Consider the following 56,027-nt stretch of genomic DNA (forward strand, 5'->3'; position numbering starts at 1 on the left):
CGCCCGTAAACCGGATTTTCAGCCCCGCGGACGCGCAGTTCATCGGTCCCGGAGCAATCCACGCCTGTCCCAGCGCGATGCCGGGCATGTTGTGCAAGCTCAGCGACCAGTCGGGGGTCAGAGCTTCGAAACGTGGATCGCCCATCACGGCTTTTGCGCCCGATCCGTCTTCCTCGGCGGGTTGGAACATCAGCACGACGCGCCCGCGCTCGGGCCGGTTGCGCGACAACAGGCGCGCCAGTCCCAGCAGGATCGTCATATGCCCGTCATGCCCGCACAGATGCCCGACGCCCGGCCTTTCGCTGGCATGCGGCATGGCGCCGAGTTCCACGATCGGCAGCGCATCCAGCTCGGCACGGATCATCAATGTGGGGCCGGGCTGCGCGCCGTGATAAACAGCCGCGACGCCGTGACCGCCCAAGCTCGTCACCAGATCGTCAGGCGCAGGCAGGGCCTCGGCGACACGCTCCGCGGTCCCGGCTTCTTGCCCCGAGACTTCGGGCTGGCGGTGCAGGGCGTGGCGGAACGCGGTCAGCTCGACCATATCGGCATTGGTCAGCATTTTGCGCGCTCCAAATCTTTCGAGCATTCCCGAATTAAATCAAGCGCCCGTTCCGTATCCCCCAGCTCATGCGCAAGCGCCAGCGCGAGCTTGGCCAGATAAAGCGGTGCGGCATCGACCCCGACGGTATCGAGCGTCCGGGCGAGGGCGTCGTAGAGGGGTTCGGCGCGGCTCATGGGCGGTCCAGCATCTGTGTCATCCACGCAAGGATGGCGTCTGCATCGGTGCGCGTCCAGTGGGCCGCGACATGCAGGTCGGGGCGAATGAGCCACGCGCTGCCCTTTGGCGCGTTCCACGCCGACCCCGGCGGCAGCGACAGGATCGTCAGCAAGGGATGCTGGATCTCGGGCGCGGCGCCGAAGGTGACAAGCGTGAAAAGCGGTCCCAGATGCTGCGACAGGAAGCCGCCGCCAAGTCGCGCATCGGATATCATCGCGCCCGGCAGCGGGCCGTCTTGCAAGCCCGGTTCGGCGCCGTCCGACGCGGTCAGCGGGCTGTCGGCATAGGTATAGGGCGCCATCTGCCGGGGATTGGCCAGCTCGCCCGCCCAAGGGTAACGCAGCGCAAGCGACAGCGCCGCGTCCCGCATCAGCGTCCAGCCGAAGCTGGGCGGGGTCATGAAACGCGCGCTTTTCGAGGCATTGGCGAAGACGTCGAGCGTGGCGCCGCGCCGCTCGGGCGTGTAGCTGTCGAGGATCGCGTCGCCCGCCTCGCCACGCAGCGACAAGGCCAGTTTCCAGCCGATATTCTGCGCATCCGCCAGCCCGCTATTGAGGCCGCGCACGCCGAAAATCGGCACGATATGCGCGCTGTCGCCGATGAAGAAGACCGGCCCCGCACGGTAATCGTCCAAGGCCAGCGTGTTGGCGGAATAGACCGACCACCATTCAAGCTGCCACTCTGCTGTTTCACCGATCTCGTCCAGAACGCCCTGCACGGCGGCGCGGACGGTGGCTTCGCGCGTCGCTTCGTCGGCGGGTTCGTCCGGGTCAAGCTGATAGTCGATGCGCCAGATATCGTCGGGCTGGCGGTGGATCAGCACGGTGCCGCCCGGGCGGCAGGCGGGGTCGAACAGCGCGCGACGGATCGTCGGGTAATCATGCGCCATGCGGATATCGGCGATGACGTAGCGGCCCTCGTAATTCTCGCCCTTCAGTCGCAGCCCCAGCATCCGCCGCACCGAAGAGCGCGCGCCATCCGCCGCCAGAACCCAGCGCGCGGGCTGGGTATAGGGGCCGTGCGGGTCGGTCAGGGTCAGCGTCGCGCCATCGGGTTGCGTCTCGATCCCCTCAAGCCGGGTCTGCCAGCGGGTTTCGATCAGCGGCGCGCGCGCGACGGCGTCCCACAGAAACTGCTCGATATATTGCTGTTGCAGGTTGTACATCGGGCGAAAGCGATCGTCCGGCCCGTCGGGCATGGTGAATTCAAGGATCTGCCGGCCCTGAAAAAAGCTGCGCCCGGTGGTCCAGGGCAGGGACTTAACCATGAACGGGTCCAGCGCGCCGATCCGGTCGAGGATATGATAGCTCGCCCGCGCGATGCAGATCGCGCGGCTGCCGTCGTTGAACGTGTCCTTGGCGTCGATCAGCAGGCTGCGCTGCCCGTGGCGCGCCAGTTCCAGCGCCGCGACCATGCCCACCGGCCCGGCGCCGATGATGGCCACCGGCACGGAAGCGCCGCGCGGGGCGTCCGGTCCCGGCGCGTCGAAATGCGGATAGGTGAAATAGAGCGAGTCATGCTCGCCGCGACCGTCGGGCCTCATGCGCCTCTCCTGCGTAACCTGCGGGACCCTGAACACGGTGTCACCGCGCCTTAGCCTCGGCCAAACGGGGGATCAGCCCCGCCCGGTATGAAACAGCACGCCGCCTTTCGCGGCGGGAAACCCGCAGGCCAGAACCGAGACCAGATCGACCACGGCGGGATCGACCACCAGCGCGCGGCCCGCGCGGATCAAGGCGTTGACCAGACGGAGTTGGATCTCGGCTTCGGGGATTTCACGCGGGGCAAGTCCTGCGAAATGCGCCTCTTCGCGGGCGAGATCCTCGATCAGCGGGTCAATCACGCGCCCGCCCCCGCCCGGATACCGATACCAGCCGACGCCGCCCTTGCGGCCCAGCCGCCCCTCGGGGACCATGCGGTCGATCACCGGCAGATCATGGCCGGTGACGCGGTGGCGGGCATGGGCGCGGTCGAGCCCGCGCAGATCCTGCGCCGCGCAGGGGCCAAGCGCGAAACCATAGGCTTCGGCGGCGGCGTCGACCTCCCACGGGGTGGAACCCTGAAAGACGAGCGCTTCGGCCTCGTCTTCCAGCGCGGCGATGAGTTTGGCGCCCAGAAACAGCGGCACGACAATCGGCAACGCCCCCAGCGCACGGGCGAAACCCACCGCGCGTGGGTCCGAACCCTTGGCGATTTCGATCAGGTCGATGGCGGGCGGCGGGGCGTCGGTGTCGATCAGCGCCACGGGGCCGCGCAACCCGTCCTTCAACGCGCCAAGACTGACGCCGGGGCCAAGGCTGACGCGCAGCGCTTCGGGGGCGATGCGGGCCATTTCGCTCAGCAAGGCCAGCCGCAGGCCGATATCCCCTTCCGAGGCTTCGACGATGACCTCCGCGCTTTCGGCCGTGGCGCTGTCGGTCGTCAGCGTGATGCCGTCCAGCCGCCCGGCCCGTGTCAGTGCGTCGCGGGCGCGGGTCAGGTCCCAGTCATCGGCTTCGATCAGCGCGACTTCGGCGCCCGCCGTGACCATCGCTACGGCCAGCCCCAGCGCCTGCGGGCTGCCGCCCGCCACCGCCGCGCGGGACAGCGGCATCGCCTCGCCCTGCGACAGCCGGGCGCGGATCTGGGCGAGATGGTCGGCAGGGCTCAAGACAGGAAGCCGCGCTCGTCAATGAGCGCCAGAAGATCGGACACGGAGTCGTCGACGCTGCGCCCGGACGTGTCGAGCTTGGCGCGGGCCTGATCGTAGAGCGTCTCGCGGCTGGTCAGGATGAACTTGAGCTGGTCCATCGCTTCGGGATTGCCGGCCATGGGCCGCAGATCGCCCTGTTCGCGCACGCGCGTCATGTGCTCGGCCGGGGACGCCTTGACCCAGATCGTGTGGAAATGGCCCAGCAACGTCTTGTAGGTCTCGGGTTCCGAGACGATGCCACCGGCCACGGCAAGGATCATCGAATCGTGCGTGGCGATGATCCGGCCAAGCGCCTGCGCTTCCAGCCGGCGGTAGCCTTCCTGCCCGTAGAAGGCCATCACCTCGTTGACGGGCATGCCCGCCTGATCTTCGATCTCGCGGTTCAGCTCGACAAAGGGCAGGCCCAGCGTTTCGCCGACCTTCATTCCCAGCGTTGATTTGCCCGCCCCGCGCAGGCCGATCAGCGCGATGCGGTGGCGGCGCGCCGTGGCTTCGGGCTGCGGCGACAGGATTTCGAGCACCTTCGCGCGCCGGTCATTCGGGGCGCGGCGATAGAGATCGGCCACCTGCAGCGCTTCGGATGTCCACGGGTCCTCGTCGCCGACCAGCCATTCGATCCGGTGATCCAGCGCATCCGCCACGCGCTGCAGAAGCCCGATCGAGATATTGCCTTCGCCCGCTTCCAGCAGCGCCAGATAGCGCGGCGACACGCCCGAGGATTCCGACAGCACGCGGCGCGGAATCCCCTTGAGTTCGCGCGCCTTGCGGACCCGTTCCCCCACGCGCAGGATCAGCGCCCGGGCCGCGTCTTCGCCAAGGCTGCCGGTATCGGAGGAAACGGCTTCGCCGCGGAAGTTGGTGATCTCGGACATAGGGTCGGCTGGCCAGACGAAAACGGGTGTATCAGTGGCGTCCGGCACAGCTTTGGCGCGACTGCGCCGCGCAGATCGCGCCGGACGGAACAATATTGCATAACCCTAGGCGATGCGTTTGGCCCAAACAATAGGCAACGGGGCCACCTGAGTGGCGTTTTGCACTATTCTGCTGAGGGTTCGAGATGGGCTTCGATCAGCGCGCGCACGGCATCCGGCGGCGGCGCCTTGGTAAAGGTCCGCGCATCGGTGAAGACGCAGGTGAAACGCCCCTCAAAGCAGACCGCCCCGTCCTGCCGCCCGATCACCCGCCAGTCGATCGAGGTCAGTCCCAGCCGCGTCGGTGCGACATCGCAGATCAGCCGGTGGCGCGGCGTGATCGGTGCGCGGAAGTCGAGATTCATGTTGACGAAGGGCGAGCCGAAGCCGTGGTCCATCTCCATCTGATACCAGCCGCCGCCGAAACGGTCTTCCCACCAGCCGTTGATCGCATCCAGCGCGAACCACGGGATCCGCGCCGTGTAGACGATATTCGCGGGGTCGCAATCGCCCCACGCGACGCGGATCTCGTGCTGATAGGTCATCAGTAGGTTTCGACGTGGTAGCGGCCCTCGTCGCGCATTGCGTCGCGGGTGGCCTCCCAGGCCTGTCCGGTGCTTTCGCTGATCGAGCGGAACGCCTCTTCCACGCCCTGCTCCATGCCGCGCAGACCGCAGATGTAGATATGCGTGTTCGGATCGGCCAGCAGGTCGGCGACCGCATCCTGCTCGTTCATCATCCGGTGCTGCACATATTCCTTCTGCTCGCCGGGCTGACGGCTGAAGACGAGGTGCTTTTTCAAAAGCTGCTCGGGCACTTTGCCCAAGGGGCCGAAATAGGGCAGCGAGTCGGGCGTGCGGGCCCCGAAGAACATCGTCATGTCGCCCGCGCCCGCGGCTTTCGAGCGCTGACGCCGCATAGTGAACGCACGGAACGGTGCCGAGCCGGTGCCGGTGCAGACCATCAGCAGCCGGGCCGAGGGGTCTTCGGGCATCAGGAAGGTCGCGCCGAACGGGCCGGTGACCTTGATCTCGTCGCCGATCTTCAGGTCGCAGACATAGTTCGAGCACAGGCCCTTGTCCTCGCGCTTCACGGTCAGCGAGAGGTTGTTGTAATTGGGCCGTTCGCCGTCGCGCGGGCTCGACACCGAATAGAGGCGCGGCAAATGCGGCTTGCCGTCGGCATCGGTGCCGGGCGGGAGGATGCCGATCGACTGGCCTTCGAGCACCGGAAAGGGCTGAGCGCCGAAATCGAGGATGATGTGGCGCACGTCCGAACCCGATTCCTCGGAGGTCAGGCGGTAATTGCCGGTCACCCGCGCGGTCGCGGGCTTGCCCAGATTGTACAGGTTCACCGAGGGCTTCGCGGCGCTGGCGGGCGCCTTCGACTTGCCGCCGGCGCCGGCATGGGCTTCGGCCAGCAGCGCGGCCATCGCGTCATCGAGCGCCTCGACGCCCGAGGCCTCGCCGATTTCTTCCTGCGCGGGCAACTCGTCCCACTCGAATTGTTCGTCCAGCGAATAGGGCGTTTCGACCACGCGCCATTCGTCGATCGAGCCGGTCGGGCAGACCGGGATGCAATCCATGCAGAAATCGCATTTCTCGGCATCGACGACGACGTTGTTGTCGTCATGGGTGATCGCCTCGACCGGACAGGTCATCTCGCAGGTATAGCAGCGGATGCAGATTTCGGGGTCGATCAGGTGCTGTTTGAGGGGCTTGTTCATGCGCTTGGCTTCCGGGGGTGCAGCACCGTCTCGGGCAGACGGTTCAGTTCGAGGAGGCTCCAGCAGCGCCCGGTGCAATCGGGGCAGCCGAGACAGGAACCTGGCTTGAGGGCATGGCGCTTGGCGTCAAGGGCAGTGCGTTCGACGGGCATCGGGACCTCCCTTCCGTTTGCCTTGCTGTCGGGGCGGAGACGCTCGGGTCCCCGCCCCGCAAGGGTGGGATGTCATCCCACCATCGGCCTTAAGCCATGTACAGCTTCACATACTCGAAGTCGCCGGGCTTGTTGTCGATGCCGACTTTCGGCGGGGCGATCCAGCTGGCGAACTGACCGGGCTCGGTGACCGGCTTCATCAGCGACTGGATGAAGTCGCCATCGGCATGGGTCGGCAGCCAGTCGTTCTTGCGCTTGTCGTATTCTTCGCCCGACAGAAGGTTGCCATCGGGGTCGAAGGTCTTGCCCGAGAACACGCCGATCTGGCGGTGGAAGCTTTCATGCGGCAGCTTGAGTTCGAACTCGATCCCGGATTTCTCGATGATCTTGTTCCAACGGCCGACGCCGCCCGCCGCATCGCGGGTGTAATCGTCGCGCAGGCGCATGTTGATCGCGGTCAGCGCCGGCACTTCGTGGCGCACGAGCTTGCCGTCGACAAAGTCCCACACAGGATAGGTGTCGTTCTTCAGCTGGTGATCGTCTTTCAGCCGGTGCTCCATGTACCGGCCTTTGATGCCTGCGTTGAACGCGTTGGCGGCGTTGGTCGAGACTTCCTGACCAAACAGGTCCAACGACAGCGTGTAGTGCAGGTTCAGCTTCTTCTGGATCGTCGGCAGGTCGATGACGCCCAGATCGCGGATCTTGTCGATGTCATAGGGGTCGGTGATGCCATTGGCGTTCATCACCTCGCACGTCTTCTCGATCGTGCGGCCCACGCCGGTTTCGCCCACGAACATGTGGTGCGCTTCTTCGGTCAGCATGAAGCGGCAGGTGCGCGACAGCGGGTCGAACCCGGACTGAGCGAGCGACTCCAGCTGCATCTTGCCGTCACGGTCGGTGAAATAGGTGAACATGAAGAACGACAGCCAGTCGGGCGTTTCCTCGTTGAAGGCCCCCAGCATGCGCGGCGCTTCTTCCGAACCCGACGAGCGGACCAGCAGATCGTCGGCCTCTTCACGGCCATCCTTGCCGAAGTACTTCTGCAGCAGATACACCATCGCCCACAGGTGACGGCCCTCTTCCACGTTGACCTGGAACAGGTTGCGCATGTCGTAGAGCGACGGCGCAGTCAGGCCGAGGAAGCGCTGCTGCTCGACCGAACCCGGCTCGGTATCGCCCTGAATGACGATCAGGCGCTTGAGCATGTTGCGGTATTCGCCCGGAACTTCCTGCCACGCGGGCTGGCCCATATGTTCGCCGCAGGGGATGACACGGCCCTCGACCTCGGGCGCCAGCAGAACGCCCCAGCGGTATTCCGGCATCTTCACGTAGTCGAACTTGGCCCAGCCTTTCGGGTCAACCGAAACGGCGGTGCGCAGATAGACCATGCTCTTCTGGAAGTTCTGCGGGATCAGGTCGTTCCACCAGTTGATGTAACCGGGGTGCCATTTCTCGAGCGCCTTGAGCACGCGCTTGTCCGACGACAGGCCCACATTGTTGGGGATCTGGGTGTCGTAGCTGACATTGATGAGGTCGATCATGGGTTCTCCTCCAGGGGATGGTGCGTGCAATCACGCACCCTACAGTGTTGGCCTGATGCGGTGACGTTGTAGGGTGCGTGCTTGCACGCACCGCTGCGTCAAACGCGCTGCATGTTGTAATCGCCGCGCACGCCCGTGCCGTAGCGCTGCAGCGCGCCGTCGGTGCCGGTGGCGTTGGGACGGTTGAAGATCCAGTTCTGCCACGCGGTCAGGCGACCGAAGATCCGGGTTTCCATCGTCTCGGGGCCGGCAAAGCGCAGATTGGCTTCCATGCCGGTCATCGCGTCGGGGCTGAACGAGGCACGCTCTTCCATGAAGATGCGGATCTCGTCTTCCCAGTCGATGTCGTCGAAGGCTTCGGTCACAAGGCCCGCTTCCATCGCGTCATCGGCTTCCATCGCCTCGCCCAGCTTGCCCTTGAGCGTCTCGACCGCCTCGGGCTCGCCCAGAAAGCGGGTTTCCAGACGGGTCAGATCGTTGCCCATCGGGAAGGGGCCGAAATTGCCCTCGGAAAGCGTGACGGTGGCGACCGGGCGGTTGTCGCCTTCGAACTCGCCATCCATCATGTAGCTGCGGTCCGAGGCCCAGAGCAGTTCGGCGAGGAAGCCCGCATAGCACGAGCCGTTCTCGACCAACGCCACCAGCGACCGCGAGGTCACGTCGACGCGCTTCAGGACGCGCTTCCAGTATTGCAGGATCTCGCCCGCCAGCCAGTGATCCTTGTTCTCCAACATGAAGGCTTCATGCGCCAGCACGGCTTCCGCGTCGCCCTGCGTGCGGAACGCCACAAGGCCCAGTTCCATCTCGTTGAGGCGCAGCTCAAGGATCGCGTCGTCGAATTCCCGCGCAAGGCGCAGCATCCACGACTGATCGCCCTCGGCGACCAGATCCTCGACCGAGGCCGGGACGTCGCGGTCGGGGCCGTTCAGCGTGATAGTGACCTTGCGGCCTTCGCGGTCCACATCGACCTCGACCAGCGAGTAGTGGATCGAGCCGTTGTCATCGATCGTCTTTTTCAGCGGGTTCAGCGCAATGCCGGTGCCGGTCGCCTTATCCGAGGCGGCGGCGAATTCCTTCGCGCGCTCGGCGACGATGTCGTCGAATTTCGAGGTCGCGACGACCTCGTCCACCAGCCGCCATTGCTTGGCGCGCTTGCCCTTGATGCCTTCTTCCAGCGAGCAGAAGATGTCGGCCAGATCGCGGCGCACCTTGCGCTTGTCGGTGACGCGGGTCAGCCCGCCGGTGCCGGGCAGCACGGCCAAGAGCGGCACTTCGGGCAAAGCCACGGACGAGGTGCTGTCATCGACCAGCATGATGTGGTTGCAGGCCAGCGCCAGCTCATAGCCGCCCCCGGCGCAGGCGCCTTTCACGGCGGCGACGTATTTCTGACCCGAATCGGCTTCGGCGGCTTCGAATGTGTTGCGGGTCTCGTTGGTGAATTTGCAGAAGTTCACCTTGTGGGCATGGGTCGCGCCGCCCAGCATGCGGATATTGGCCCCGGCGCAGAACACCTTGTCCTTGCCCGAGCGCATGACGACCACCTTCACCTCGGGATGTTCGAAGCGCATACGCTGCACAACATCCGCCAGCTCGATATCGACGCCCAGATCGTACGAGTTCAGCTTGAGCTGGTAGCCGTCGAACAGCCCGCCATTCTCGTCCACATCCATGGTCAGGTTGGCCACGTCGCCGTCGTAATCCACGCGCCAGTGGCGGTACATGGACGGGTTGGTCTGGAAGTCGATTCGCTTGGTCACTGGGGGTCCTCCCTGGAATCCGCCGGCTGCCTTGTGGATTGCACAATAATGCCGACGAGGTGAGCGGTAAATACCTAAATTGGCCGTTTCAATGCATCATATCGCCGATTGCGCGGGCGTTGTCACGCAAAAATAGCATTATAATGCACTTTCTTGCTCCGCTTGCTGGCGCATCGAGGCGACTCGGGGCCGTGTTACGCCCATCACGGCGGCGTTGCCGGGGCCGAAAGCCTCGGACAGCGCGGCATTGGCAAGCGGCAGGATCCGCGACGCCGCCTGCGCACGCCCCATCCGGGCCTTCAGGGCGGCATTGGCAAGCTGGATCAGCCCGCGCAGCAGGTGGCGTTCCGCGCTGGCCGGGGGCAGGGCCATCCAGACGGGCTCCCAGATTTCGTGGGCTTCCCAGTAATAGCGGGCCGCGAAAGCCTCGAACCCGGCGCTGAAGGCCGGGCTTCGGGCCAGCCGTTCCGGGTCGTCGCTGTCGAGCCCGACGCGCAGCGGGGCGAAGATCGCAGGGTCCGGGCGCGGGTTACGGCCCGGATGATGCGGCGCGTCGGGAAAGTCGATCATGCGCGCGCGGTCATGCCCCTTCGGGCATGGCCGCCTCGTGCGCCATGAGCCGCTGCGCGAAGAACGCGACCGCATCCAGCACCGCCTGCGGCTGGTCGATATGCGGGGCATGGCGGCAATCGTCGAGCGCCAGCACATCCACGGGCGCATAAGAGCGGGTGGCGATCTCGTCGACCTGCTTCATCGTCCCGTACTGGTCCTGATGGCCCTGGATCACCAGCGCCGGGATACGCAGATAGTCGATGACCTCGCTGACATCCCAGCGCTTGAAATCGGGATTGAGCCACGCGTCGTTCCAGCCGCGGAACGTCGCTTCCGGGTCGCGGTGATACTTGCCCATCTTTGCCGCCATTTCGGGGCCGAACGCGGCACCCGCGCGGGCGATTTCCGCAAGGCCCATCTCTTCGGTGAAGACATGCGGCGCCATCAGAACGATCCCGCGGGTGCGAAAATCCTCGACCCGTCCGGCATATTCCAACGCGATGGTCGCGCCGTCGGAATGGCCCATCAGGATCACGCTGTCCGCGCCAATCGCGTCCAGCACGTCGGGCATCACGCCGGTTGCCTGCCGGGTCATGTAATCGACCGGGAAGGGCAGGTCGCCCGCTTCCGACTGGCCGTAATTCTCGCGCGAGAAGGCGAAGACGCCCAGCCCCGTGGCCTGCGCCAGTTTCTCGGGGAAGTCGCGCCATAGCGCCAGCGATCCCAGCCCCTCGTGCAGAAGCACGATCACCGGGCCCGCGTCGCGGTCGCCCCAGCAGGCCCATTCCAGATCCTTGCCGCCCGCTGTGAAGCGGCCTTTTCCAGCGTTCCAGTCGATCATTCCGCAGGCTCCGATGCGCGTAGCTTGAAGCGCTGGATCTTGCCGGTGGCGGTCTTGGGAAGTTCGTCCACCACCGAGACCCAGCGCGGGTATTTCCACATGCCGATCTTGGCCTTCACATGCTCTTTCAGCGCGTCGAGATCGATCTCGGCGCCCTCTTTCAGAACGATGAAGGCGGCGGGTTTGATGAGGTCTTTCTCATCGGCGCGGGCCACCACGGCGGCTTCGAGGATGCCGGGGAATTCCACCAGCGCCTGTTCCACTTCGAACGGGCTGACCCAGATGCCCGAGACCTTGAACATGTCGTCGGTGCGGCCGCAATAAACGAAGCGGCCTTCCTTTGTGCGCTCGTATTTGTCGCCGGTGCGGGTCCAGTGTCCCTGAAAGGTGCTCATGCTTTTCGACCGGCGGTTCCAGTAGCCTTCGGCGCTGGACGGGCCGCGCACCAGAAGTTCGCCGACATCGCCCTCGGCCACGTCTTCGTCGTGTTCGTCGACCAGCCGCACCTCGTAGCCCGGCACCGCGACGCCTGACGTGCCATAGGCGATGTCGCCGGGGCGGTTGGACAGGAAGATGTGCAGCATTTCGGTCGAACCGACGCCGTCGACGATCTCTGCCGCCCACAGCTTTTCCCAGCGTTCGCCGATATCGCGCGGCAGCGCTTCGCCCGCCGAGGTACAGATCCGCACGCAATGAACGGGCGCGGTGCCCGCCTTTTCCTGCGCCGCCACGAGGGCCGCGTAGAGCGTGGGTACACCGCAGAAGATCGTCGGCTTTTCCTGTGCGAGAATGTCGAATACCGCGTCAGGGGTGGGGCGCCCGCCGAACAGAACGGTGGTGGCGCCCACCGACATCGGGAAGGACATGCCGTTGCCCAGACCATAGGCGAAGAACAGTTTCGCGGCGGAAAACACGGTGTCGTCTTCGCGAATGCCCAGCACCTGCGCGCCGAACGTGTCCGAGGTCGCTTTCAGGCTGGAATGTACGTGGCGCACGCCCTTGGGCACGCCCGTCGATCCCGAGGAATAGAGCCAGAAGGCCAGTTCGTCGGCCTCTGCATCGACCGTGTCGACCGGCTGCGCGCCGTCCATGAAGGTGTCGTAGCTGACGCATTCGGTGCCGTCGCAATCGCGGGCCTTGCCGATCACCACGACCGCGCGCAAGAAGCGGTTGCCGTCGATCGCGGGTTTCACCGTGTCCCAGAGCTGTTCCGAGACGACAAGGATCGAGGCGCGGCTGTCATTGAGGATCGATTCGTAGACCGAAGCGGAGAGCAGCGTGTTCAGCGGCACGGGGATCGCGCCGGCCTTCATCGCGCCCCAGAACACCACCGGAAACTCGATCTGATCGCGCACGATCATCGCGATCCGCTCTTCGCGCCGCACGCCATGCCGCTCAAGCGCGCCGCCAAAGCGCGCGGCCTGCTCGGCCAGTTCGCCATAGGTCAGGCTGCGCTTTGCGCCGTCGGCCTCGCGGAACGCGGTCTTGGCTGCCCGGCCTTCGTCCAGGTGGCGGTCTACGAAATAGACGGCTGCGTTTTCGTTCATGCTGTTCTCCTCCCGCGCGGGCACGGCCTCTCCTCAGGCCGGGCGCGAGTCGCGCCGCCGCTATGCTATATAGTGCAACTTCGGCGGGGGAATGCAAGAGTGATATCCATGGTGTGCATTTTGTTGCACAAGCTTAACCGGGCCGCGGCAGGGCGCGCAAACGCAGGATTGCCCGCCCATGACGAGGGAGCACGGCCTTACCTATGGCAAACACGGCAACAAGCTGAAGGGCGCGGTGGAGGGCGCGCAGGCCGACGAGAGGGCCGCTCGGACGGCGCTGGGGCACGCTGAGGGCAAGCTGAGCGCAAGGCGAAGTCCCGCCGAACACGTTTTCATGACCTTGTGACGGGCGCCGGACCGGGAACAGTCGGGCCAAGCGTCGCGTTGTCTGTACAAATCTCTTATGAAGAAAGGACAGACGATGAATGCCTATGCCTCCATCGTAGCTCATCCGCGCGACGCGCTGAAGGAAGGGCTGGAACGCGTCCGGGCCGGTATGCTGGGCGTCGACGGGTCCTCGCAGCACATGCAGCCGATGACGCATTTCCCCGACTGGGATGCGAACCGCATCTGGTTCCTGACCTCGAAAGACACCGATCTGGTTCGGTCGCTCAAGGCCGGGTCGCCCGCGAAGTTCTGCGTGACCGATCAGGAACACGGCTTCGATACCTGCATCAAGGGCCACCTGACCGAAGACCTTAATCGGGCCAAGCTGGACGAATACTGGTCGCCGGTCGCCGGTGCGTGGTTTCAGGGCGGCAAGGACGACCCCAAGCTGACCATGCTGCGCCTTGATCTGGTCGATGCGGCCCTTTGGGGATCGAGCGACAGCCTCGTCAAATTCGGCTTCGAGATCCTCAAGGCCAATATGAACGAGGACGAAACCCCCGATATCGGTGCGCATACCATCCTGCGCTTCTGATCCTCAGTCGTGGGGAATACGCTCGATCGACGTGACGGACGGCGGGGTTTCAGCCTCGTCGTCCCGTCGCGCATGGATCACCGCTTCGAGCGCGGCGTTCAGCTCGGCCCCGAGAAGGATCACATAGGCCGACAGCCAGAGCCATGTGAGCAACACGATCACCCCGGTCAGCGCGCCGAAGCTTTCCTGATAGCTCGCGAAATTCTCGGCGTAGAGCGAGAATCCGGCTGATGCGACAACCCACAACAGGCAGGCCACCACGGCACCCGGCAATGTCCAGTGCCAGCGATGGTGCCGGCGGTCCGGCCCATAGCGATAGATCACCGCGATGCCGATGGTCGAGATCGTGAACAAGACCACCCAGCGCGCGATCGAGATCCAGTTCTGCAGGTTCAGGTCCAGCGGAACGAATTTCAGGATCGCCGGAATGACCGCAATCGACCCCATGCCCAAGAGCACGCCGGTAATGACGAAGATCGACAGGATCACGATGGCGACCCAGCGCATGATGAAGGTGCGCCCTTCGACCCGGTCGAAGGCCACGTTCAACCCCTGCACCAGATGGCGCATCCCCCGCGCGGTGGAATAGAGCGCGACGAACAGGCCGATCCCGGCGGCGAGACCCAGCGATGACGAATCCGCCGCGACGACGGAATTCGCCTGATCGACGATCAGCTGCGCGGCGCTTGGCGGCATTCCGGCGGTGGCAGTGGCCACGGGGCTGGTGATTTCCTCGGGCGTGAAGAAGATGCCGAGCAGCGCCAGAACCGACCCCATCGCGGGAAAGATCGCCAGAAGCGCGTAAAAGGCGATACCCGCCGCAAGAAGGCCGATCTGATCGGTGACCATCTCGTTATACATCCGGCCGATGACCTGCCGTATCAGGCGCCAGCGCGAATTGCGCGGCGGCATGCCGATACCCGCCCTCATGCCCGGCGCCGCGCGGTTTGATGCCCGATCGGGCGCGACAGGATCTTCGACCCGCAAAGCAGCGCGATGCCGGGACCGACCAGCGTATCGAGCGGCGCGGACTCGCAATCGAGCCCGCCGGTATAGGTTCCGAAGGCGGGCAGGATCAGATGATCGGCGCCGACAAGGAAAGCCGGGCGCGCACGACCCGCCAGCCGCGCCTTGGGATGGTAATGGCCGCTGATATCGGGGCCTGTCTCGGCAATATGTCTCAGGGTCAGACCTTTTTCATGAATTTCCGAAGTAACGCTGCCGAAAGCCGGTAGCGCCTTTTCATCGTGATTGCCGGTGATCCAGCACCAGTTCCGCCCTTGCGCCATCGCGGCAAGCCGCGCCCTGTCGCTGGCGCGCAGGGCGTCGGGGGCGGCGGCGTCTTCGAATGCGTCCCCCAGCGACACCAGCCGGGCCACCGGCAGGGCGTCCAGTTCGGCCGCCAGTTTGGTGATCGTGTCCTCGGTTTCGTGCGGGGGCAGCAGTGCCCCGCCGCGCGCGGCCATTCGGGCCGATTTGCCCAGATGCAGATCCGCCACGATCAGCCAGCGCAGTTCGGGCCACCACAGCGCGCCGGATGGTCGGGCCTCGAACACCTGTCCGGCGAAGTCCACGCGCCGCGTCATGCCAGTCCCGCCTCGCGCATCAGGCGCTCGGCTTCGCGCTCCATCATCCGCTCGCGGCCTTCGCCATCGACCGAGACGCGCCCAATCTCCAGCAAAAGCGGCGCCGAAAGCGGCGTCACATGCGGTGCGCGCGCATGGTCGATGAGGGGGTTGGAGCGCAGCATATCCTCGATCCGGTCGTAATCCACCAGTCCCCGCCGCGCCTCGTCACGGGTGATCCGCAACAGCAGGTGGTCGGGGTCGTGCCTGCGCAACGTGTCATGGATGATGTCCGAGGAAAAGGTCGCCTGCTTGCCCGAGCGCCTTTGCCCCGGCAAGTTGCGCTGCATCAGCCCCGCAATCGTCGCAACGCTGCGAAACGTGCGTTTGATGAGCGAGTTATGGGCAAGCCAGTCGTCAAACCCGTCCTGCAGGGTATCGGCGCGCAACAGCAGGGCCGGGTCGTCGACCGGATCGACCGACCAGATCATCAGCGCGTAATCGGTGGTGACGAAGCCCAGCGGGCCAAGGCCCATCGCCTCCATCCGGCGCGAGATCAGCAGGCCCAGCGTCTGATGCGCGTTGCGGCCCGCAAAGCCCCAGATCGTCAGATGCCATTGCCCGCCGCGCGGAAAGCTCTCGCAAGCCAGAACGCCCGCGCGCGGCAGGACGGACAGGCGGCGCTGCATATCCAGCCAGTCGCGGATATCCGCGGGCAGCCGATGCCAGTCTTCCGGCTCGCCGATCAGCGCCTGGACCCGGTGCGACACCTGCAGGCTGCTGGCCATCTTCACGCCGCTATAGACCGCGATCCGGGGTTGTTTGCGCGGGGTATTCTGCACCTCGACCACCATCTCGCGCAGGCGCTCGAAAGCCACCACGCGACCGCCGATCAGAAACATGTCGCCGGGTTCCAGCGAAGCAGCGAAGCTTTCCTCGACCGTGCCCAGCGGCGCGCCGCCGCGCGCGCGGGCCATTCGGACATTCAGCTGTTCGGGATCGGTGATCGTGCCGATATTCATCCGGATCAGCTTTGCCGAGCGCGGATCGCGCAGATACCAGAGCCCTTTGCGTACCATCAGCCGCTGCCAGCGGTCGTAGGCTTTCAGCGCGTAGCCGCCCGTGGCGCAGAAATCGAGACAGGCGTCGAACTGCGCACGCGTCAGGGTCTGGTACGGGCCAGAGCTTCGGAATTCCTCGAACAAGGCGTCGGCCTCGAATGGCCCCGCGCAGGCGGTCAGCAGGATATGCTGGCACAGTACATCCAGCGGGCCGGGCCCGTGCGGCTGGCCGTCCAGATCGCGTGCCTGCACTGCCTCCAGCGCGACGATGCTCTCGATCACCTCGAAGCGGTTCGCTGGCACCAGCCGCGCGCGCGAGGGGGCGTCATAGCGGTGGTTCGACCGCCCGATCCGCTGCACCAGCCGCGTGACCAGCTTCGGCGCCCCGACCTGCAGCACCAGATCCACATCGCCCCAGTCGATCCCCAGATCCAGCGAGCCGGTGCAGACCACCGCCCTGAGCGCCCCCTCGGCCATCGCCTGTTCTACCCGTTGCCGCGCCTCGCGCGAGAGCGAGCCGTGATGCAGGCCGATGGGCAGGTTGTCGGGGTTGGCCTCCCACAATTGCTGGAAGAACAGTTCGGCCTGCGCGCGGGTATTGACGAAAATCAGCGTCATGCGCGCCTGCGCCACCGCCGCCATCACGTCGGGCACCGCGTAATGCGCGTTGCCACCGGCCCAGGGCGGCGGCTCCGAGGTCGGGAGCATGGCGATATCCGGCGCGGGCCCAGGATCGGCGCGCAGGATCTCGGCGCCGCCCATGAACGCGGCCAGCGCCTCGGGGTCGGACACCGTGGCCGACAGGCCGGTTACGGTCAGGCCCGGCGCCAGACTGCGAAGTCGCGCGATGCCCAGCATGGTCTGATCGCCGCGCTTCGATTCCGCCAGCGCGTGGATCTCGTCCACCACCACCCGCTTCAGGGATTTGAAAATCTTCGGCGCTTCCGGGTAGCTGGTCATCAGCGCCAGAGATTCCGGTGTCGTCAGCAGGATGTTCGGCGGATCGACCCGCTGGCGCGCGCGTTTGGCGCTCGACGTGTCGCCGGTGCGGTCCTCGATCCGGACCTTCAGCCCCATCTCGGAGACCGGCGCGGCGAGGTTGCGCGCTATGTCGGCGGTGAGCGCCTTCAGGGGCGACAGGTAGAGCGTGTGCAGCCCCTCGCCGCCGTTGGCCAGATCGACGAGCGAGGGAAGGAACCCCGCCAACGTCTTGCCCCCGCCCGTTGGCGCGATCAGCAGCGTGTCGCCCTTCGCCGCCAGCAGCGCCAGCTGGTGGGGATGCGGTTGCCATCCTCGCGCGGCGAACCAGTCGCGGAAGCGATCGGGCAGGCTCATGCGCCCATCCCGTCAAGGATGTCGGTCAGCGCGGTCAGGCGGTCGGCTTCGCCTGCGGGTTTGTCCCAGCGGATGCGGCTGATGCGCGGAAACCGCATCGCCACGCCGGATTTGTGCCGGGTCGAGCGGTTGAGCCCTTCAAAGGCCACCTCGACCACCAGCGTCGCCTTGAGCGAGCGGACCGGGCCGAAACGGTCGATCGTGTTCGCGCGAACGAACCGATCGAGGCGGTTGAGCTCTTCATCCGTGAAGCCGGAATACGCCTTGCCCACCGGCACCAGCGTATCGCCGTCCCAAAGCCCGAAGGTGAAATCCGAGTAGAAGCCCGAGCGTTTGCCGTGACCGCGCTGGGCATACAAGATCACCGCGTCGACGATCATCGGGTCGCGCTTCCATTTGAACCACGGCCCGCGCGGGCGACCGGCGGTATAGGCGCTGTCGAGACGTTTCAGCATCACGCCCTCGATCACCGCCGCCGGGGGATCGGCCCTTAGCGCGGCAAGACCGTCCCAATCGGTGAATTCCAGCCGTTCTGAGACGTCGAAGCGCGGCTCGTCCAGATCCGCAAGCGCCTGTTCCAGTCGCAGGCGGCGCTCGGACCAGGGCAGGGGGCGCATGTCTTCGCCCGCCCATGTCATCACATCGTAGATCCTGACCGCGGCGGGATGGCTGGACAGGATCGCCTTGGTCGGTGCCTTGCGGCCTAGCCGTTTCTGAAGGTCGCTGAACGGCGCGACGCTGGTGTCGCGCTTTATCAGAAGCTCGCCGTCCAGAGCGCCGTCGAAGCACATCCGCTCGACGATATCGGGAAAGGACCCCGAAATATCCTCGCCCGTTCGGGTGTACAGCTTGGCGGTGCCCCCCTCGGACACGGCCTGAATGCGGATCCCGTCCCATTTCCACTCGGCGGCATAGGCGGCAGGGTCCAGCGCGCTCAGATCCTCTTGGGTGACGGGCGTGGACAGCATCACCGGACGGAACGGCGCGCGGGCGGTGACTTCGGGACGCGGACCGCCTTCGAGCCATGTGAAAAGCGGGGCGAAGGGCGGCTCGAACCCGGACCAGAGTTCTTCGATGTCCTCGATAGGCACCTGCCCGATCCGGGCCAGCCCGGTCAGCGCCAACCGGGTCGAGATGCCCACCCGCAGCGCGCCGGTCACCAGCTTGATCAGCGCAAAACGCTCGGACGGGCCCAGTTCATCCAGCCAGCGGGTCATCAACCCCGGCACATCGGTCTTGCCGGCATCCGACAGGGCAACGACGATTTCGGTCAGCGGGATGTCGCGGCCCGTGCCGCGTTCGGGCCAGATCAGCGCGATGGTCTCGGCCAGATCGCCGACATAGTGATAGGACATCGCGAACAGCTCGGGATCCACGCGCTCGCCCACCAGCGCTCTGAGCAGCGCAGGTTTGGCCTGCCCGGTCTCAAGCCCGCCGGTCAGGGCGGCCAGTGCATAGCCGCGATCCGGGTCGGGCGTGTCGCGGAAATACCGCTCAAGCAGCGCGAGTTTGGCGTTGCGTCCGGGCGTGAAGGCCAGCCGCTCGAGCAGATCGGCAAAGGCCTTCATTCCGCGTCATCCTCGTAGCCCACCAGATGCAGAGGCCGGGCGCGGCGCTGTTCCAGCTCGGCCCATCGCATCAGCGCGTCGTCGCGGCCATGGGTGATCCAGAATTCCGCCGGGTTCAGCTCGCGCAGGGTGCGGGTCAGATCGGGCCAGTCGACATGATCGGAAATGACCAGCGGCATCTCGACCCCCCGTTGCCGGACCCGCCCCCGGATCTGCATCCAGCCCGAGGCGAAGCCGATCACCGGATCGCTGAAGCGCTGCACCCACGGGCTGGAAAAGGCCGAAGGCGGCGCGATGACCACCGCTTCGCGCAATGTCTTAGCCTCGGCCTTGTACATCGTGGCCGGGCGCAGGTCGCCCAGCGGCACGCCCTGTTCGATGTGATACTCGCACAGCCGTTGCAGCGCGCCGTGGATATAGATCGGTGCGTCATAGCCTGCCTGCCGCAGCAGCATGATGACCCGCTGAGCCTTGCCCAGTGCATAGGCGCCGATCAGATGCGCGCGCTCAGGGAAGGCGCGGACCGAGGCCAGCAGGCGCGCGATCTCGTCCTGCGGCGGCGGGTGGTGGAAGACCGGCAGCGCAAAGGTGGCTTCGGTCACGAACAGATCGCAAGGAACGGGTTCGAAGGGCGCACAGGCGGGATTGTCCACCCGCGAGTAATCACCCGAAACGACGGCGGTCACGCCACCCTGCCGCAGCGCCACCTGACACGAGCCGATCACATGCCCTGCGGGGTGAAAGCTGACCTCGACCCCGCCCAGATCCATTCGCCCCTCGGCGGCCTGCGTGACCCGCGCGAACTCGGCCCCGTAGCGGATCGCCATGATGTCGAGCGTCTGGCGCGAGGCCAGCACGGTGTCGTGCCCGGCACGGGCGTGATCGGCGTGACCATGGGTGATCAGTGCGCGCGCCACCGGGCGCACCGGGTCGATATGGAAATCGCCGGCGGGGCAATACAGCCCCTCGGGACGGGGCAAAAGCAGCTGGGTAAACGAGTCGCTCTGCATGTGACCTGTCTTCTGCGGTGTCCTTTGGCTGCGCGAGCGTGTACCATGCCCGCGATGCTCTGCAGGCGCGCTGTCGTCTGCACAGGCTGCTGCGCCCGTTGAAACCTTTTCAACCCGGCAGTGTTATAGTGGTGCCCCGTCACCAAGTCTCAAGGTCCGCCATGCGCCGCTTTCGTTGTCCTTCGTGTCAGCACGAAGTGTTCTTCGCCAATACCTCGTGTCTCAATTGCGGCACGGTGCTGATCTACAAGCCCGGTGCCGGTTTTTCCGTCAGCACGGAGGATTCCGTGCCTTGCGCGAACCGCGACAGCATCGGCTGCAACTGGATCGCCGATGAGGGGCAGGATCTGTGCCTGTCCTGCGCGCATACGGTTGTGGTCCCCGATCTCAGCATCGACGGCAATCTCGACCGCTGGGCACGGATCGAAGCGGCGAAACGCCCGGTCATGCGCTCGCTGTTCCATATGGGGCTGCCGCTGCGCGACGCGGACGGCAACCCTGCCCCGGTTTTCCAGCTCAAGGGCGATCCTGTCGATCGCAACAGGCCGCGGGTGCTGACGGGCCATGCCCGCGGAACCATCACGCTCAACATCGAAGAGGCCGATGACGATCAGCGTGAATCGATGCGCAGTGCCATGGGCGAGCCCTATCGCACCCTGTCGGGCCATTTCCGTCACGAAGTCGGGCACCATTTCTGGGCCCTGCTGACCGAGGCCGATCCAAACGCGCTGGACGAATTGCGCACGGTTTTCGGCGATGACCGGCAGGATTACGGCGAGGCGCTTGAGGCGCATTATCGCAACGGTCCGCCGCCCGACTGGGAAAAGCGCTTCATCTCGGCCTATGCCAGTTCGCATCCATGGGAAGATTTCGCTGAAACCTGGGCGCATGTGATGCACCTGCTCGACGGGATCGAAACGGCGCGTGCCTTCAATCTGATCCCCGGCGACCTGCCGCTCGACCCGGCCGATCTGATCGCGCTGCCGATGGCGCATCTGGCCAAGGCGTGGATCGAATTGTCGGTGGCGCTGAATGTGGTCAATCAGGCGATGGGGCACGAGACGTTCTATCCCTTCGTGCTCAACCGCGCGGTCATCGCCAAGATGGAAGCGGTGCGCCGGCTGATCGCCGGCTCCAGCCTTGTCCAACCCCGCGAGGCCGCCTGAATGCACAATGTCACGGATGCCGAACGCGCCGCCATGGCGGAACTGGTTCGACGCGCGCATGATGCCTCGCACGAGCCGGGCAAGGCGGGGATCGCCGCCGCGTTGCTGTGCGACGGCGAGATCATCGCCGAGGGCGCGAATCATGTCCATCTGCAGAACAACCCCACGCTGCACGCCGAAATCGTCGCGCTCGGTCGCGCGGCAGAGGCGCTGGACCGGCCCGACCTGTCGGATTGCACCCTGCTCAGCACCCTGCAGCCCTGCGAGATGTGCCTCGCCGCGATGCGTTTCGCGGGTATCAACCGGGTGATCTTTGCTGCCCGGCAGGAAAACGTGCCGCCCCGATATTTCGCCTTTCCACACCTTAAACTCAGCGATTTCCTCGGCCCTGACGCACGGTTCAAGGCCGTCGGCGGGTTGATGGAGGCCGAGGTGCTGCCGCTCTACGAACACGGGCAGGAATAGCACCGCCCAAGACCGCCGCCATCGGGTGTCATGGAAGTGTCACTTGAATGCAAAAATGATTCCTGTATTCCGGAATCATGGAAACGAATGACGCCGCCCTCGCCTTCTCGACCCTCGGCCATCCCGGCCGCCTGTCGGTGTTCCGGCTTCTGATGCGCTTCGCCCCGCGCGGCGTGCGCCCGACCGAGATCGCCGCCGCGCTGGATCTCAAGGCGAACACGCTGTCGCACCACCTCGCCGATCTGTCCGCTGCCGGGCTGGTCCGCGCCGAACGGCAAGGCCGCAATCTGTTCTATGCGGTCGAGATGGACCGCGCCGAGGCGCTGGTCGGCTATCTGGTGCTCGATCTCGGGCGCGGGCGGCCACAGCTCGCCTCGCCGCTGCAGGCCCCCGAAACGCCGCCCGACCGTGTCTTCAACGTCCTCTTCCTGTGCACCGGGAACTCGGCCCGCTCGCTGCTGGCCGAGGCTCTTTTGCGCGATCTGGGGCAGGGCCGTTTCCGGGCGTTTTCGGCGGGTACCCATCCGCGCGCGCAGCCGCATCCGCTGACGCTGGACCTGCTGAAGCGCAACGATCACGACATCACCGGGCTGCGCTCCAAATCCGTTGCCGAGTTCCGCCAGCCTGACGCGCCCTCGCTCGATTTCGTCTTCACCGTCTGCGATTCCGCCGCCGCCGAAGATTGCCCGCCCTGGCCCGGACAGCCGATTTCCGCCCATTGGGGGCTGCCCGACCCCGCCGGGGCCGAGGGCAGCGAGGCCGAGCGCGCCCTTGCCTTTGCCCGGACCTATGCCGCGCTGCACCGCCGGATCACCGCCTTTGTCGCCCTGCCGCTTGCCACGCTCGACCGGATGGCGCTGCAGGACGGTGTCGACGACCTATCAATCCTGACCTGAAGGAGCCGCCATGCCCCGCATCGCCCTCAACGGCCTCGGCCGGATCGGAAAACTCGTGCTGCGCGATCTCGTCGACAGCGGCATCGCCGGGGATATCGTTCTGCTCAACGATCCGGTCGGAGATGCCGAGCAACACGCGCTGCTTCTGGAATTCGACAGCGTGCATGGCCGCTGGCCCCGCGCCATCACGGCGGGCGACGGCGGCCTCGGGATCGGCGGCATCCAGATGCGCCTGACCGCCCACCGCCGGATCGAGGATCTGCCGCTTGCCGAAATGGGCGTCGATCTGGTCATAGACTGTACGGGCGTGTTCAAGACCGGCGCCAAACTGCAGCCCTATCTCGACGCCGGGGTGAAGAAGGTGGTGATTTCGGCGCCCGTGAAGGACGGCGGCGCGCTGAACCTCGTCTACGGCATCAACCACGATCTTTACGACCCCGCGCAGCACAACCTTGTCACGGCGGCGTCCTGCACCACCAATTGCCTCGCCCCGGTGGTCAAGGTGATCCATGAGGGGCTGGGTATCCGCCATGGCTCGATCACCACGATCCACGATGTGACCAACACCCAGACCATCGTCGACCGCCCCGCCAAGGACATGCGCCGCGCGCGCTCGGCCCTGACCAACCTGATCCCCACCACCACCGGATCGGCCAGTGCCATCACGCTCATCTACCCTGAGCTCAACGGCAAGCTGAACGGCCATGCGGTGCGCGTGCCGCTGCTCAACGGCTCGCTCACCGACTGCGTCTTCGAAGTCGAGCGTGAAACCGACGCGGAATCCGTCAACGCCCTGTTCAAATCCGCCGCCGAGGGCCCGCTCAAAGGCATCCTCGGCTACGAAACGCGCCCCCTCGTCTCGTCCGATTTCACCAACGACCCGCGCTCGTCGATCATCGACGCGCCCTCGACGATGGTGGTGAACGGCACGCAGGTGAAGATCTACGCCTGGTACGACAATGAATGGGGCTATGCCTGCCGGCTGGGCGACATCGCCCGCATGGTCGCCGCCGCTCTCTGATCTTCACTTTGTCTCAAATACTCTCGGGGGTCCGGGGGCAGACAGCCCCCGGTTCCGCACTCTCCGCCCGGAGCGCCGCCATGCATGTTGCCCATCCCATTCGCGCCTATGCCGCCGTCACCGCCGCCTATTGGGCCTTCATGCTCACCGACGGCGCGCTCAGGATGCTGGTGCTGTTGCAGTTCAACGCACTGGGCTTCAGCCCGGTGCAGCTGGCCTGGCTGTTCCTGCTTTACGAGGTCGCGGGGATCATCACCAATCTCTACGCGGGCTTCCTGGCCGCGCGGTTCGGGCTGGCCGCGACGCTCTATGCCGGCCTCGGCTTGCAGATCGCCGCCCTGCTGGCGTTGACGCAGCTTGATCCGGGCTGGTCCATCGCGGCCTCAGTCGTCTTTGTCATGGCGGTGCAGGGCGTGTCGGGCGTGGCCAAGGATCTGGCCAAGATGTCGTCGAAATCCGCCGTCAAGCTGCTGGCGCCCGAAGGCGGGCTGTTTCGCTGGGTGGCGGTGCTGACCGGCTCGAAGAACGCGGTCAAGGGCGCGGGCTTTTTCCTCGGCGCGGCGCTGCTGGCGCTGGCGGGCTTTGCCGCGTCGCTGTGGGTCATGGCCGGTGTGCTGGCCGTCATCCTGCTGGCGGTGGCGCTGTTCCTGCCACCGGGCCTGCCCGCCAAGGACAAGAGCGCGACCTTCGCGGGCTGGCGGTCGTCCGATCCGCGCGTGAACCGGTTGTCACTGGCGCGGATGTTCCTGTTCGGCGCGCGCGACGTGTGGTTCGTGGTCGGCATCCCGGTCTATTTCCACGCGGTCCTGTCGGATGGCACCGACGAGGGGCGGCGCACGGCATTCTTCATCGTCGGCGGTTTCATGGCTTTGTGGATCATCGGCTACGGCGCCGTGCAGGCGCTGGCGCCGCGTATCCTGCGCGAGGGCGACACCACGGCCAAGGCGATCCGATGGGCCGGGTTTCTGGTGCCGATCCCGCTGGCGTTGGCGCTGGCGGCGTGGCTGGCGGGCGGGCCGCAGGACTGGCTGACCGTGACGTTGATTGCGGGCCTGTTGCTGTTCGGCTTCGTCTTCGCGGTCAATTCCTCGGTCCATTCCTACCTGATCCTTGCCTTCGGACAGGCCGACCGCATCACCCGCGACGTGGGCTTTTACTACATGTCGAACGCCGCCGGGCGGCTTCTGGGCACGCTGTTGTCGGGCGTCAGCTATCAGCTGGGCGGAGTGGTCCTGTGTCTGGCCGTGGCCGGGGCGATGGCGGCGCTGGCCTGGCTGGCGACGCTGCGGCTGCGGGCCTAGAGCGTTCGATCATTTCCAGCTCGCGCCCGCGTGCGCCGGCGATCAACTCGGGGATCAGCGCGGTTTCGGGCATATTCTTCCAGTATTTCTTGGGCATTTCCGACAGCATCGCCTTGGTCATCAGACGCGCCGGGTTGAAAATCGAGCGGTAATAGGTCTGCCAGACCGCCTCGACCGGGTCGTCCGAGGGGGCATCGCCCTTGGCGGCGGGTGGCCCCTCGGACAGCGTTTCGCCGTCCCAGTGCAGGCAGCCCAGCGGCGTCAGGATCGACCAGCGCATCGTGGCGAAGCGGCCGGTGAAGAAACCGGCATTGGCGCGCAGGATGTGGTGTTCGGGCTCGAACCACGCGACATAGCGCGGGCCGTCATCGTCCTGCATCTGCCGGAACCGCACGAAGGCGCGCATTTTGTGGATGTCGCGCCGCACCTGCCGCTCCAGCATCGTCACCCGGCGCAGCGCCGTGTCCGCGCGGTCGCCCATCATGCCGGGCTGGCATAGAACGCGCAGCAGCAGCGCATAGAGCAGGGCCCAGCGTTGCGGCTCGGCATGCAGCAGCGCGCGGCTGGCCAAGGCCATGAAGGATTTCGGCACGCTCAGCGCGCCGCCTGCAGGGATCGCTTGCGCCGTCTCGCCGAACAGGTCGCCGGCAGCGTCGCCCACCTGCCAGAGCACCTGATCTGCAGGCACCCCGGCGCAGGCCAGCCCGCGCGCGGCCTCGCGCCAGCCGTCGATGTCATCCTCGCGCGCCAGCCGGACGACGTGCATCAGAACAGCTCCAGCTGCACGGATTTCGGTTTGACCAGCGCTGACAGATCCTCGCGGTCGGCCAGCGCCACCGGGCGCCAGTCGGCGGCGATCAGGAACGGCCTGAGCTTGGTGATCGACGTGGTCATGCGCCCCAGATCGGCCAGCGTCAGGCTGCGGTGACGGCGCGCGGCGAGGATGTTCTTCACCGCCCGCGTGCCCAGCCCCGGCACCCGCAGCAGCATCTCGCGCGGGGCGCGGTTCACGTCGACTGGAAAGGCATCGCGGAATTTCAGCGCCCATGCGAGTTTCGGGTCGATATCGAGGGGCAGCATTCCGCTGTCATCGGCGGCGGCCTGCACCTCGGTCGGGGCAAAGCCATAGAACCGCATCAGCCAGTCGGATTGATAAAGCCGGTGCTCGCGCATCAGCGGCGGGCGCTTCAGCGGCAGCACGGCCGAGGCATCGGGGATCGGACTGAAGGCTGAGTAATAGACCCGCTTGAGCGAAAAGCGCTGGTACAGCCCCGAGGCCCGCCCGACGATATCGCGGTCGGTGGCGGCGTCCGCACCGACGATCATCTGCGTCGATTGCCCCGAGGGCGCGAAGCGCGGCGCGTGGCGGTAGCGTTTGCGCGCGTCCTTGCCGTCGAGAATGGCGGTCTTCATCCCGTCCATCGCGCCCTCGATCCGGGGTTCGGATTTCTCGGGCGCAAGGCGGGTCAGACCGTCGCGGGTGGGCAGTTCCACGTTGATCGACACCCGGTCGGCATGGACGCCTGCCGCATGGATCAGCGCGGGATCGGCGTCGGGGATGGTCTTCAGGTGAATGTAGCCGCGGAAATGATGGTCCTGCCGCAGGCTGCGCGCGACCTCGACGATCTGTTCCATCGTGTAGTCGGGCGACTGGATGATGCCCGAGGACAGGAACAGCCCCTCGATGTAATTGCGGCGATAGAAATCCAGCGTCAGATCCACGACTTCCCGTGCCGTGAATCGTGCCCGCCGTGTGTTCGAGGATTTGCGGTTGATGCAGTAATGACAGTCGAAGATGCAGGCATTGGCCAGCAGGATCTTCAGCAGCGAAATGCAGCGCCCGTCCGGGGTATAGGCGTGGCAGATGCCGCTGCCGGTGGTCGAGCCGATGCCCTTGCCCCCTTTCGAATCGCGCTTGGTTGCGCCGGACGACGCGCAAGAGGCATCATATTTCGCGGCATCGGCAAGAATGCCGAGTTTTCCGGCCAGATCGAGACGGGACATGGGGCTGCTCAACGGGTTGTTTTGGGTCCGAACATAACATGAACAAATGCCCGAGTCATCGGGCTACGCGCTTGTGCGCGGCGCTTGACGCCTGCACCCGTCCGCCGCAGCCTGCGCGTCAGGGGGAAATGGCATGACGGCACAGGGACAAACGGGGCTTTACGCGGAACGCGGCGGTTCGGGCGATCGGCTGGTCGTGCTGTTGCACGGGCTGGGCGCGACCGGCGCGGTCTGGCACCGGGTCGCGCCGCTGATCGCGGCGCGCGGCTGCCGCTGGATCGCCCCGGATCTGCGCGGGCACGGGGCCTCACAGCTTGGCGGGCCGTTCGGTTTTGGCAATCATGCCGCCGATGTCACCGCGCTGCTGGCGGACGAGGACCCGGAAAAGACGCTTCTTCTGTGTCATTCCTTTGGCGGCGTGGTCGGGGCGCTGGCGTCTGGCGGGCTGTTCGGTCTGCCCCCCGCGCGGCTGGTGACACTGGGCACGAAGCTCGACTGGGACGACGAGGAAATCGCCGGGGCCCATGCGCTTGCCGTCAAACCCACACGGGTTTTCGCGACCGAGGCCGACGCCCGCGAGCGCTTCGCCAAGGTGTCGGGGCTCTGGGGCCTTGTTCCGCCCGACGGGCCCGAAGTCGCGCCCGAAATGGCGCGCGGTGTGGTCGCCGAGGGCGGGGGATACCGGCTGGCCATGGATCCGCGCGTCTTCACTGCCGTGGGTCCGCACATCGATGCGATCTTCGCGGCGGTCAAGGCGCCGCTGCGGGTCGCGGCGGGAAGTGATGACCCGATGGTCAGCCTGTCCGCGATGCAGCGTCACGATACCGGGGCCGTTCAGCTGGCGGGTCAGCCGCACAATGCCCATGTCACCGCTCCCGACGCGGTGGTGTCGCTGCTTCTGGATTAACGCGGTTCCTGGCGTGTCACGCCCGCGCATCGGCGATGGCGGCTTCCAGCTCGGGCAGGTCCATCGCGCCGTGGAACTGCGCGCTGCCGATCACGAAAGAGGGGGTGCCGTAAAAGCCGAAAGTCTCGGCTTGCGCGGCGTTGCGCGCCAGCAGCGGATCCCAGCGCGCGCGATTCTCGTCATAGGCGGCCATCGCCTCGTCTGGAGAGACCACGCTGCCCACGATATCGGCGATCACGTCGAAAGCCAGCTCGCCGCGTGTCTCCATCAGCGCGTGATTGACCTCGGCATACTGACCCAGCGAGGCCGCGCCCAGAGCCAGCTGCGCGGCATAGACCGAGGCCACGCCGAAAACCGGCCAGTCCTTGAGCACCAGCCGGGTATTGCCGTCGCGGGCGACAAGATCGGTGATGAGCGGATGCATCGCTTTGCAAAACCCGCATTGGTAATCGAAATACTCGACCAGCGTGACGTCGCCATCGGGATTGCCCAGCACCGGCGCGTCGGGATCGAAGCGCACCAGGTCCGCCGTTTCCTGCGCGAACAGCGCGCGCGGCGTGGCCATGCCAAGCACGCCCAGAGCCGAAGCCTGCGCAAGAAAGGCGCGGCGATGCGGGTTGCGAAGGGGCATGGGCGTCTCCTGTCCGGTTCTGCCATGAATAATCGTCTGCAACAGCGCAGGATCAAGGGCGCTGCGTGGTTGCAGCACCCGGTTCGGCGAAGATCGGCGTGGGAGGTGGTGAGAGAAGAATGGTGCCGCTGAAGGGACTCGAACCCCCGACCCCATCATTACGAATGACGTGCTCTACCAGCTGAGCTACAGCGGCACTCTTCTCGGTCCGGCCCTGAAAGGGCCATCGCGGGCATCGTCTAAACGATTGCCGGGCAGTGTCAATTGGAAGCCTGAGACTTCCCGGCCCGGCGCCGCGAACGGGCTGCTCTTAGCACCGGGCCCGGGGCGTATCCAGCCCCTTTTTTCGGCCCGGCGCGTTCCCTTGCAGGCTGTGCCCGGCTTACAGACCCATCCGCCGTGTCTGTGCCAGATCGATGACCTTCTGATCCTCGCCCTCGGCGTCGGGATCGGCGGATTGCGTGTCTTCGGCCTTCTGGCTCTGCGGTTTGTCCTCAGCGGTGTCCGCATCTTGGGGCGTCGCGGCGGGGGCCTCGGTCACGGGTTCTTCCACCTCGGGCGCGGGCGCTTCTGGCTCGGGGTCGATGGTTTCCGCCTCGGCGGCGGCTTCGGCCTCGGCCGGGGGCAGGGCGCCGACGATCAGCGGCAGCATCTCGGTCCCGGTCGCGCTGGGCCCCGACGTGTCGGCGGTTTCCTTCCACGACAGCGTGTCGAAAGCGCCGCAATGGCCGCAGATCGCCTGCCACGACGCGTGCTCATGCGCGCAGTTATCGCAGACCCATTGCGGGCCTTTCGGCGCGATCAGCGCGCGGGCCAGCCAGCCCCGCACCACCGCGTCGGGCGAGCCTTCGCCGCGTTCGATGGCGGCCATGATGGTCATCACGCGCTGCGTCGGATGCGATTCGTGCAGGGTGCCGATGGCGCGGCGGGCGGCCGGGAAATCCTCGGCCGCGATGAGCAGCTCGGCACGGGTCATCTGCGCTTCGGGCCCCGGAACCGTCGAGAGCAGCCACTCAAACCGGGTGGCGCGCTGGGCGGCGGTTTCATCGGGCGCAATGGCGGCATAGGCCTGCGCCAGTTCGGGATGCGGCTGCGCTTTCCACGCGCGGCGGATCACCTTGGAAGCCGGATTGGGCTTGCCGCGACTGGCCAACGCACGGGCGGCAGCGGCGGCGGCTGGGATCAGCTCGGGCGATTCCTTGTTCGCCTCGATCGCCAGATCCTGTGCGACCTGAGTGTTGCCCTTGGCGTCTTCGGCGGCGGCCTGCTGCAGGGTCAGCACGGCATCGCGGCGCTTGTAGACGGGCTTGGGCAGCCGCCCGGTGCGCGACGTTTCCAGAAGCGTCTTGCGCGCGCCCGGCCAGTCACCCGCCTGATTTTGCAGCGCCAGCAGCCGGTCCTGCGTCGGCGCATGGCCGGGACGGATGCTGAGCGCGGTCTCGGCCAGCTTGCGTGCCTTGGTGTCGTTGCCCGCTTCGACCTGCTGAGCCATCAGCCCCTGCACGCCAACAAACCGCGCGCGGTCATCGTCGAGCAGGCGCTTGTAATACTCCTCGGCCATTTGGGTGTTGCCCTTGGTCTGCGCCGCCTGCGCGATCAGCAGGTTGGTGAGCGTCTGCTCTTCCATCAGGCTTTCGGCGCGGCGGCCCTTGTTCAGCGCCTTGTCGCCATCGCCCGCGGCCAGCGCGAGAAACCCGTCGGTCAGCGCGCCAAGGCCCCGCTTCTGGCGGTTACGCTCGAAATAGCGGCTGATCGCGGTGTCGTCGCCATTGATGAAACGCAACGTTGCGACCAGCAGTCCCGCGAGCTTCATCAGCAGCCACAGCAGGGCCACCAGCAGGATGGCGGCAATCGCCATCTGCACCGGCCCCAGCGTGAACTCGGTATTGGCGATGGCAATGCGCAGCCCGGCTTCCTGATTGGTGAGCGCCTCGACACCCAGCACGAGCCCCGCGACCACCGCGAGGAACAAAACGATCTTCAGTACGGTCCAGAACATCGTCGGTTACTCCTCGTCACGATCGAGTTGCGCGCGGACATCGTCCAACGCCTGAAGCACGCTCAGCCGGGTTTCGGCCTTGGCGCGCCACTGTGCCATTTCCGCCGCGGGGTCGCCCGTCAGCGTATCGAGTTCGCTCAGCGTTCCCGTGATGTCGCCCTGCCGCAGGGCGGCCTCGGCGCGCGACAGCACGGCATCCACATCATCGCCCGGGCGCGGCGCGAGCGAGCGCGCGCCGGTCTGGGCGCGGAAGAATTCGCTGACCCGTTCGCCGAGCGAGGCGTTTTCCGGGATCGGCTGCGCCGCCAGTGCCGCGCGCGCGGCGACCGAGAAGTCGTCTTGCAGCGTCGCAAGCGGGGTGATGCCGTCCGCCATCGCGTTCAGCGGCTCGGGCACTGCGTCGCCGATCGCGTCCTGCAGCCGCGTCAGGGCGTCAGGCGCGGGTTCGCCCGATTCGCTGGCGGCGGTCAGTTCGGCCAGCGCGCCGCGCGCGACGGTCCGGGCCTGACGGGCTTCGACATCTTCGGCCTGTGCCTCGACAGTGTCGGCGCGCTGTTGCAGCGCCGCCTCGGCATCGGCAGTGGCGGTCGAGACCGCGCTGTCGATGCGGCTGTCGATGCTCGCCTCAAGCTCGGCCAGTTGCGAGGTCAGCGCGCCGATGGCGGTGTTCATCGCCTCTTCGCTTACGCCGTCGCTCTCTTGCGATTCCAGCGCCGTCACGCGGTCTTGCAGCGGGGACAGGTCGACGATGGCGCCCTGATCGCTTTCCAGTTCGCTTTCCAGCGCGGCAACGCGGTCTTCAAGCGGTTGCAGGTCCGACGCGGTCAGCCCGGTCGACCGTGTTTCAAGCGCGCTCACCCGTTCGGCCAGATCGCTGTTGTCGGTGCCGCCCTGCCATCCGTTCGGCAGGAAGATCAGCACCGCCAGTGCGCCGAGAGCGGCAGCGACGAAGCCGCCCAGAATCATCGGCATCGCGCCGCCACCGCCCGAAGACGCGGGCGCGGCGGGGGGCGCGGGCGGCGGCGTGTGCCCTGTGCTTTCGACCGATGGCGCGGTCGCGGTTTCTGCGGGGGTCATGGTCACCCCCGGCTTGCGCGGATCGCCGCCCGGTGCCGGCGTGCCCGCAGGCAGCCGCGCGGGGGCCGCGCTGTCGTCCGAGGCGGTCAGAGCCGGATCCGCCGCGCTGACAGGCGGCTCGGCGGCGTCGGCGGGTGCGCTCGCCTCTTGCGTGTCTTCGACGCCTTCGATCAGGTCGGGCGTCTTGGCGGGCGGGGTTTCCGGCGTGGGCGCCAGTTCGGGGCCGGTCGTGTCGTCTTCGGCATTTGCCGACGTCACGCTGTCAGACGATGAGCGCGCGGCGGCCGTCTTGCTGCGCGCGCCGCTTTTCGTGCCCGCGCTCTTGGATGTGTTCTTGGCCGAGCCTTTGGCGCTGCCCTTGGCCGTGCCGGGCGATGACGGCGTGGCGGGCGCGGTGTCGGCGCCCGTCCCGTCGGTGTCGTCGATGGCTTCCGCCTTGCCCCCTGGGGTCTCTGCCTTGGGTCGGCTACGCGTATTACGGGCCATCGATACCTCCAGTCACGTTCGCGGCGCCAGAACCGGGCACCTTTCTGAGTCTTAGCCTGCCCCCATCGGGGTCTCAAGCCGCCGGGGCGTCCTGCGACATCGCTTCCGCCAACGCAGCGATGACCGCGTCGCCATTCGGGGCCTCGGCGATGATTGCACGGGCACGCAGCGAACGGGGCAGGGCGTCGGCGCAGGCTTCACTGATTGCCACGGGCACAAGTCCGGACAGGGATACAACCCCCGGCTGCCGCGCAAGTTCCGTCGCGGCGCGCGGTGAATAGAGCGGCGCGAAGATGCGTCCGGCGCGGGCGAGCCTGTCGGGCAAACCGGGCGGGAACGGTTTCGCGCGCGATTCGTAGACCGCGACGCTGCGGATCTCGAGTTCCGGCAGCGCCGCGACGACGTCGCGCGACCAGTGCACGCCATGGGCATAGACCAGCGGCCCCTCGGGGTGTTCGGATCGCAGCGCGTCGATCAACTCGCCCGCTTCGGCCCCGGCGGCCACCGCGTCGAACCCGGCCGCGCGCGCGGCGGCGGCGGTCTTGCGCCAGACGCACCACGCTTTCAGTGGCGGCAACGGCGGCAATGCGGGCACGGCATTGGCCGAGGTCAGGATCAGCCCTTTCGCCCCTTCGAACACCGCCGGGTCATAGGGCGCGGGCGCGACACCGAAGAGCGGCGCGATGATCGGCTCGTGCGCGGGGCAGCGATCCTGCGCCGTTTTCGCCGACACCGCGCTTTCGGGGTCGGGCCGTGTCCAGAGGATGAGGGGCAGCATCGGCATGTCTCGTGGCATTGTCTGCGAAGAGCGCCGATGCTACCCCCGTCTAAAGGCCAGACGCAACCGGACGGACATGACTCGGACGCTGACAATCCTCGGCATTGAATCGAGCTGCGACGATACCGGCGCGGCTGTGGTTCGCGCGGCTGACGGCGCGGCGCCCGAAATCCTTGCCAATATCGTTGCCGGCCAGACCGAGCTGCACGCGGCCTTCGGCGGTGTCGTGCCGGAAATCGCCGCGCGTGCCCATGCCGAAAAGCTGGATCTGGTGATCGAAGAGGCTTTGGGCCGTGCGCGGCTGACGCTCTGCGATCTCGATGCCATCGCCGTCACCGCCGGGCCGGGGCTGATCGGCGGCGTGTTGTCGGGGGTGATGACCGCCAAGGGGCTGAGCGCTGCTACCGGCCTGCCGCTGGTCGGGGTGAACCATCTGGCCGGTCACGCGCTGACGCCACGGCTGACCGACGGGCTGGATTTTCCCTATCTGATGCTGCTGGTCTCGGGCGGGCATTGCCAATTCCTGCGTGTCGACGGGCCGGAAAGCTTTTCGCGCCTTGGCGGGACGATCGACGATGCGCCGGGCGAAGCATTCGACAAATGCGCCAAGCTTCTGGGCCTGCCGCAACCGGGCGGTCCCGCAGTCGAGGCCGAGGCGAAGCAGGGCGATCCCAAGCGCTTCGCGTTCCCGCGCCCGCTTCTGGACCGGCCCGGCTGCGATCTGAGCTTTTCGGGCCTGAAAACCGCGCTGTTGCGCGCGCGCGATGCGGTGGTGGCCGACAAGGGCGGGCTGACCCGGCAGGACCGCGCGGATCTCTGCGCCGGGTTTCAGGCGGCGATTGCCGATGTGCTGGCCGAGAAATCCCGCCGCGCGCTGGCGCAATGCCCCGGCATCACCGCTTTTGCGGTGGCGGGGGGCGTCGCGGCCAATGCCACGCTGCGCGAGCGGCTGACGGCAGCGGCGGGCGATATTCCCTTCGTTGCGCCGCCGCTTGCGCTGTGCACGGATAACGCCGCGATGATCGCCTGGGCCGGGCTGGAACGCCTGCGGCTCGGCGCGCAAGACGACATGACCCTGAGCGCCCGGCCCCGCTGGCCGCTTGACACTGCCGCCGCTCCGCTTATCGGCTCGGGCAAACGCGGCGCGAAAGCCTGAGGAGAGACACCATGCCCCTGTTTGCCCTGATCTGCACAGACAAGGCCGAATGCGAAGAGCTTCGGAAAACCACCCGCGACGAACATCTCGGCTATCTCAACACGACCGGGAAAACGGTGATGGCGGGGCCGTTCCTTGAAGACGGCCACATGACCGGCTCGCTGGTGGTGATCGACGTGGCCGACCGCGCCGAGGCCGAGGATTGGGCGGCCAACGATCCCTATGCGCGGGCGGGTCTGTTCGCCAAGGTGCGCATCGAAGAATGGAAAAAGGTGATCGGCTGATGGCCCACTGGCTGATGAAATCCGAGCCCAACAAGTTCTCGTGGGATCAGCTGGTCGCCAAGGGCGAAGCGGGCGAGGAATGGGACGGCGTGCGCAACTATCAGGCGCGCAACAACATGCGCGCGATGGCACTGGGCGACACGGTGTTCTTCTACCATTCGAATATCGGGCTGGAAGTCGTCGGCATCGCCGAAGTCTGCGCGCTGTCGCATCCCGACAGCACGACCGATGATCCGCGCTGGGATTGCGTCGATATCCGCGCGGTCAAGCCGATGCCGCGTCCCGTCAGCCTGAAAGAGATCAAGGCCACGCCCGAGCTGTCCGAGATGTCGTTGGTGACGTCGATGCGGTTGTCGGTGCAGCCGGTGACCGAAGACGAATGGAAGCTCGTTTGCAAGATGGGCGGTCTGTAAGGCACGGCGCGTGGCCCGAGAAAATCCGGGTGTCACTTACAACTTCCCAGCGACGGATTGTCGCGCTAGCCTGCGGGAAAAGCGTAAGGGAGCGCAATTTATGGATTTTCTCGCAGTCATCGTAACGGCGGTGGTGGGCTTTGCCATCGGCGCTCTGTGGTACGGCGTATTCTCGCGGGCTTGGGTGGCGGCGTCGGGCGTGCCCACCGACGACAAGGGCGCGCCGCGCGACAGCGCCAATCCTGTGACCTATCTCGGCGCCTATCTCTGCATCCTGCTCGTTGTGGGCATGATGCGCCATATCTTCACCATGTCCGCCGTCGTCTCGGTCAATGACGGCGTCGTCGCGGGGCTGGGGATCGGGCTGTTCCTGATCGCGCCGTGGATCGCGCTGAACATCTTCTTTTCGCAGCGTCCCAAGGTGCTGATCCTGATCGACGGCGGTTACGCGGCGATTGCCTGCGCGATCATGGGCGGTGTGCTGGTGTTGTTCTGATGTCCGGGCAGACGGTTTCCTTCACCCGCATGAAAGACGGCACGGCCGAGGATTACGCGCTACTGGCCGAGCTGGAAAAACCCTTTATCGCCACCACCGCCGAGCGCGTCCTTGCCGAGCTTGCCCGTCACGGCGAGGCGACGCTGGAAGGCTATCGTATCACGCGGCTCGAGCACGGATTGCAGGCCGCGACCCGGGCCGAGCGCGATGGGGCCGATCTCGACTGGATTGTCGGCGCCTTGCTGCACGATATCGGCGACGGGCTGGCCCCGCAGAACCACGACCGTTTCTCGGCCGAGGTGATCCGCCCCTTCGTGCGCTGGGATGTCGCCTGGGTGGTCGAGCATCACGGGATTTTCCAGATGCTCTATTACGGCCATCATTATGGCTGGGACCGTAACGCGCGCGAGCGGTTCCGCGACCATCCCTGTTTCGATGCCTGCGCCGAATTCTGCGAGCGCTGGGATCAATCCTCGTTCGATCCGGACTATGACAGCCTTCCGCTGGACCATTTCGCGCCGATGGTACGCGAGGTCTTCGGGCGCAAGGCTTATGATCCTGCCGTGATCTGCGAGGGCGAGGTGACGACGCTGACGGTGTAAACCCGTCCGCGCCTTAAATCCCGGAATTGGGCGGTCAGGCCGCGCCTTTGCCCATCCGGCGGCGCAGGACCAGCATCGCCACAAACAGCACGGCCCCCAGCGCGGCAAGGCCCGCAACCGGCGTGTTGAGCGGATCGCCATTGCGTACCACGACCGCGATCAGCGCCCAGATCAGCGCCAGCGCGTAGCCCGGCGCGCGCATCACCCGCGACTGCACCACAAGCCCCAGAACCAGCGCGATCATCAGCGCGACAAGCGCTGCGGGCGTGGCGTCCATGATGCCCCAGCCTGCCAGCAGCAGACCGACCGAAACCGACGCCGCCGCCGTCAGCCAGCCCGCATAGGTGGCGATGGGCGCCTGAAACCACCAGCGATCACGCTTGGGCGTCTTGAACAGCGCGACCAGAGCGGTCGCCAGCATCGCCCAGATCAGCACCGTCGCACCAATCGGCGTACGCTCGGCCAGCGCCAGCCAGAACGTGCCCATGGCAAGGCTGGCCAGCAGCCAGGGCCGGGCGGGCTGCCATGCCGGATGCTCAGGACGCTTGATGAGACCAAACACCGCCGACAGGATCAGCCAGACATAGAGCAGCCCCCAGATCGAAAAGGCATAGCCTGCGGGCTGTACCGGCGGGTTTTCCTGCGGCACCGGGAACAGGCTGGGATCGAAGCCTGCGAAGCTGGTGACGAAGAACGGCGACACGGCGAAGGTCACCGAGACGACAAGGGTCAGGATGGCAAGCAAGCGCGACATGATGGAACCTCGGGTATCGGAGGGGCAGAGGCGCCCTTGACAGGGATGTAACCTTGAAAGGCCAAGTTCAACAGCATTTTCATCCGCGCAACCCGCGCTCAGGCAAGCCCCAGCTCGGCCAGCGTGGCCTGAAGATCCAGCGTCCCGGGTTCGATCCCGTCGCGCAGCATCCGCACGGCCAGCGCCATCAGCGCATCGTTGACCGGGGTTTTCACGCCATGCAGGCGGCCCAGATAGCAGATCTCGCCGTTCATGTAGTCGGTCTCGACCGAATTGCCGCGCTGGAAGCTCTGCAGGGTCGAATTCGACATCGCGGGCGCGCCGGGAACCTCGCGCAGGTTCATGTATTTCTCGCGCCGCTCGTCCTTGGTGCTGACATCGACGAAATCGATGCCAGCGGCTTTGTAGACAGCGATGGCTTCGCTTTGCGCGGCCTTGCGCAACGCGCCATCCGGCGCCGAGGGACCAAAGGCCGCGCCCGAGATATTACCGAGATTGAGCAGCAGCTTGCCGTATTTCGACGCCATCACGTCGGGCTTCACGAACGCCGCGAAACCGGCGGGCCAGAGCAGCTCGACCAGCGCTTCGTCGGCGGCGTCGGAGCCTTTCGGAAAACGGCCGATATCGAACATCCCCAGCTTGGGCGTGCAATGCGAAACGACTTCGCCGGGGGTCAGGTAGGTGCCCGGCAGCATCACCGTCATGCCGTGCACGTTGGGGAACATCCGCAGCGCCAGAGGCTCGTTCGCGACGCCGTTCTGGGTGCAGAAGATCGGCTGATCGGTCACGCCCGCCATCCGCAGCGCTTCCAGCGCGGGCTGGGTGTCCTGCGTCTTCATGCACAGAAGGATTGCGTCATCGGGGCGAAAGTCGATCTCAGCCGGCGAGCCGACCATCGGTACCGCGATCACCTCGTCCATGTCGGGGCTCATCACCCGCAGGCCCTTGGCCTGAACCGCCTCAAGCATCCGGCCCCGCGCGATGCCGATCACCTCGGCCCCCGATTTCGCCAGCGCGCCCGCCAGTACCCCGCCGATCGCGCCGACCCCGTAGACGATGATGCGCATGTAAGCCTCCTGTCCGTTTGCCGGTGTTATGGCCCCAAGTTCGCGCGGGCCGCAAGCAAGATGGTGAACAGGTTCATGATTGCGCGGGGGCAGGGCAGGCGCGGGGCAGGAACTGGGCGCTCTCGCTGCCTTGCGCTGAGTTCGGGGGCGAAAACGCAAACGGAGGCCCGGGGGCCTCCGTTCTGTCGTGGCAGGTCCCGGTTGCCGGGATCAGTAGCGGTAATGCTCGGACTTGTAGGGGCCGTTGACGGTGACGCCGATGTACTCCGCCTGTTCGGTCTTCAGCTCGGTCAGCTTGACGCCGATCCGGTCCAGATGCAGGCGCGCGACCTTTTCGTCCAGATGCTTGGGCAGGATGTAGACACCCGGCGCGTATTCGCCCTTCTTCGTCCACAGCTCGATCTGCGCAAGCACCTGATTGGTGAACGAGGCCGACATCACGAAGGACGGGTGCCCGGTCGCGTTGCCGAGGTTCAGCAGGCGGCCCTGGCTCAGCAGGATCATGCGATTGCCCGTGGGCATCTCGATCATGTCCACCTGATCCTTGATGTTGGTCCATTTGTGGTTCTTCAGCGCGGCGACCTGAATTTCGTTGTCGAAATGGCCGATATTGCCGACGATCGCCATGTCCTTCATCTCGCGCATATGCTCGAGACGGATGACATCCTTGTTGCCGGTGGTGGTGATGAAGATGTCCGCCGTTGCGGCCACGTCTTCCAGCGTGACGACTTCGAAGCCGTCCATCGCCGCCTGAAGCGCGCAGATCGGGTCGATCTCGGTCACTTTCACCCGCGCGCCCGCGCCGCGCAGCGAGGCGGCCGAGCCTTTGCCCACATCGCCATAGCCGCAAACCACGGCCACCTTGCCGGCCATCATCGTGTCGGTCGCGCGGCGGATGCCGTCGACCAGCGATTCCTTGCAGCCGTACTTGTTGTCGAATTTCGACTTGGTGACCGAGTCGTTGACGTTGATCGCCGGGAAGGGCAGCAGGCCCTTCTTGTGCAGGTCATAGAGACGGTGAACGCCGGTGGTGGTTTCTTCCGACACGCCCTGAATTTCGGCGCGCTGCTTGGTGAACCAGCCGGGCGAGGCCGCCAGACGCTTCTTGATCTGCGCGAACAGCGCCTCTTCCTCTTCCGAGGTCGGCACGTCGATCAGGCCCGTTTCCCCGGCTTCGACGCGCGCGCCCAGCAGGATGTAGAGCGTGGCGTCGCCGCCATCGTCGAGGATCATGTTGGCCGTGCCGCCTTCACCGCCGAACTGGAAGATCCGGTCGGTGTATTCCCAGTATTCGACCAGCGTTTCGCCCTTGATGGCGAAGACCGGCGTGCCGGTCGCGGCGATGGCAGCGGCGGCGTGGTCCTGCGTCGAATAGATATTGCACGAAGCCCAGCGGACATCCGCGCCGAGGGCCTTGAGCGTCTCGATCAGCACGGCGGTCTGAACGGTCATGTGCAGCGAGCCCGCGATCTTCGCGCCCTTGAGGGGCTTCGAGGTGCCGAACTCGTCGCGGCAGGCCATCAGGCCGGGCATTTCGGTTTCGGCGATGTCCAGTTCCTTGCGGCCGAATTCCGCAAGCGAGATGTCCTTGACGATGTAGTCCGCAGCCATGTCCGGCTCCTGTTATGTCCTTATTTTGAAGCTCAGATAACACTGCGCCCCCGATGCGGCAATGCCGCGCCGGGGGACAGGGTTTCGCAAGGGTTTATCGCCGGAAAGACCGGGCGGCGCACAGAGCGCTGCAAGGAGCGCGGCAACAGGTCAGAACCTGTCAGACCAGCTCTCACCCGGAAGCCGGCCCGAACGCGCGCTGACGGGGGCATCGTCGAACCACGGCAGGGTCGAGCGCCGGTCGCGCTGCTGCGGCGCAGCTTTGCGCTCGGGTTGCGTTTCGGTCCGGGTGGCAACGCGGAAGGCGGAATTCAGAATGCCGAACATGAGGGATCTCCTTGGGGTGGCATGGCGTGTTCTTGACTGTTCCCTATGTGCCAAATCCCGCCGTGATTCTGAAGTTCGGATGGTTTTTGTTATGTTAGCTGTGCTAACAATACAGGATGGACTGGAAAGAGATTCCCTCGCTCTCGGCCTTGCGGGCCTTTGACGCGCTGGCGCGGCTGGGCAGCCTGTCCGCCGCCGCCCGCGATCTTAACGTGACCCATGCCGCGATCTCGCAGCATCTGCGGCAGCTCGAATCCGAGTTCGGCGAACCTCTGGCCCGGCGCGAAGGGCAGGGCATGGCGCTGACCGAGGCCGGGATGGAGCTGGCCGCCGCGCTTGGCGACGGGTTCGGCCGCATCGCCGAGGGTGTGACGCGCCTGCGCGACCGCAATCGGGTACGGCCGGTGGTGGTGGCGCTGACCCCTTCTTTCGCCGAAAGCTGGCTGATGCCGCGCATCGGCGGTTTCTGGGCGTCGCATCCGGATGTCGAGGTGCGGCTGGTGCCCGGCATCGCGCTGGCCGATCTGCGCCGCGACGGGATCGATCTTGCGATCCGCTTCGGACAGGGGAACTGGCCGGGGCTCGAGGCCGAGCCCGTGACCGAGAACCGCTTCTCGGTCGTCGCGGCGCCAAGCTATGACAAGGCGCGCAGCCTCGCAGATCTGGGCAAGCTGAAGGCGCATGACTGGTTCTTTTCCACGGGCTCCAGCGAGCAAAGGCTGTGGGGCGCGGTGATCGGCGTGAATTTCGAAACCGTGGGCGCGCGCGAACTGGCCAACAACGGGATGGTCGTCAGCGCGGTGCGCGCCGGGCTGGGCCTGTCCATTCAGGCCTCGGCGCTGGTCGAGCCGGATATCCGCTCGGGCCAGATGGTCCGCCTGTACGAAGGCGACGGCGACGGGCTGGGCTATTACATCGTGTCGCGCCCGGGCTCGCTGTCGCCCGGCGCACGGTTGTTCCGGCAATGGCTCAGGCGCACCGCGCGGGCGGAAGGCGCGGGCAAGGGGCCGCTTTAGGCCCTCGCTTCGTTCAGGCGCGGCAGGAAGACGGCCAGCAGGCCCAGCACCGGCAGGAAGCTGCAGATCTTGTAGACCGTGGCGATGCTGGTTGCGTCCGCCACCAGCCCCAGCGCGGCCGCCGCGATGCCGCCGATCCCGAAGGCCATGCCGAAGAAGACCCCGGCGATCAGACCGACGCGGCCCGGCACCAGCTCTTGCGCGAAGACGACGATCGCCGGAAAGGCCGAGGACAGGATAAAGCCGATGAACACCGTCATCACGCCAGTCCAGAACAGGTCGAGATAGGGCAGCGCCAGCGTGAAGGGCAGCACGCCCAGGATCGAGATCCAGATCACCGCCCGCGTGCCGATCCGGTCGCCGATCACGCCGCCGAAGATCACGCCCGCCGCCGCCGCCGCAAGGAACAGGAACAGCATCATCTGCGCTTCCTGCGCGCTGAGCCCGAAGCGATCGATCAGGAAGAAGGTATAATAGGCGCTGATCGAGGCCATGTAGACGTTTTTGGTAAAGGTCAGGAAGGCCAGCACCACGATGGTAATCACCACCACGCGGCGCGGCAAACCATGTTCGCGCGCGGGAGCGGTGCGTTTCTTCTTGCGGCGATGCTCGGCCTGCCAGCGCCCGACGAGGCTGAGGATCGTCATGCCCACCAGCGCCAGCGCCGCGAACCACGCGACCGACCCGCGGCCCAGCGGCACGACGATGAACGCGGCCAGCAGCGGCCCCGCCGCATGCCCGGCATTCCCGCCGACCTGAAACATCGACTGCGCGGTGCCGAATTTGCGCCCGGCGGCGGTGCGGGTGACGCGGCTCGCTTCGGGGTGGAACACCGCCGAGCCGATACCAATCAGCGACGCGCCGGCCAGCAGGTAGGGATAGGACGGCGCATTGGCCAAAAGCAGCAGCCCCACCATGGTCGAGCCCATGCCGACGGTCAGCGATTGCGAGAACGGGTAGCGGTCGGTCAGCGTGCCGACCAGCGGCTGCAGGACCGAGGCGGTGCCCATGAACGCGAAGGTCATCAGGCCGATCTGCGTGAAGTTCAGCGCGAATTCGTCGCGCAGCAGCGGATAGCTTGCCGACAGCACCGATTGCATCACATCGTTGATGAAGTGACACAGCGCAATCGACATCAGAACCAGATACTGCGTCTTCAGCACGGCGTCGCCCTGCAGGGGCATTTCGGCCGCGGCGGGAACGGGGCCGGGCAGGGGCCCGGACAAGGACACCGTCGCTTGCGGAATGCTGGAATCGGCCATGGCTGGTCCTTCACATGTGCAGGGGTGACATGATCGTGTGGTGCCGCAAGGTCAAGCTCTGGTCAATGCGCTTTCGCAAGGCACCTTTCCGCCACAGCACGAAAGCGGCGCGGGCCTGTCGTCACTCTGTTGTTGTGACATCGGGGCCTTTATGCGACATCTGCTTCAAAAGGCGGTACAAAGAGGACAGCGCGTGACACACGCGACGGCAGGACGGCGGATCATACCGCGCGCCGCCGGGGGCCCTGAATCCCGGCGCGAACAGGCGCTCAGACGGTTGCTCGGTCAGCCCGGACCCGGGCGCAGGCTCGCCATGGCGGCTGCCATGGCGCTGGCTTTGCCATTTGCGGGGACTCTTCCGGCCAAGGCGCTCGAAAGCATTGAGCTGAACGCACCCGGGGCCTCGGACACGCTGATCGAGACGCTGCGCGCCAGCTCGCTTCTGCTGACCGCCGAGGGATCCGAGCGGACCGATCCGCTGGATCTGATGGCCGCCGCGCGGGCGGAATATGGCCGTCTTATCAACCTGCTCTACGAAGATGCCTATTACGCGCCGGTGATCCATGTGCGCGTCGACGGGCGCGAGGCGGCGGATATCTCGCCGCTCAATAATCCCGGGCGCATCGACAACATCGTCATCGACATCGCGCTGGGCCCGCAATTTACCTTCGGCGAGATCGCCATCGCGCCGCTGGCGCCCGGTACCGAACTGCCCGCCGAATTCGCCCCCGGTCAGCCTGCCCGCAGCACCGTCGTGCGCGCCGCCCTGAGTGCGGCGATGGATGCCTGGCGCGAGCAGGGGCACGCGCTGGTGGAATCCGTGGGCCAGCAGGTCGTCGCCAATCACAATGCGCAGGCGCTCGATGTGCGCGTGTCGTTGGCGCCGGGGCCGCGGCTGAATGTCGGCACCGTGATCCCCGAGGGGAATGAGCGGACGCGCGACCGCCGCGTCGTCGCCATCGCCGGTCTGCGCCGGGGTGAGCTTCACACGCCCGAGAGCATTGCTGACGCCGAGACCCGGCTGCGCCAGACCGGCGCGTTTTCGTCCGTGGTGCTGGAAACCGCCGAGACGCCCAATCCCGATGGCACCGTCGATGTCACCGCCAGCGTGGAAGAAGCATTGCCGCGCCGCATCGGTTTCGGCGCCGAGCTCGACAGCGAGAACGGCGTCGGTCTGAGCGGTTTCTGGCTGCACCGTAATCTTCTGGGCGGGGCCGAGCGTTTGCGGCTCGAAGCCGAGATCGACGGCATCGCCGCGCAGGTCGGCGGTCTGGGCTTCACCCTGTCGGCGCTTTATACGCGCCCGGCCACGTTCAACCGCGACACGGATATGGAGCTGGGCCTGCACGCCGTGCGGATGAGCGAGCGCGACTACGACGCCGACGCTTACGAGGCCAGCGCCTCGCTCGTGCGGCGCTTCAGCGACACGCTTACCGTCAGCGGCGGGATCAACCTGCGTTTCGAGACCGCCGATTATTCCGGTCTGGACCGGGATTTCGGCACGCTCGGTGTGCCGGTTTCGGCCACCTATGACACCCGTGACGAGCCGTTGAACGCCACGCAGGGCTATTACCTGTGGTCCGAGGCGATGCCCTATCTGGGCTTCGCGCAAGCCGATAGCGGGCTGCGGCTGCGTTTCGACGGCCGCATCTATAACGATGTCGGAACCGACGGGCGGATCGTGCTGGCCGCGCGCGCGCAACTGGGGGCGGTTCTGGGGGCGGCCACCGACGCCACGCCGCGCGGCTATCTGTTCTATTCCGGCGGCGGCGGCACGGTGCGGGGCCTGCCCTATCAATCGCTGGGCGTGACCACCAACGGCGTCGATTCCGGCGGTCGGGGCTTTGCGGCGCTGTCGGCCGAACTGCGCGTCCGGGTGCGCGAAAGCTATTCCATCGTCGCCTTCGCGGATGCGGGCGCCGTGTCTTCCGGTGCGTTCTCGGGCGTTTACGGATGGCAGGCGGGCGGCGGCATCGGGCTGCGCTATGATACCCCCATTGGCCCGCTGCGGTTGGATGTGGCGGTGCCGATCCGCCGCAATGCCAGCGTGTCGGGCAATGATTTCCAACTCTACCTTGGCATTGGCCAGGCGTTTTAATGACCCGAAAACCACTCTCTGAAACGGGCGGACCGGCACCGAGGCCGCGCCGTCCCCGCTGGCGCTGGCTGGCGATGATCCTGACCCTGCTGACGCTGGCCGCGACCCCGGTCCTGCCGCAGAACGAAGACGAGGATGTCGGCATCCTTGCCGGAATGCTGCAAGACATGCTGTCGGATGCCGGGCGCGACGTGCGCATCCGGGGCTTCGAGGGCGCGCTGTCCTCGCGCGCCACCGTGTCCGAAATCTCGATTTCCGACGATCAGGGCGTCTGGCTGACGCTGATCGATGTCGTGATCGACTGGAACCGAAGCGCCTTGTTCGACCGCCGCGTGCAGGTCAACGAACTCAGCGCCGGGCGGATCGAACTGGCGCGGCTGCCGGTCACGAACGCGGCGGATACGCCCGCGATGCCCAGCCGCACGGCGCGTCCCGATTTCGCCCTGCCCGAGCTGCCCGTGTCGGTGAATATCGGTGAAGTCCGGGCCGATGTCGTCGCGCTGGGCGCCTCGATTCTGGGCGAAGCGGCGGAGTTCACCCTGACCGGCAGCGCCCAGCTTCAGGGCGGACAAGGCGAAGCCAGTTTCGATGCGCATCGGACCGACGGGGCGGGCGGGCAATTCGTCTTTTCCGGCAATTTCGACAACGAAACGCGCGAGCTGCGGCTCAATCTCGATCTGAGCGAAGGCGAGGGCGGGCTGGTCACGACGATGCTCAACATCCCCGGCAAGCCCGCTCTGGGCCTGTCTATCTCGGGGCAGGGGCCGATCAGCACCTTCGAGGCCGATATCGCCCTGTCGACCGATGGCACCGAGCGCGTCAGCGGCAGTTTTTCGTTCATCGATGAATCGCCCGATACCAGCCTGCTGACCGGCGGCGGTTTCAGCCTTGATATCGCCGGTGATCTGCGCCCGCTGCTGGCCGCCGATCTGCATCCGTTCTTCGGCGATCAGGCCAGCCTGCGCGCCACGGGACAGCGCGACGAAGACGGCGAAATCACGCTGCCCGAACTGAGTATTTCGACCGGCGCAATGCAAGTCGATGGCAGCGCGGCGATCAGCCCGCAGGGCCTGCCGCGCCGCGTGCAGCTTGTGGCCGGGATCATGCGCGATGACGGCGAGCCAACGGTTCTGCCGGGCAGCGGCGGTGCGGCGATGCTGCAAAGCGCCACGCTGCATATCGGCTTTGACGAGGATGTCTCGCGCGACTGGTCGCTCAGCGCCGAGGTGGACACGCTGGATCTGACGCAGGCGACGCTTGGTTCGACCACGCTGTCGGGACGCGGACGTCTGGGCACCAGCGTCGTGGGCGACGGCTCGCCCCTATTCGAGGGCGTGTTCGAATTTGCTGCGCAGGACATCGAGGCCCGCGATCCGGACGTGCAGCGCGCGCTCGGGGATCAGTTTCTGGGCCTCATCAGCCTGAGCCTGACCTCGGCGGGCGATCCGCTGGAACTGACCGGCCTGACCTTCGAAGGCGATACCGTCTCGCTGACAGCTTACGGCTCGCTCGAAGGGCTTAATTTCACCGGCTTCACCGAACTCGAAGCGCCCGACCTGTCGGTTTTCTCGGGCCTCGCGCAGCGGCCCGTGGGCGGCCATGCACTGGCCACCATCGACGGGTCGGTCAACGCGCTGACCGGGGCGTTCGATCTCGGGGCCGAGCTGACCACCACCGATCTGTCGGTGGGTATCGCCGAGGCCGACGCGCTGCTGGCCGGACAGGCCGGGATCCAGCTGTCGATCCGCCGCGATACTGAAGGCACGACTTTACGCAATCTCGATCTGCGGGCGGGCACGCTGCAACTGAATGCTGAAGGCTCGCTGGAACCCAGCGCCGCCGATATCGCTGCGCGTCTGGTGGCCAGCGACCTGTCGCGGCTTGGTCCGGGCTATGGCGGACAGGCGCGGCTCGATGCGACGCTGACCACAACCGAGGTGGCGACGCGGCTGCAGCTTGACGGGTCGGTCATCGACCTTGCGCTGGCCGATCTGCCAGCGGCGCAGATCGTCGGCGGCATCTTCACCGGCTCGAACAACCTGCGGGCGGATCTGTCGCTGGTCGATGGTGTTACCGAGGTCAGCGAACTGACGCTGACCGGCCCCCGTCTGGATCTCGAAGCCGAGGGCAGCTATTCCGCCGAGCGTCCGGACCTGACGCTGCGGCTCAACCGGCTTGATGTCGCGGCTTTGCGGCCGGGCGGGCGTGGGCAGATCTCGGGCCGGGCCGAGATGAATGGCGAGGACGGCACGACCCGTTTCGGCCTGTTCATCGACGGGCAGGGACCGATCGTGACCGGCATCGATCCGGTCGATGCGCTGGTCGGCACCGGGCTGCATCTGGAAGCGCGCGCCACCGCCACGCCCGACGGCGCGCTGACTATCGACACCGCGCGGCTCGATGCGGATGGCGTGCGGGCGTCGATCACCGGGGCGCAGCAATCCACGGGCGAGGCGCGCTTCGCCATCGAGGCGGCTTTGCAGAATATCGGGCGACTGGCGCCGGGTCTTGCGGGCAATCTGACGCTGGCGGGCGATGTCGCGCGCGCGGCGGGCGATACGGGCTACCGCGTGGATCTGCGCGCGTCCGGCCCGCAAGGCATGACCGCCACGGCGCGCGGGCGGGTGAACGAGGATTTCACCATGGCCGTGCAGCTTGACGGTCAGGTACAAAGCCAGCTTCTGAACGCGATGCTGGAACCCGCCAGCGTCTCTGGTCTTATCCGTTTCAACGGCTCGATCAACGGCGCGCCGGGGATCGACGCGTTGCGCATGAATGTGTCACTCAGCAACGGGCGCTACGCATTGCCCGCCGCTGGCATCGCCTTTGCCGATGTCTCGGCTCAGGCGCAACTCGACGGGCTGGCCGCGCAGGTTCAGCTTGAGGGCCGCTCGTTGTCGGGCGGCAGCGGGACGGTCAGCGGGCGCATCCGGCTTGATCAGGGGGCGGATGCCGATCTGAGCGTGCAGGTGCGCAATCTTGTCGTGCAGCAGGCCAACCTGTTCGATGCGCGGGTGTCGGGGACCGTCCGGCTTGTGGGCCAGATCGGCCGCAACGCGCTGGTATCGGGCGACGTGACGCTGGACGAGGCCGAGATCCGCATCCCCAACTCGCCGCTTGGCCGCGCGGGCTTCGGGCTGCAGAATCTCAGCCATGTGGGCGAAGACGCGGCCAGCCTGCGCACGCGGGTCAATGCGGGGATCGCCACAGGCACACGCGTAGGCTCGGCGCCGGTGCCGCTGCGGCTGGATCTGCGGATCAACGCGCCCAGCGGTGTGTTCGTGCGCGGGCGGGGGCTGGATGCCGAATTGGCCGGGACGCTCCGGCTTGGCGGGACGACCCGCGCCGTGGTGCCTGCGGGCGATTTCACGCTGGTGCGCGGGCGTCTGGACCTGCTGGGCAATCGCTTCACGCTGACCGATGGTTCGGCCAGCATGATCGGCAGCTTCATGCCCTTCATCACGCTGATCGCCACGACCGAAAGCGAAGGGGTCGTGACCTCGATCACCGTGACCGGGCAGGCGAACAGCCCCGAGATCGAATTCTCTTCCGTGCCCGATTTGCCCGATGACGAGATCCTCGCCCGCCTGATCTTCGGGCGCGCGCTGACCTCGCTCAGCCCGTTTCAGGCGGCGCAGCTGGCGCTGTCGGTGGCGACGCTGACCGGGCGGGCGGACAATTCGATCATCAGCCGCACGCGGGAATCCCTGGGCCTCGACGATCTCGACTTCACCGTCAATGACGAGGGCACGACCGAACTGCGCGCCGGTCGGCGCATCAGCGATCAGCTCTATACGGACGTAACGGTCGATGCGACGGGCGAAAGCGAAGTGTCGATCAATCTGGATCTGACCGACAGCATCACGCTGCGCGGCAGCGCCGACAGCGAAGGCGGCTCGTCGGTCGGCATTTTCTTCGAGCGGGATTACTAAAGGCCACGCCCCGGTCGCACCGGGGCGGGCCGTTGGGGGCTCAGTGGGGGCTCAGTTCTTGGACATCGTCGCCTTGAAGGCCGGGCGCGCGGTCACGCGTTCGAAATACTCGACCAGCGTGGGCTCGGTGACCTCGAATTTCGCCGATTTCGCCCAGAGCAGGCAATGGCCCAGCACGATATCGGCTATGGTGAAGTTTTCGCCCATCAGATAGGGGCCATCGCCCATCCGCCGCGCCATGCTGCTCTGGTTGCGCGAGAATTCCCAGCGCAGCGATTCCTTCACCTCGGGCACGCGCTTGTCTTCGGGCAGGATGAAGCTGTGCCGCGCGGCGGTCCACAGCACCGAGTCGAATTCATCGAGCGCGCAATGCAGCAGCATGTCCTGCCGCGCGCGGGCCAGCGTGCCGGCGCGGGCGGTGAACTGATCATGGGCATCGGCGAGATAGTTCAGGATCGCCGTGGAATCGGTGATCGGCTCGCCCTCAACCAGCAGAACGGGCACCTTGCCGCGCGGGTAATGGCGCACCACGTCGTCGCTATGCGGCTTCACGCCGAGATGCTCATACGGCACACCCAGCTCTTCCAGCATCCAGACCGCACGGGCGGCCCGGGTCGATGCAGCGCCGATCAGGGTGTAATTCGGGGTGGACATGCGCGCTCCTCCTTGGCAGTCGGGCGGCATCAAGCCATGCGCGGGGCGCACAGGCAACCCCGCCGCTGCGTCATTCAGCGGCGTCCGGCCAGCCGGCAGAGCCGGACCAATGCGCGTTCGGCAAGCGCGCGCGTCGGTGCGCGGGTCGACGAGCGCAGCACCAGATCGGTTTCCGTCAGCCCGCGCAGGGCCTCTTCCACGCGGGGCAGGGACCACATCTTGGCCTGCCGGAGCAGCTTGTCGCGGCGCGGGCCGAAAACCGGGGGGCGCAGCGTGCCGATGGCCTGACTGGGCCCGCCCGGCGCGCTGACCAGCGCATGCAGCACCCGGAAGTGACGCGCGGCGCCGATGAACACCGCGACCGGCTGCACGCCCTGCGCCGATAGCCGCGACAGGACCGGCGCCAGTTCGCCCACCCGTCCCTCGGCCACCACGTCGAGCACATCGTCGATATCGGCCTCGTTCGATTGCGGGGCCAGCAGGGCGACTTCCGCCGGGCTGAGCGGCGTGTCGTCGTTGAGCTTGTAGAGCGAGATCCGCGTCAGCGTCTGGCGGAAATCGCCGGGTTCCAGCATCTGGCCCAAAGCCAGCAGGTCGCGCATCGTCTCGTCGGGGATCTGCGTCAGCCCGGCCTCGCGCAGCATGGCCTCGATCTCGGCCCGGCCGGGCGGATCGTCATAGACGGCAAGACACAGCGCGCGCTTGTCGCCTTCGAACAGCTTGCGCAGCTTCGAGCCGGGGGTGAGCTGCCCGGCGGTGGCGACGATCATCGCATCGCCCTCGGCCCATTCGGCAAGCGCGGATTTCAGGGCGTTGACGGCGTGGTCATTGGCTTCGTCGATGACCAGCGCGCGGGGGCCGGGAAAAAAGCCCTGCGCCTTGATCGCGTCGACCGCGCCCGAACCGTCCTTGCGCAGGTCGCTGCCGGTCAGACGGGTAAGGCGCATTTCGCTGTCGCCGTTGGGGCCGACATGCGCGGCGACGACCTTGGCGCGGCGCTCGGCCACCCGCATCGCATCGGCACCATAGATCAGAAGCCCCGGCACGCGCGGATCGGGACGGCTGAGAAACCCGGTCGCATCGCGGGGAGAAAGCTTCATTCCGCGGTAAGGCCCGGCTCGGTGTAAAGGCGCGTGACGACCGAATCGGCCAGCATCCGCATCAGGCGCGACTCGGCATCCTCGGCAGCGGTGAAGCTGGCAAGCTGGGTGCCGGTGGTCGAATAGGCGGTGTTGCCCGCGACCTCGCCCTGCGCGACGGTCTGGCCGGACGCGGTGTCCGTCAGGGTAAAGGCAGCGGTGCCGAAGATCTGCACGCGTGTCGCGCCGAAATCCTGCACGTCACCGCCGCCGACTTCCTCGGTTTCGATCGTGTAGGCGAGCGCATAGCGCGGCGCCGTGGGCGGGCCGAGGATCTCTTCGACCGCGCGCAGGAACTGAAAGTCCGAGCGGGAGACCGGATCATCGACACGCACAGCGTTGCGCAACGCCGTGCCCGCGCCGCCCGGCCCATAAACCGGCGTAAAGCCGCAGCCCGCCAGCGCAAGCGCCCCGGCAAGCCCGAGGAAACCCCGTCTGTTCAATGTTCTGGTCTCAGACCACCACATTCACGATCCGCCCCGGCACCACGATCACCTTCTTGGGCGTGGCTCCTGCCAGCACCCGGATCACAGCTTCGTCGGCCAGCGCGGCTTTTTCAACCTCTTCCTTGCTGGCATCGGCGGGGACGGTGATCTCGGCCTTGCGCTTGCCGTTGAACTGCACGGGCAGGGTGATGCTTTCATCGACCAGCATCGCCGGATCGGCCTTGGGCCATTCGGCCAGCGTCACCAGCCCGGCGCCGCCCAGACGGTGCCACAGATGCTCGGCCAGATGCGGCGTCATCGGCGCCATCAGTTGGGCCAGAACGCGCGCCGCTTCCTTCTGCACCGCGCCCGAAGCCTTGGTGCGGCTCAGCGTGTTGGTGAATTCGTAAAGCTTGGCGATAGCCTTGTTGAAGGCAAACCCCTCGATCGTCTGCGTCACGTCGTCGATGGCGCGGTGCATCGCGCGCTTGAGGTCGTCGTCGCCCTCGCCCGCGGTGCCCGGATCCATCGCGGCGATCTTTTCGCCCAGCGTCCAGACACGGCCCAGATGTTTGTAGGCGGCTTCGGCGCCCGCAGCGGTCCATTCGACGTCACGCTCGGGCGGGCTGTCGGACATCACGAACCAGCGCGCGGTATCGGCGCCGAATTGCTCGATGATGGCGACGGGATCGACCACGTTGCGCTTGGATTTCGACATCTTGGCCGAGGGCACGATCTCGACCTCGGTGCCGTCAGCGAGGAAGCCCTTGCCGTCCTTCAGCTCGACATCCTCGGGGAAGTGATAGACCGCGCGGCCTTTGGCGTCGCGGGTCTGGTAGATCGCGTGCGTCACCATGCCCTGCGTGAACAGCGCGTTGAACGGCTCGATGGACTTCTCGGAGAGGTGCCCCGTCTTGTGCATCGCCCGCGCGAAGAAGCGCGAATACAGCAGGTGCAGAATCGCGTGCTCGATGCCGCCGATATACTGGTCGACATTCATCCAGTAATCGGCCTCGGCCAGATCGGTCGGCGTGTTGGCATGGGGCGCGGTGAAGCGCGCGAAGTACCACGACGAATCGACGAACGTGTCCATCGTATCGGTTTCGCGCTTGGCCGCCGCGCCGCATTTCGGGCAGGTGCAGTCGCGCCAGATCGGATGACGGTCCAGCGGGTTGCCGGGCTTGTCGAAGCTCACATCCTCGGGCAGGCGGACCGGCAGGTTTTCTTTCTTCTCGGGCACCACGCCGCAGGTGTCGCAATGGATCACCGGGATCGGGCAGCCCCAGTAGCGCTGACGCGACAGGCCCCAGTCGCGCAGACGGAACTTGGTCACGCCCTTGCCGACGCTCTTTTCCTCGCAGAAAGCGATGGCGGCATCGACGGCGGCTTCGCCGGTCTGCACTTCGGACCCGGCCAGAAGCCGGACGAAGCGGACGGGCTCGGACTTGGCGGGCACGAAGGCTTCGGTCAGGGGCGCTTCCTCGGTGCCCTCGGGCACGAAGACGGGCGGGATCGGCAGGCTGTACTTGGTGGCGAATTCGAAATCGCGCTGGTCATGCGCGGGGCAGCCGAAGATAGCGCCGGTGCCGTAATCCATCAGGATGAAGTTGGCGACCCAGATCGGCAGCTCCCAGTCGGGATCGAATGGGTGCTTGACGGTCAGGCCGGTATCGAAGCCCTTCTTCTCGGCGGTTTCCAGCTCTTCGGCGGTGGTGCCGCCCTTGGCGCATTCCTCGCGGAAGGCCTGCAGAGCGGCGTTATTCTTGGCCAGCTCGCGGGCGAGCGGGTGATCGGGCGAGATGCCGACGAAGCTTGCGCCCATCAGCGTGTCGGGGCGGGTGGTGTAGACCTCGATCTCGCCGTTGCCGTCGGTCCGGTCAAAGGCGAATTGCAGCCCGCGCGACTTGCCGATCCAGTTGGCCTGCATCAGGCGCACCTTTTCGGGCCAGTCCTTCAGCCCGTCCAGCGCGTCGAGCAGCTCTTCGCTGTATTCGGAAATCTTGAAGAACCATTGCGTCAACTCGCGGCGTTCGACATCCGCGCCCGAACGCCAGCCCTTGCCGTCGATGACCTGTTCGTTGGCCAGAACGGTCATGTCGACCGGGTCCCAGTTCACCACCGCGTTCTTGCGGTAGACGAGGCCCGCTTCCAGCATGTCGAGGAACAGCGCCTGCTGCTGGCCGTAATATTCGGGATCGCAGGTGGCGAATTCGCGCGACCAGTCGATCGACAGGCCGAGGGGCTTCATCTGCCCCTTCATCACCTTGATGTTGTTATAGGTCCACGTGCCGGGATGACCGCCCTCGGCCATCGCGGCGTTTTCCGCGGGCATCCCGAACGCGTCCCAGCCCATCGGGTGCAGGACCGAGAAGCCCTGCGCCTTTTTCGTCCGCGCCACCACGTCGCCCATCGTGTAGTTGCGCACATGGCCGATATGGATGCGACCCGACGGGTAGGGGAACATCTCGAGCACGTAGTATTTCGGGCGCGAAGGGTCGACCTTGGCAGTGAAGCACCCTTCGGCATCCCAGGCGGATTGCCAGCGGGGTTCGATCTCTTGCGGCGAATAACGGTCGGCGGACATGCGGATTCCTGCGAAGTGTAAGGGCCGGACGAATGAAAAGGCCGGGCGAAACGCCCGGCGGTGTCTTACTCTCGAACGCGCAGGGATTCCAGCACGGGAATATCCCTGACGCGATTCGGGCTCAGAGCCCCAGCTCGCGGATGCGGATCTGGCGGGCGCGGGTGAGGATGGCGTTCTCTACCGCGCGCACGGTTTCGGCGCTGGCCGGGCCGTTGCGGGTGATCAGCGCCACGTTGAGCGAGCGCGCATCGAGCGCGGCATCCGTCACCGCGATAGTCGCGCGGTAGGGGCGCCCGCCGCCCGGCGGCGTGCCGTAGCCCGTGGTGATCACGCCCGAGAACGGATCCACCTGTTCGACCGGCAGGAAGTCGAGCACTTCCAGCGAGGCGGTCCAGATATAGCGGTTCACCGTCAGAACGGTCGACGGATCCTCGCGCCCCGAGAACAGGTCCCAGATCGAGTCGGTGGACCCGGTTTCCTCGACGCGCTGCTGAAGCGCCTCGTCGCGGGCGGCATCGCCGCCACCGCGGAAGAAGCTGCCTCCGCCGCATCCCGCAAGCGCGAGAGAGATAACGAGGGCCGCAATGACCTGCATCGCCGGTTTCGTGCTCATGGGTCCGTCACCCTTGTTGTCGTCCACCAATGCTTCATGAGGCCCCGCCTGCCTGCCCGAAGGCTGTCCTTTTGCAAAGACGCATGCGTGGCGTCCCAAGACGCGCACCGCGTGTCTACCCGAGCGGAGGTTGGCGAACAAGGGTCGGCGCGTCCGGCCGCCCGCCTGCTCACCAGCTATTCATCCCTACGCGCCCGCGCGTGCCCGCATGTGCGCGAGAGGCTTCTATGCCTGCCGGGCTGTGCCGCGCCGATTCCCCGGCACATCCCTGCGCCACTTCCGGCGGCGCTTTGCCTCGAAACGGGCAGCGCGTGCGATTCTCTTTCGTCCGCGGTCGCATGGCTCTGGTGGCGGGCGCGGGATGGGATAAGATGGCAAAAGCGGCTGAAAACCACCGTCCGGGCGGCGTTGCGGCACCCGAATCCTGTCCCGGAAAGCCCGGTGGAAACAGCGGCGTGGCAATTCTGCATCACAAATCGACGGAGTTCCGGGGGTGTTTGTGCGTATCTTGCATTGGGGGGGCAAAGGCGAGAAACAGACACAGACCCAGCTTGCGGACAAGGTGGGCAGTTATAACGCAACGAGGGAAACCATGAAGAAAATTCTTCTCGCTTCGACCGCCCTGGTCCTGTCGGCCGGCCTGGCCCACGCCCAAGGCCTGACCATCACCGGCGAAGGCCGCATGGGTGTCTTCTTCCAAGACAACGGTTTCGTGTCGGCTTGGACGCAAGAAAACCGCCTGACCCTGAACTTCAACGTCTCGGTCGAAGCCGATCACGGCCTGACCTTCGGCGCTTGGACCCGTGCCCGTACCCAGTCGACCAACTGGGGCAGCTACGCCGGCATCTTCTCGGGCTCGCGCGTTTGGGTTGAAGCTTCGGGCCTGCGCCTGACCTTCGGCAACATCGACGGCGCGATCCGTGGCGCTGGCGTTGCGATGGGCTACGGCGGCGGCTGCGGCATCGGCTACGAAGGCGGCACCCTGTGCGGTGACTCGCTCGGCCTGGTCGGCAACGGCACCGTGTCGCAAGGTCAGTCGTCGACCGGCGTCGGCCCGGGCTCGCGTACCCGCATCGACTACACCTTCGGTGAAACCCGTGTCGCTCTGTCGCACGACCGTAACGGCAACACCGAGCTGGGTGTTCGCACCTCGTTCGACGCCTTCACCGTTGCTCTGGGCTACTCGGACGGCGACGCGTTCATCTTCGGCGACGTCTGGACCATTTCGGGCCACTACGACGGCGGTTCGTGGGGCGTTGGCGCTCTGATCACCGACTTCGCTGGTTGGACCAACTACGCCATCTCGGGCAACGTGAACCTGGGCGGCGGCGACCTGTACGGCTTCGTCGGCCAACTGTACGACGACGCCACCTACGGCATCAGCTACGGCTACGACCTGGGCGGCGGCGCCACCCTGACCGTCGGTGCCGAGCACACCGCCTACAACGACGTGACCTTCGGTTCGGTCGGCGTTGCCTTCACGTTCTGATCCAGAACGCGACGGACTTTTGGAAGAGCGGGCTTCGGCCCGCTCTTTCTTTTTGCGCGAAGCTGAACTGCGCCATTTTCCCGTGGGCCGACCGGCAGCCGGGCCGGGACAACGACCCGGGGCGCGGCAGCTGAGTTTCCGGATCACCCCGATCCCCGACACTTTGACATTTCACCGATGTTCGTTTTCCGGGCAGGGCCAACGGCGCTGCGCGTTTCAAAGGCGCGGGCTGCTTGCGATCTGCTGCACCCGCTCGGAATATGTTGCTGCGCCGCAACAAAACTCGTCAGTGTAAAAGAAGGTTCACGTTTCCTCTCGTAGCGCCATGCAAAATACCTGACAAAAACACTCAGGACAAACTTTGCGAGAGCGCACAACAATGAAAAACCTCCTCCTCGCCACCACGGCCCTGATCGCTTCGGCGACCATCGCCAATGCGCAGGCCGTCACCATCTCGGGCGAAGGCCGCATGGGCGTCATCGCCTTTCACGGCCCGGTCTTCGGCGTCTGGAGCTGGGCGCAGGAAAACCAGCTTTCGCTCGACTTCAACGTCGCCATCGAAGCGGATCACGGCTTGAGCTTCGGCGCGCTCACCACCGCCGAGATCGCCAATGGGTCGGTCGGCGTCTTTTCGGGCTCGTCCGTGTGGGTCGAGGCCAACGGCCTGACCCTGACCTTCGGCAATACGCCGGGCGCCGTCTATACCGCTGGCCTTGCCGTCGATACCTGCCTTGTCGGCTATGAAGGCGGCACGATCTGCGGTGACGATGCGGGCGCCGATCTGGCTTTCGTCGATTCGGACACCGACGGGGTTGGTCCGGCCAACGTGACCGCCGCCTATGCTTTCGGCGACACCACCGTTGCCGTCTCGCACGAACGCACCACCGGCGAAACCGAAGTCGCGGCGATGACCTCGTTCGACGCGTTCACCGTCGCTGCCGGTTACACGACCTTCGCGTCGGGCATCTGGACCGTGTCGGGCCATTACGATGGCGGCTCGTGGGGCGTGGGCGCACTGGTCGTGTCGGACGGCTCGACCACCAATTACACCGTGTCGGGTAATGTCGCGCTCTATGGCGGCGCGCTCTACGGTTATGTTGGACGCGAATTCGGCGGCCAGACCTATGGTCTGAGCTATGGCTACGATCTGGGCGGCGGCGCCACCCTGACCGCGGGTGTCGAACATTGGGATATCGGCGCGGGCGCGACTTCGGCCTCGATGGGCGTGGCGTTCACGTTCTGAACCACCCCCGAGACGCGTTTGAACGGGCCCGTTTGCGGGCCCGTTCTTGTGTTGCGCGCCGTGCTGCCTTGCGAGCGTGACCGCTGCGCACGCGATCGTGTGAGCGGAGCGCCGCTCAGACAGCGCGCGCTGCATTCCGTTTGTGTGAGAGAAATGATACAGTTAGGAAC

51 protein-coding genes and 1 tRNA gene (1 of these 52 running past the window's edge) are annotated in these 56,027 nt (G+C 66.2%); 18 read left to right on the plus strand and 34 right to left on the minus strand.

Annotated features, from left to right (window positions below; genetic code table 11):
• From JI664_RS16155 to JI664_RS16210, 12 genes are all read right to left on the minus strand, one after another.
• Positions 1–562: the start of an amidohydrolase gene (locus JI664_RS16155; RefSeq protein WP_207014799.1), read on the minus strand. The gene continues 578 nt to the left of window position 1, outside the view; the window shows 562 of its 1,140 coding nt (coding positions 1–562); the start codon lies at positions 560–562; its stop codon lies beyond the left edge, outside the window.
• A complete protein-coding gene (locus JI664_RS16160) occupies positions 556–738 on the minus strand; it encodes a hypothetical protein (RefSeq protein WP_207014800.1) in 183 nt (60 codons plus the stop codon). The genes JI664_RS16155 and JI664_RS16160 overlap by 7 nt, the downstream gene beginning before the upstream one ends.
• Complete coding sequence (locus tag JI664_RS16165; RefSeq protein ID WP_207014801.1) at positions 735–2,324, minus strand: FAD-dependent monooxygenase; 1,590 nt, start codon at positions 2,322–2,324, stop codon at positions 735–737. Before JI664_RS16165 ends, JI664_RS16160 begins: the two co-directional genes overlap by 4 nt.
• 72 nt (positions 2,325–2,396) lie before the next feature.
• On the minus strand, positions 2,397–3,431 hold the full coding sequence (locus tag JI664_RS16170) for a 3-hydroxyacyl-CoA dehydrogenase family protein (RefSeq protein ID WP_207014802.1): 1,035 nt from the start codon (positions 3,429–3,431) through the stop codon (positions 2,397–2,399).
• Positions 3,428–4,345 carry a helix-turn-helix transcriptional regulator gene (locus tag JI664_RS16175; RefSeq protein ID WP_207014803.1) on the minus strand — a complete coding sequence of 306 codons (918 nt, stop codon included), beginning with the start codon at positions 4,343–4,345 and terminating at the stop codon, positions 3,428–3,430. Before JI664_RS16175 ends, JI664_RS16170 begins: the two co-directional genes overlap by 4 nt.
• Before the next feature lie 164 nt (positions 4,346–4,509).
• Positions 4,510–4,929, minus strand: a complete 420-nt coding sequence (locus JI664_RS16180; RefSeq protein ID WP_207014804.1) for an acyl-CoA thioesterase — start codon at positions 4,927–4,929, stop codon at positions 4,510–4,512.
• Positions 4,929–6,110, minus strand: coding sequence for a benzoyl-CoA 2,3-epoxidase subunit BoxA (gene boxA / locus JI664_RS16185; protein ID WP_207014805.1), 1,182 nt, complete (start codon positions 6,108–6,110; stop codon positions 4,929–4,931). The genes JI664_RS16180 and boxA overlap by 1 nt, the downstream gene beginning before the upstream one ends.
• A gap of 241 nt (positions 6,111–6,351) precedes the next feature.
• Complete coding sequence (boxB, locus tag JI664_RS16190; RefSeq protein WP_207014806.1) at positions 6,352–7,803, minus strand: benzoyl-CoA 2,3-epoxidase subunit BoxB; 1,452 nt, start codon at positions 7,801–7,803, stop codon at positions 6,352–6,354.
• 98 nt (positions 7,804–7,901) lie between these two features.
• Positions 7,902–9,560 carry a 2,3-epoxybenzoyl-CoA dihydrolase gene (gene boxC, locus JI664_RS16195; RefSeq protein WP_207014807.1) on the minus strand — a complete coding sequence of 553 codons (1,659 nt, stop codon included), beginning with the start codon at positions 9,558–9,560 and terminating at the stop codon, positions 7,902–7,904.
• A gap of 138 nt (positions 9,561–9,698) precedes the next feature.
• Positions 9,699–10,130 (minus strand): DUF309 domain-containing protein, encoded by a 432-nt coding sequence (locus JI664_RS16200; protein ID WP_207014808.1) that lies wholly within the window; start codon positions 10,128–10,130, stop codon positions 9,699–9,701.
• Between the two features lie 10 nt (positions 10,131–10,140).
• Positions 10,141–10,953, minus strand: coding sequence for an alpha/beta fold hydrolase (locus tag JI664_RS16205; RefSeq protein WP_207014809.1), 813 nt, complete (start codon positions 10,951–10,953; stop codon positions 10,141–10,143).
• Positions 10,950–12,500 carry a benzoate-CoA ligase family protein gene (locus tag JI664_RS16210; protein WP_207014810.1) on the minus strand — a complete coding sequence of 517 codons (1,551 nt, stop codon included), beginning with the start codon at positions 12,498–12,500 and terminating at the stop codon, positions 10,950–10,952. The genes JI664_RS16205 and JI664_RS16210 overlap by 4 nt, the downstream gene beginning before the upstream one ends.
• Before the next feature lie 178 nt (positions 12,501–12,678).
• On the opposite strand from JI664_RS16210, the gene JI664_RS16215 reads away from it, so the two are divergent.
• Together JI664_RS16215 and JI664_RS16220 are read left to right on the plus strand one after the other, a co-directional pair.
• Positions 12,679–12,846 (plus strand): hypothetical protein, encoded by a 168-nt coding sequence (locus tag JI664_RS16215; protein ID WP_207014811.1) that lies wholly within the window; start codon positions 12,679–12,681, stop codon positions 12,844–12,846.
• Between the two features lie 75 nt (positions 12,847–12,921).
• Positions 12,922–13,422 (plus strand): pyridoxamine 5'-phosphate oxidase family protein, encoded by a 501-nt coding sequence (locus tag JI664_RS16220; RefSeq protein ID WP_207014812.1) that lies wholly within the window; start codon positions 12,922–12,924, stop codon positions 13,420–13,422.
• Between the two features lie 3 nt (positions 13,423–13,425).
• Here JI664_RS16220 and JI664_RS16225 read toward each other — a convergent pair whose 3' ends face one another.
• Genes JI664_RS16225 through JI664_RS16245 form a run of 5 tightly spaced genes read right to left on the minus strand, consistent with a single transcriptional unit; the run spans position 13,426 to position 19,961 of the window.
• Positions 13,426–14,334, minus strand: a complete 909-nt coding sequence (locus tag JI664_RS16225) for a YihY/virulence factor BrkB family protein (protein ID WP_207014813.1) — start codon at positions 14,332–14,334, stop codon at positions 13,426–13,428.
• 14 nt (positions 14,335–14,348) lie between these two features.
• The gene (pdeM, locus tag JI664_RS16230; RefSeq protein WP_207014814.1) at positions 14,349–15,008 is read right to left on the minus strand and encodes a ligase-associated DNA damage response endonuclease PdeM; all 660 of its coding nucleotides are present in this window, start codon (positions 15,006–15,008) and stop codon (positions 14,349–14,351) included.
• On the minus strand, positions 15,005–17,383 hold the full coding sequence (locus JI664_RS16235; protein WP_207014815.1) for a ligase-associated DNA damage response DEXH box helicase: 2,379 nt from the start codon (positions 17,381–17,383) through the stop codon (positions 15,005–15,007). The genes pdeM and JI664_RS16235 overlap by 4 nt, the downstream gene beginning before the upstream one ends.
• Positions 17,380–18,951: a cisplatin damage response ATP-dependent DNA ligase gene (locus JI664_RS16240; protein WP_207014816.1), complete on the minus strand. Its 1,572-nt coding sequence runs from the start codon at positions 18,949–18,951 to the stop codon at positions 17,380–17,382. The genes JI664_RS16235 and JI664_RS16240 overlap by 4 nt, the downstream gene beginning before the upstream one ends.
• Positions 18,948–19,961 (minus strand): ligase-associated DNA damage response exonuclease, encoded by a 1,014-nt coding sequence (locus JI664_RS16245; RefSeq protein ID WP_207014817.1) that lies wholly within the window; start codon positions 19,959–19,961, stop codon positions 18,948–18,950. The genes JI664_RS16240 and JI664_RS16245 overlap by 4 nt, the downstream gene beginning before the upstream one ends.
• Positions 19,962–20,122: 161 nt before the next feature.
• Between JI664_RS16245 and JI664_RS16250 the strand changes: the two genes are divergently transcribed.
• The 5 genes from JI664_RS16250 to arsJ all read left to right on the plus strand — a co-directional run bounded on the left by JI664_RS16250 (position 20,123) and on the right by arsJ (position 24,810).
• Positions 20,123–21,127 (plus strand): zinc-binding metallopeptidase family protein, encoded by a 1,005-nt coding sequence (locus JI664_RS16250; protein ID WP_207014818.1) that lies wholly within the window; start codon positions 20,123–20,125, stop codon positions 21,125–21,127.
• Positions 21,128–21,592: a nucleoside deaminase gene (locus JI664_RS16255; RefSeq protein ID WP_207014819.1), complete on the plus strand. Its 465-nt coding sequence runs from the start codon at positions 21,128–21,130 to the stop codon at positions 21,590–21,592. It abuts the gene before it with no gap.
• Between the two features lie 77 nt (positions 21,593–21,669).
• Positions 21,670–22,488 (plus strand): metalloregulator ArsR/SmtB family transcription factor, encoded by an 819-nt coding sequence (locus JI664_RS16260; protein WP_207014820.1) that lies wholly within the window; start codon positions 21,670–21,672, stop codon positions 22,486–22,488.
• Positions 22,489–22,498: 10 nt separating this feature from the next.
• Positions 22,499–23,509 (plus strand): ArsJ-associated glyceraldehyde-3-phosphate dehydrogenase, encoded by a 1,011-nt coding sequence (locus JI664_RS16265; RefSeq protein WP_207014821.1) that lies wholly within the window; start codon positions 22,499–22,501, stop codon positions 23,507–23,509.
• Positions 23,510–23,589: 80 nt separating this feature from the next.
• On the plus strand, positions 23,590–24,810 hold the full coding sequence (gene arsJ / locus JI664_RS16270; protein WP_207014822.1) for an organoarsenical effux MFS transporter ArsJ: 1,221 nt from the start codon (positions 23,590–23,592) through the stop codon (positions 24,808–24,810).
• On the opposite strand, the gene JI664_RS16275 is transcribed toward arsJ, so the two are convergent.
• Both JI664_RS16275 and JI664_RS16280 read right to left on the minus strand, forming a co-directional pair.
• Positions 24,716–25,576 carry a TIGR03915 family putative DNA repair protein gene (locus tag JI664_RS16275; protein ID WP_207014823.1) on the minus strand — a complete coding sequence of 287 codons (861 nt, stop codon included), beginning with the start codon at positions 25,574–25,576 and terminating at the stop codon, positions 24,716–24,718. The two genes, arsJ and JI664_RS16275, sit on opposite strands and share 95 nt — an antisense overlap.
• Positions 25,576–26,814 (minus strand): putative DNA modification/repair radical SAM protein, encoded by a 1,239-nt coding sequence (locus tag JI664_RS16280; protein ID WP_207014824.1) that lies wholly within the window; start codon positions 26,812–26,814, stop codon positions 25,576–25,578. The genes JI664_RS16275 and JI664_RS16280 overlap by 1 nt, the downstream gene beginning before the upstream one ends.
• A 133-nt stretch (positions 26,815–26,947) precedes the next feature.
• On the opposite strand from JI664_RS16280, the gene JI664_RS16285 reads away from it, so the two are divergent.
• Positions 26,948–27,721: an alpha/beta fold hydrolase gene (locus tag JI664_RS16285; protein ID WP_207014825.1), complete on the plus strand. Its 774-nt coding sequence runs from the start codon at positions 26,948–26,950 to the stop codon at positions 27,719–27,721.
• Between the two features lie 16 nt (positions 27,722–27,737).
• Here the strand turns inward: JI664_RS16285 and JI664_RS16290 are convergent, their stop codons facing one another.
• The 5 genes from JI664_RS16290 to JI664_RS16310 form a co-directional block, all read right to left on the minus strand.
• On the minus strand, positions 27,738–28,352 hold the full coding sequence (locus JI664_RS16290) for a DsbA family protein (RefSeq protein ID WP_207014826.1): 615 nt from the start codon (positions 28,350–28,352) through the stop codon (positions 27,738–27,740).
• 120 nt (positions 28,353–28,472) lie between these two features.
• Positions 28,473–28,548, minus strand: a tRNA-Thr gene (locus JI664_RS16295).
• Positions 28,549–28,734: 186 nt separating this feature from the next.
• Positions 28,735–30,351, minus strand: a complete 1,617-nt coding sequence (locus JI664_RS16300; RefSeq protein ID WP_207014827.1) for a heme biosynthesis protein HemY — start codon at positions 30,349–30,351, stop codon at positions 28,735–28,737.
• Between the two features lie 6 nt (positions 30,352–30,357).
• The gene (locus tag JI664_RS16305; RefSeq protein WP_207014828.1) at positions 30,358–31,914 is read right to left on the minus strand and encodes a COG4223 family protein; all 1,557 of its coding nucleotides are present in this window, start codon (positions 31,912–31,914) and stop codon (positions 30,358–30,360) included.
• A 73-nt stretch (positions 31,915–31,987) separates the two neighbouring features.
• A complete protein-coding gene (locus JI664_RS16310; protein WP_207014829.1) occupies positions 31,988–32,692 on the minus strand; it encodes a uroporphyrinogen-III synthase in 705 nt (234 codons plus the stop codon).
• A gap of 76 nt (positions 32,693–32,768) precedes the next feature.
• Between JI664_RS16310 and tsaD the strand changes: the two genes are divergently transcribed.
• From tsaD to JI664_RS16335, 5 genes are all read left to right on the plus strand, one after another.
• Positions 32,769–33,848, plus strand: coding sequence for a tRNA (adenosine(37)-N6)-threonylcarbamoyltransferase complex transferase subunit TsaD (gene tsaD, locus JI664_RS16315; protein ID WP_207014830.1), 1,080 nt, complete (start codon positions 32,769–32,771; stop codon positions 33,846–33,848).
• A gap of 11 nt (positions 33,849–33,859) precedes the next feature.
• Positions 33,860–34,132 carry a YciI family protein gene (locus tag JI664_RS16320; RefSeq protein WP_207014831.1) on the plus strand — a complete coding sequence of 91 codons (273 nt, stop codon included), beginning with the start codon at positions 33,860–33,862 and terminating at the stop codon, positions 34,130–34,132.
• On the plus strand, positions 34,132–34,545 hold the full coding sequence (locus JI664_RS16325; protein WP_207014832.1) for an EVE domain-containing protein: 414 nt from the start codon (positions 34,132–34,134) through the stop codon (positions 34,543–34,545). The genes JI664_RS16320 and JI664_RS16325 overlap by 1 nt, the downstream gene beginning before the upstream one ends.
• Positions 34,546–34,645: 100 nt before the next feature.
• The gene (locus JI664_RS16330; RefSeq protein ID WP_207014833.1) at positions 34,646–35,041 is read left to right on the plus strand and encodes a DUF1761 domain-containing protein; all 396 of its coding nucleotides are present in this window, start codon (positions 34,646–34,648) and stop codon (positions 35,039–35,041) included.
• A 29-nt stretch (positions 35,042–35,070) separates the two neighbouring features.
• Positions 35,071–35,643, plus strand: a complete 573-nt coding sequence (locus JI664_RS16335; RefSeq protein WP_207014931.1) for an HD domain-containing protein — start codon at positions 35,071–35,073, stop codon at positions 35,641–35,643.
• 34 nt (positions 35,644–35,677) lie between these two features.
• On the opposite strand, the gene JI664_RS16340 is transcribed toward JI664_RS16335, so the two are convergent.
• From JI664_RS16340 to JI664_RS16355, 4 genes are all read right to left on the minus strand, one after another.
• The gene (locus JI664_RS16340) at positions 35,678–36,397 is read right to left on the minus strand and encodes a hypothetical protein (protein WP_207014834.1); all 720 of its coding nucleotides are present in this window, start codon (positions 36,395–36,397) and stop codon (positions 35,678–35,680) included.
• A gap of 98 nt (positions 36,398–36,495) precedes the next feature.
• Positions 36,496–37,464, minus strand: coding sequence for a ketopantoate reductase family protein (locus tag JI664_RS16345; RefSeq protein ID WP_207014835.1), 969 nt, complete (start codon positions 37,462–37,464; stop codon positions 36,496–36,498).
• 210 nt (positions 37,465–37,674) lie between these two features.
• Complete coding sequence (gene ahcY / locus JI664_RS16350) at positions 37,675–39,075, minus strand: adenosylhomocysteinase (RefSeq protein WP_207014836.1); 1,401 nt, start codon at positions 39,073–39,075, stop codon at positions 37,675–37,677.
• 150 nt (positions 39,076–39,225) lie between these two features.
• Entirely contained in the window at positions 39,226–39,402 is a 177-nt protein-coding gene (locus JI664_RS16355) for a hypothetical protein (RefSeq protein ID WP_207014837.1), read from the minus strand.
• A gap of 116 nt (positions 39,403–39,518) precedes the next feature.
• On the opposite strand from JI664_RS16355, the gene JI664_RS16360 reads away from it, so the two are divergent.
• Entirely contained in the window at positions 39,519–40,418 is a 900-nt protein-coding gene (locus tag JI664_RS16360) for a LysR family transcriptional regulator (RefSeq protein ID WP_207014838.1), read from the plus strand.
• Here the strand turns inward: JI664_RS16360 and JI664_RS16365 are convergent.
• Positions 40,415–41,602: an MFS transporter gene (locus tag JI664_RS16365; protein WP_207014932.1), complete on the minus strand. Its 1,188-nt coding sequence runs from the start codon at positions 41,600–41,602 to the stop codon at positions 40,415–40,417. The genes JI664_RS16360 and JI664_RS16365 overlap by 4 nt on opposite strands.
• Positions 41,603–41,993: 391 nt before the next feature.
• On the opposite strand from JI664_RS16365, the gene JI664_RS16370 reads away from it, so the two are divergent.
• Complete coding sequence (locus JI664_RS16370; protein ID WP_207014839.1) at positions 41,994–43,778, plus strand: autotransporter assembly complex protein TamA; 1,785 nt, start codon at positions 41,994–41,996, stop codon at positions 43,776–43,778.
• A complete protein-coding gene (locus JI664_RS16375) occupies positions 43,778–47,710 on the plus strand; it encodes a translocation/assembly module TamB domain-containing protein (RefSeq protein WP_207014840.1) in 3,933 nt (1,310 codons plus the stop codon). The genes JI664_RS16370 and JI664_RS16375 overlap by 1 nt, the downstream gene beginning before the upstream one ends.
• Before the next feature lie 51 nt (positions 47,711–47,761).
• Here the strand turns inward: JI664_RS16375 and JI664_RS16380 are convergent, their stop codons facing one another.
• From JI664_RS16380 to JI664_RS16400, 5 genes are all read right to left on the minus strand, one after another.
• Positions 47,762–48,364 carry a glutathione S-transferase family protein gene (locus JI664_RS16380; protein ID WP_207014841.1) on the minus strand — a complete coding sequence of 201 codons (603 nt, stop codon included), beginning with the start codon at positions 48,362–48,364 and terminating at the stop codon, positions 47,762–47,764.
• A 74-nt stretch (positions 48,365–48,438) separates the two neighbouring features.
• Positions 48,439–49,464, minus strand: coding sequence for a DNA polymerase III subunit delta (gene holA, locus JI664_RS16385; protein ID WP_207014842.1), 1,026 nt, complete (start codon positions 49,462–49,464; stop codon positions 48,439–48,441).
• Positions 49,461–49,946, minus strand: a complete 486-nt coding sequence (locus JI664_RS16390; RefSeq protein WP_207014843.1) for a hypothetical protein — start codon at positions 49,944–49,946, stop codon at positions 49,461–49,463. The genes holA and JI664_RS16390 overlap by 4 nt, the downstream gene beginning before the upstream one ends.
• Before the next feature lie 10 nt (positions 49,947–49,956).
• Positions 49,957–52,512, minus strand: coding sequence for a leucine--tRNA ligase (leuS, locus tag JI664_RS16395; RefSeq protein WP_207014844.1), 2,556 nt, complete (start codon positions 52,510–52,512; stop codon positions 49,957–49,959).
• A 121-nt stretch (positions 52,513–52,633) separates the two neighbouring features.
• Positions 52,634–53,125, minus strand: coding sequence for a DUF3576 domain-containing protein (locus JI664_RS16400; RefSeq protein ID WP_286174138.1), 492 nt, complete (start codon positions 53,123–53,125; stop codon positions 52,634–52,636).
• Positions 53,126–53,717: 592 nt separating this feature from the next.
• Here JI664_RS16400 and JI664_RS16405 point away from each other — a divergent pair.
• Both JI664_RS16405 and JI664_RS16410 read left to right on the plus strand, forming a co-directional pair.
• The gene (locus tag JI664_RS16405; protein WP_207014845.1) at positions 53,718–54,614 is read left to right on the plus strand and encodes a porin; all 897 of its coding nucleotides are present in this window, start codon (positions 53,718–53,720) and stop codon (positions 54,612–54,614) included.
• A gap of 379 nt (positions 54,615–54,993) precedes the next feature.
• Complete coding sequence (locus JI664_RS16410) at positions 54,994–55,857, plus strand: hypothetical protein (RefSeq protein ID WP_207014846.1); 864 nt, start codon at positions 54,994–54,996, stop codon at positions 55,855–55,857.
• The last annotated feature ends 170 nt before the right edge of the window (positions 55,858–56,027 follow it).

This window comes from Rhodobacter sp. NTK016B (assembly GCF_017303295.1).
Taxonomy (GTDB): domain Bacteria; phylum Pseudomonadota; class Alphaproteobacteria; order Rhodobacterales; family Rhodobacteraceae; genus Pararhodobacter.

What these genes read in the sequence shown, in the direction of transcription:
- JI664_RS16160 (WP_207014800.1), bottom strand. Translation starts at nt 738, where the DNA reads ATGAGCCGCGCCGAACCCCTCTACGACGCCCTCGCCCGGACGCTCGAT.
- JI664_RS16165 (WP_207014801.1), bottom strand. Translation starts at nt 2,324, where the DNA reads ATGAGGCCCGACGGTCGCGGCGAGCATGACTCGCTCTATTTCACCTAT.
- JI664_RS16175 (WP_207014803.1), bottom strand. Translation starts at nt 4,345, where the DNA reads ATGTCCGAGATCACCAACTTCCGCGGCGAAGCCGTTTCCTCCGATACC.
- JI664_RS16180 (WP_207014804.1), bottom strand. Translation starts at nt 4,929, where the DNA reads ATGACCTATCAGCACGAGATCCGCGTCGCGTGGGGCGATTGCGACCCC.
- boxA (WP_207014805.1), bottom strand. Translation starts at nt 6,110, where the DNA reads ATGAACAAGCCCCTCAAACAGCACCTGATCGACCCCGAAATCTGCATC.
- boxB (WP_207014806.1), bottom strand. Translation starts at nt 7,803, where the DNA reads ATGATCGACCTCATCAATGTCAGCTACGACACCCAGATCCCCAACAAT.
- JI664_RS16200 (WP_207014808.1), bottom strand. Translation starts at nt 10,130, where the DNA reads ATGATCGACTTTCCCGACGCGCCGCATCATCCGGGCCGTAACCCGCGC.
- JI664_RS16205 (WP_207014809.1), bottom strand. Translation starts at nt 10,953, where the DNA reads ATGATCGACTGGAACGCTGGAAAAGGCCGCTTCACAGCGGGCGGCAAG.
- JI664_RS16210 (WP_207014810.1), bottom strand. Translation starts at nt 12,500, where the DNA reads ATGAACGAAAACGCAGCCGTCTATTTCGTAGACCGCCACCTGGACGAA.
- JI664_RS16215 (WP_207014811.1), top strand. Translation starts at nt 12,679, where the DNA reads ATGACGAGGGAGCACGGCCTTACCTATGGCAAACACGGCAACAAGCTG.
- JI664_RS16220 (WP_207014812.1), top strand. Translation starts at nt 12,922, where the DNA reads ATGAATGCCTATGCCTCCATCGTAGCTCATCCGCGCGACGCGCTGAAG.
- JI664_RS16225 (WP_207014813.1), bottom strand. Translation starts at nt 14,334, where the DNA reads ATGCCGCCGCGCAATTCGCGCTGGCGCCTGATACGGCAGGTCATCGGC.
- pdeM (WP_207014814.1), bottom strand. Translation starts at nt 15,008, where the DNA reads ATGACGCGGCGCGTGGACTTCGCCGGACAGGTGTTCGAGGCCCGACCA.
- JI664_RS16235 (WP_207014815.1), bottom strand. Translation starts at nt 17,383, where the DNA reads ATGAGCCTGCCCGATCGCTTCCGCGACTGGTTCGCCGCGCGAGGATGG.
- JI664_RS16240 (WP_207014816.1), bottom strand. Translation starts at nt 18,951, where the DNA reads ATGAAGGCCTTTGCCGATCTGCTCGAGCGGCTGGCCTTCACGCCCGGA.
- JI664_RS16245 (WP_207014817.1), bottom strand. Translation starts at nt 19,961, where the DNA reads ATGCAGAGCGACTCGTTTACCCAGCTGCTTTTGCCCCGTCCCGAGGGG.
- JI664_RS16250 (WP_207014818.1), top strand. Translation starts at nt 20,123, where the DNA reads ATGCGCCGCTTTCGTTGTCCTTCGTGTCAGCACGAAGTGTTCTTCGCC.
- JI664_RS16255 (WP_207014819.1), top strand. Translation starts at nt 21,128, where the DNA reads ATGCACAATGTCACGGATGCCGAACGCGCCGCCATGGCGGAACTGGTT.
- JI664_RS16260 (WP_207014820.1), top strand. Translation starts at nt 21,670, where the DNA reads ATGGAAACGAATGACGCCGCCCTCGCCTTCTCGACCCTCGGCCATCCC.
- JI664_RS16265 (WP_207014821.1), top strand. Translation starts at nt 22,499, where the DNA reads ATGCCCCGCATCGCCCTCAACGGCCTCGGCCGGATCGGAAAACTCGTG.
- arsJ (WP_207014822.1), top strand. Translation starts at nt 23,590, where the DNA reads ATGCATGTTGCCCATCCCATTCGCGCCTATGCCGCCGTCACCGCCGCC.
- JI664_RS16275 (WP_207014823.1), bottom strand. Translation starts at nt 25,576, where the DNA reads ATGCACGTCGTCCGGCTGGCGCGCGAGGATGACATCGACGGCTGGCGC.
- JI664_RS16280 (WP_207014824.1), bottom strand. Translation starts at nt 26,814, where the DNA reads ATGTCCCGTCTCGATCTGGCCGGAAAACTCGGCATTCTTGCCGATGCC.
- JI664_RS16285 (WP_207014825.1), top strand. Translation starts at nt 26,948, where the DNA reads ATGACGGCACAGGGACAAACGGGGCTTTACGCGGAACGCGGCGGTTCG.
- JI664_RS16290 (WP_207014826.1), bottom strand. Translation starts at nt 28,352, where the DNA reads ATGCCCCTTCGCAACCCGCATCGCCGCGCCTTTCTTGCGCAGGCTTCG.
- JI664_RS16300 (WP_207014827.1), bottom strand. Translation starts at nt 30,351, where the DNA reads ATGTTCTGGACCGTACTGAAGATCGTTTTGTTCCTCGCGGTGGTCGCG.
- JI664_RS16305 (WP_207014828.1), bottom strand. Translation starts at nt 31,914, where the DNA reads ATGGCCCGTAATACGCGTAGCCGACCCAAGGCAGAGACCCCAGGGGGC.
- JI664_RS16310 (WP_207014829.1), bottom strand. Translation starts at nt 32,692, where the DNA reads ATGCTGCCCCTCATCCTCTGGACACGGCCCGACCCCGAAAGCGCGGTG.
- tsaD (WP_207014830.1), top strand. Translation starts at nt 32,769, where the DNA reads ATGACTCGGACGCTGACAATCCTCGGCATTGAATCGAGCTGCGACGAT.
- JI664_RS16320 (WP_207014831.1), top strand. Translation starts at nt 33,860, where the DNA reads ATGCCCCTGTTTGCCCTGATCTGCACAGACAAGGCCGAATGCGAAGAG.
- JI664_RS16325 (WP_207014832.1), top strand. Translation starts at nt 34,132, where the DNA reads ATGGCCCACTGGCTGATGAAATCCGAGCCCAACAAGTTCTCGTGGGAT.
- JI664_RS16330 (WP_207014833.1), top strand. Translation starts at nt 34,646, where the DNA reads ATGGATTTTCTCGCAGTCATCGTAACGGCGGTGGTGGGCTTTGCCATC.
- JI664_RS16335 (WP_207014931.1), top strand. Translation starts at nt 35,071, where the DNA reads ATGAAAGACGGCACGGCCGAGGATTACGCGCTACTGGCCGAGCTGGAA.
- JI664_RS16340 (WP_207014834.1), bottom strand. Translation starts at nt 36,397, where the DNA reads ATGTCGCGCTTGCTTGCCATCCTGACCCTTGTCGTCTCGGTGACCTTC.
- JI664_RS16345 (WP_207014835.1), bottom strand. Translation starts at nt 37,464, where the DNA reads ATGCGCATCATCGTCTACGGGGTCGGCGCGATCGGCGGGGTACTGGCG.
- ahcY (WP_207014836.1), bottom strand. Translation starts at nt 39,075, where the DNA reads ATGGCTGCGGACTACATCGTCAAGGACATCTCGCTTGCGGAATTCGGC.
- JI664_RS16355 (WP_207014837.1), bottom strand. Translation starts at nt 39,402, where the DNA reads ATGTTCGGCATTCTGAATTCCGCCTTCCGCGTTGCCACCCGGACCGAA.
- JI664_RS16360 (WP_207014838.1), top strand. Translation starts at nt 39,519, where the DNA reads ATGGACTGGAAAGAGATTCCCTCGCTCTCGGCCTTGCGGGCCTTTGAC.
- JI664_RS16365 (WP_207014932.1), bottom strand. Translation starts at nt 41,602, where the DNA reads ATGCCCCTGCAGGGCGACGCCGTGCTGAAGACGCAGTATCTGGTTCTG.
- JI664_RS16370 (WP_207014839.1), top strand. Translation starts at nt 41,994, where the DNA reads ATGGCGGCTGCCATGGCGCTGGCTTTGCCATTTGCGGGGACTCTTCCG.
- JI664_RS16375 (WP_207014840.1), top strand. Translation starts at nt 43,778, where the DNA reads ATGACCCGAAAACCACTCTCTGAAACGGGCGGACCGGCACCGAGGCCG.
- JI664_RS16380 (WP_207014841.1), bottom strand. Translation starts at nt 48,364, where the DNA reads ATGTCCACCCCGAATTACACCCTGATCGGCGCTGCATCGACCCGGGCC.
- holA (WP_207014842.1), bottom strand. Translation starts at nt 49,464, where the DNA reads ATGAAGCTTTCTCCCCGCGATGCGACCGGGTTTCTCAGCCGTCCCGAT.
- leuS (WP_207014844.1), bottom strand. Translation starts at nt 52,512, where the DNA reads ATGTCCGCCGACCGTTATTCGCCGCAAGAGATCGAACCCCGCTGGCAA.
- JI664_RS16400 (WP_286174138.1), bottom strand. Translation starts at nt 53,125, where the DNA reads ATGAGCACGAAACCGGCGATGCAGGTCATTGCGGCCCTCGTTATCTCT.
- JI664_RS16405 (WP_207014845.1), top strand. Translation starts at nt 53,718, where the DNA reads ATGAAGAAAATTCTTCTCGCTTCGACCGCCCTGGTCCTGTCGGCCGGC.
- JI664_RS16410 (WP_207014846.1), top strand. Translation starts at nt 54,994, where the DNA reads ATGAAAAACCTCCTCCTCGCCACCACGGCCCTGATCGCTTCGGCGACC.